This is a genomic window from Rheinheimera mesophila, assembly GCF_000986865.1.
Lineage (GTDB): Bacteria > Pseudomonadota > Gammaproteobacteria > Enterobacterales > Alteromonadaceae > Pararheinheimera > Pararheinheimera mesophila.
This window is the reverse complement of sequence record NZ_LAVS01000024.1, coordinates 1-40,778: the sequence shown is the minus strand read 5'-3', so window position 1 is coordinate 40,778 and position 40,778 is coordinate 1. Positions and strand designations below refer to the sequence as shown.

36 protein-coding genes are annotated in these 40,778 nt (G+C 47.6%); 21 read left to right on the top strand and 15 right to left on the bottom strand.

What is annotated here, in order from left to right:
- Positions 1 to 339: 6-phosphofructokinase (locus SD53_RS09955; RefSeq protein ID WP_046520093.1), on the bottom strand; the 339-nt coding region annotated here is incomplete at its 3' end.
- Between the two features lie 171 nt (positions 340 to 510).
- On the opposite strand from SD53_RS09955, the gene SD53_RS09950 reads away from it, so the two are divergent.
- Complete coding sequence (locus tag SD53_RS09950) at positions 511 to 1,437, top strand: DMT family transporter (protein WP_046520092.1); 927 nt, start codon at positions 511 to 513, stop codon at positions 1,435 to 1,437.
- A 57-nt stretch (positions 1,438 to 1,494) separates the two neighbouring features.
- Here the strand turns inward: SD53_RS09950 and pyk are convergent, their stop codons facing one another.
- Positions 1,495 to 2,934: a pyruvate kinase gene (gene pyk / locus SD53_RS09945; RefSeq protein ID WP_046520091.1), complete on the bottom strand. Its 1,440-nt coding sequence runs from the start codon at positions 2,932 to 2,934 to the stop codon at positions 1,495 to 1,497.
- A gap of 197 nt (positions 2,935 to 3,131) precedes the next feature.
- A complete protein-coding gene (locus tag SD53_RS09940) occupies positions 3,132 to 3,989 on the bottom strand; it encodes a MurR/RpiR family transcriptional regulator (protein ID WP_008900048.1) in 858 nt (285 codons plus the stop codon).
- 264 nt (positions 3,990 to 4,253) lie between these two features.
- Here SD53_RS09940 and zwf point away from each other — a divergent pair, with 264 nt between their 5' ends.
- The 10 genes from zwf (at position 4,254) to SD53_RS09890 (ending at position 13,221) form a co-directional block, all read left to right on the top strand.
- Complete coding sequence (zwf, locus tag SD53_RS09935) at positions 4,254 to 5,726, top strand: glucose-6-phosphate dehydrogenase (RefSeq protein WP_046520090.1); 1,473 nt, start codon at positions 4,254 to 4,256, stop codon at positions 5,724 to 5,726.
- Between the two features lie 2 nt (positions 5,727 to 5,728).
- Positions 5,729 to 6,424 carry a 6-phosphogluconolactonase gene (gene pgl / locus SD53_RS09930; protein WP_046520089.1) on the top strand — a complete coding sequence of 232 codons (696 nt, stop codon included), beginning with the start codon at positions 5,729 to 5,731 and terminating at the stop codon, positions 6,422 to 6,424.
- A gap of 19 nt (positions 6,425 to 6,443) precedes the next feature.
- Positions 6,444 to 8,276 (top strand): phosphogluconate dehydratase, encoded by a 1,833-nt coding sequence (gene edd / locus SD53_RS09925; protein ID WP_046520088.1) that lies wholly within the window; start codon positions 6,444 to 6,446, stop codon positions 8,274 to 8,276.
- A complete protein-coding gene (gene glk, locus SD53_RS09920) occupies positions 8,269 to 9,237 on the top strand; it encodes a glucokinase (protein WP_046520087.1) in 969 nt (322 codons plus the stop codon). Before edd ends, glk begins: the two co-directional genes overlap by 8 nt.
- Before the next feature lie 4 nt (positions 9,238 to 9,241).
- Positions 9,242 to 9,898: a bifunctional 4-hydroxy-2-oxoglutarate aldolase/2-dehydro-3-deoxy-phosphogluconate aldolase gene (locus tag SD53_RS09915; protein WP_046520086.1), complete on the top strand. Its 657-nt coding sequence runs from the start codon at positions 9,242 to 9,244 to the stop codon at positions 9,896 to 9,898.
- Positions 9,899 to 10,900: 1,002 nt separating this feature from the next.
- Positions 10,901 to 11,134 (top strand): hypothetical protein, encoded by a 234-nt coding sequence (locus SD53_RS09910; RefSeq protein WP_046520085.1) that lies wholly within the window; start codon positions 10,901 to 10,903, stop codon positions 11,132 to 11,134.
- Positions 11,135 to 11,256: 122 nt separating this feature from the next.
- Entirely contained in the window at positions 11,257 to 11,673 is a 417-nt protein-coding gene (locus SD53_RS09905; protein ID WP_046520084.1) for a hypothetical protein, read from the top strand.
- Positions 11,657 to 12,139, top strand: a complete 483-nt coding sequence (locus SD53_RS09900) for a hypothetical protein (protein WP_046520083.1) — start codon at positions 11,657 to 11,659, stop codon at positions 12,137 to 12,139. The genes SD53_RS09905 and SD53_RS09900 overlap by 17 nt, the downstream gene beginning before the upstream one ends.
- 75 nt (positions 12,140 to 12,214) lie before the next feature.
- Positions 12,215 to 12,691 carry a hypothetical protein gene (locus SD53_RS09895; RefSeq protein ID WP_046520082.1) on the top strand — a complete coding sequence of 159 codons (477 nt, stop codon included), beginning with the start codon at positions 12,215 to 12,217 and terminating at the stop codon, positions 12,689 to 12,691.
- Between the two features lie 86 nt (positions 12,692 to 12,777).
- Entirely contained in the window at positions 12,778 to 13,221 is a 444-nt protein-coding gene (locus tag SD53_RS09890) for a T6SS immunity protein Tdi1 domain-containing protein (protein WP_052749339.1), read from the top strand.
- A 98-nt stretch (positions 13,222 to 13,319) separates the two neighbouring features.
- Here SD53_RS09890 and SD53_RS09885 read toward each other — a convergent pair whose 3' ends face one another.
- The 6 genes from SD53_RS09885 to SD53_RS09860 form a co-directional block, all read right to left on the bottom strand.
- Positions 13,320 to 14,009 (bottom strand): response regulator, encoded by a 690-nt coding sequence (locus SD53_RS09885; RefSeq protein WP_046520080.1) that lies wholly within the window; start codon positions 14,007 to 14,009, stop codon positions 13,320 to 13,322.
- Positions 14,006 to 15,307, bottom strand: coding sequence for a sensor histidine kinase (locus SD53_RS09880; RefSeq protein ID WP_046520079.1), 1,302 nt, complete (start codon positions 15,305 to 15,307; stop codon positions 14,006 to 14,008). The genes SD53_RS09885 and SD53_RS09880 overlap by 4 nt, the downstream gene beginning before the upstream one ends.
- 1 nt (position 15,308) lies before the next feature.
- On the bottom strand, positions 15,309 to 16,793 hold the full coding sequence (locus SD53_RS09875) for a TrkH family potassium uptake protein (protein WP_046520078.1): 1,485 nt from the start codon (positions 16,791 to 16,793) through the stop codon (positions 15,309 to 15,311).
- Between the two features lie 199 nt (positions 16,794 to 16,992).
- Positions 16,993 to 17,910 carry a histone deacetylase family protein gene (locus SD53_RS09870; protein ID WP_046520077.1) on the bottom strand — a complete coding sequence of 306 codons (918 nt, stop codon included), beginning with the start codon at positions 17,908 to 17,910 and terminating at the stop codon, positions 16,993 to 16,995.
- Positions 17,911 to 17,913: 3 nt separating this feature from the next.
- On the bottom strand, positions 17,914 to 19,776 hold the full coding sequence (locus SD53_RS09865) for a GNAT family N-acetyltransferase (protein WP_046520076.1): 1,863 nt from the start codon (positions 19,774 to 19,776) through the stop codon (positions 17,914 to 17,916).
- A gap of 53 nt (positions 19,777 to 19,829) precedes the next feature.
- A complete protein-coding gene (locus SD53_RS09860) occupies positions 19,830 to 21,269 on the bottom strand; it encodes an aminotransferase-like domain-containing protein (RefSeq protein WP_046520075.1) in 1,440 nt (479 codons plus the stop codon).
- A 122-nt stretch (positions 21,270 to 21,391) separates the two neighbouring features.
- Between SD53_RS09860 and SD53_RS09855 the strand changes: the two genes are divergently transcribed.
- Positions 21,392 to 22,300 carry a DMT family transporter gene (locus SD53_RS09855; protein WP_046520074.1) on the top strand — a complete coding sequence of 303 codons (909 nt, stop codon included), beginning with the start codon at positions 21,392 to 21,394 and terminating at the stop codon, positions 22,298 to 22,300.
- A gap of 101 nt (positions 22,301 to 22,401) precedes the next feature.
- On the top strand, positions 22,402 to 24,072 hold the full coding sequence (locus SD53_RS09850) for an ABC-F family ATPase (protein ID WP_366246852.1): 1,671 nt from the start codon (positions 22,402 to 22,404) through the stop codon (positions 24,070 to 24,072).
- A gap of 66 nt (positions 24,073 to 24,138) precedes the next feature.
- Here SD53_RS09850 and SD53_RS09845 read toward each other — a convergent pair whose 3' ends face one another.
- A complete protein-coding gene (locus SD53_RS09845) occupies positions 24,139 to 25,380 on the bottom strand; it encodes a cation:proton antiporter (protein ID WP_046520096.1) in 1,242 nt (413 codons plus the stop codon).
- Between the two features lie 217 nt (positions 25,381 to 25,597).
- Between SD53_RS09845 and SD53_RS09840 the strand changes: the two genes are divergently transcribed.
- From SD53_RS09840 to SD53_RS09830, 3 genes are all read left to right on the top strand, one after another.
- Complete coding sequence (locus SD53_RS09840; RefSeq protein ID WP_046520073.1) at positions 25,598 to 26,065, top strand: Dps family protein; 468 nt, start codon at positions 25,598 to 25,600, stop codon at positions 26,063 to 26,065.
- A gap of 467 nt (positions 26,066 to 26,532) precedes the next feature.
- On the top strand, positions 26,533 to 27,417 hold the full coding sequence (gene htpX, locus SD53_RS09835) for a protease HtpX (RefSeq protein WP_046520072.1): 885 nt from the start codon (positions 26,533 to 26,535) through the stop codon (positions 27,415 to 27,417).
- A 285-nt stretch (positions 27,418 to 27,702) separates the two neighbouring features.
- Entirely contained in the window at positions 27,703 to 29,013 is a 1,311-nt protein-coding gene (locus SD53_RS09830) for a hemolysin family protein (RefSeq protein ID WP_046520071.1), read from the top strand.
- 63 nt (positions 29,014 to 29,076) lie between these two features.
- Here SD53_RS09830 and SD53_RS09825 read toward each other — a convergent pair whose 3' ends face one another.
- Positions 29,077 to 31,383, bottom strand: a complete 2,307-nt coding sequence (locus tag SD53_RS09825; RefSeq protein ID WP_046520070.1) for a methyl-accepting chemotaxis protein — start codon at positions 31,381 to 31,383, stop codon at positions 29,077 to 29,079.
- Between the two features lie 205 nt (positions 31,384 to 31,588).
- Between SD53_RS09825 and SD53_RS09820 the strand changes: the two genes are divergently transcribed.
- Complete coding sequence (locus tag SD53_RS09820) at positions 31,589 to 32,455, top strand: MBL fold metallo-hydrolase (protein WP_046520069.1); 867 nt, start codon at positions 31,589 to 31,591, stop codon at positions 32,453 to 32,455.
- A gap of 9 nt (positions 32,456 to 32,464) precedes the next feature.
- Positions 32,465 to 33,037, top strand: coding sequence for a dienelactone hydrolase family protein (locus SD53_RS09815; RefSeq protein ID WP_052749338.1), 573 nt, complete (start codon positions 32,465 to 32,467; stop codon positions 33,035 to 33,037).
- 4 nt (positions 33,038 to 33,041) lie between these two features.
- On the opposite strand, the gene SD53_RS09810 is transcribed toward SD53_RS09815, so the two are convergent.
- The 4 genes from SD53_RS09810 to SD53_RS09795 form a co-directional block, all read right to left on the bottom strand.
- Positions 33,042 to 33,845, bottom strand: a complete 804-nt coding sequence (locus SD53_RS09810) for a DUF1338 domain-containing protein (protein WP_046520068.1) — start codon at positions 33,843 to 33,845, stop codon at positions 33,042 to 33,044.
- An 84-nt stretch (positions 33,846 to 33,929) separates the two neighbouring features.
- Positions 33,930 to 35,414: a succinylglutamate-semialdehyde dehydrogenase gene (astD, locus tag SD53_RS09805; protein ID WP_106693145.1), complete on the bottom strand. Its 1,485-nt coding sequence runs from the start codon at positions 35,412 to 35,414 to the stop codon at positions 33,930 to 33,932.
- Positions 35,411 to 36,442: an arginine N-succinyltransferase gene (astA, locus tag SD53_RS09800; protein WP_046520067.1), complete on the bottom strand. Its 1,032-nt coding sequence runs from the start codon at positions 36,440 to 36,442 to the stop codon at positions 35,411 to 35,413. Before astA ends, astD begins: the two co-directional genes overlap by 4 nt.
- Before the next feature lie 94 nt (positions 36,443 to 36,536).
- Positions 36,537 to 37,742, bottom strand: coding sequence for an aspartate aminotransferase family protein (locus SD53_RS09795; RefSeq protein ID WP_046520066.1), 1,206 nt, complete (start codon positions 37,740 to 37,742; stop codon positions 36,537 to 36,539).
- A 151-nt stretch (positions 37,743 to 37,893) separates the two neighbouring features.
- Between SD53_RS09795 and SD53_RS09790 the strand changes: the two genes are divergently transcribed.
- From SD53_RS09790 to SD53_RS09780, 3 genes are all read left to right on the top strand, one after another.
- Complete coding sequence (locus SD53_RS09790; protein ID WP_046520065.1) at positions 37,894 to 38,322, top strand: Lrp/AsnC family transcriptional regulator; 429 nt, start codon at positions 37,894 to 37,896, stop codon at positions 38,320 to 38,322.
- Positions 38,323 to 38,466: 144 nt separating this feature from the next.
- A complete protein-coding gene (locus SD53_RS09785) occupies positions 38,467 to 40,155 on the top strand; it encodes an NAD-dependent malic enzyme (protein WP_046520064.1) in 1,689 nt (562 codons plus the stop codon).
- 147 nt (positions 40,156 to 40,302) lie between these two features.
- Positions 40,303 to 40,778, top strand: a 476-nt coding sequence (locus tag SD53_RS09780; RefSeq protein ID WP_046520063.1) for a hypothetical protein, incomplete at its 3' end; no start/stop codon positions are given.

Below are 40,778 nucleotides of genomic sequence, written 5' to 3'. Positions count from 1 at the left end.
AGACAATTCAACGCAGCCACGGAAACTACCGTCGCCACCTATCACCAGTAAAGCATCTATCTGCAGATCATGCAGATTTTGCGCTGCGCGCTGTAAACCTGTTGCGCTGTGCATGGCTTCACAGCGTGCACTTTTTAAGATAGTGCCGCCATTTTGAATGATACCGTTGACATGGTAAGGCAATAAGTGGTGATACTGCTGTTCGATGACCCCGTTAAATCCATACTGAAAACCTACCACCTCAAGCTCGTTGGCATGCGCTGTCAGTACCAAAGCTCTTAAACAGGCGTTCATGCCAGGCGCATCGCCTCCTGAGGTCAGTACTCCGATCCGTTTCATAGTGCAGTCTCCGGGGTTGTATTGGTTTCATGTTAAATCAGCCGTACCCCATGGTATTGATCTGGGACAAGAGCTGGGTCACATTCTGACTTATTTTCCTGACCTAAGGTCGCTGTTCACAGACAAAGTCCGACATCTGAAGGATAATAGCAGCCTTAAAAAGGAGAGGGTATGCATCAGTCGTCTGGCCGGGTTGGTTTGGGGTTTAGTTTAGCGCTGCTTACTGCAGTGTTGTGGGGCTTATTACCTATAGCGCTGAAATGGTTATTAAATTCAATGTCGGCGGCAACCATCACCTGGATCCGTTTTGTCGCGGCCGCCGGACTGGTGGGGTTGGTGTTACTGGCTCGCAGGCAGCTCCCGTCGTTTAGGGGCCTGAGTGTAAAAAAGAAACTATTGATCGTCCTGGCAATCGCAGGTCTGTTGTTAAATTACATTTTGTATCTGAAAGGGTTATTTTTGCTAACCGCGGAAACAGCGCAGGTGGTGATCCAACTGGCACCATTTTTGATGATGTTAGGTGCAGTTTATCTGTTTAAAGAACGGCTTCTGTTCTGGCAAAAAGTGGGGGCCTGGTTGTTGCTGATCGGTTTAGTGCTGTTTTTTAACGACAGGTTGGCCTTATTGTTGACGCAGTTTGGCTCTGAGGCTGTGGGGGTGCTGTTGGTGATCATCGCTGCAATCGCCTGGGCTTGTTATGCCTTAGCGCAAAAGCAGTTATTGCTTAGTTTTAACTCCCAGCAAATTATGTGGCTGATTTATGTGGCGGGCGCTTTGTGTTTTCTGCCCTCTGCAGACCTTGCCCCTTTGGCGCATTTATCGGCCTGGCAATGGGGTATAGTGCTGTTTTGTTGCCTGAATACCATTGTCGCTTATGGTGCTTTCGCTGAAGCCCTGCAACATTGGCAAGCGGCCAATGTCAGTGCCGTATTGGCTATTACTCCGCTGTTGACTATAGGATTTGCACAGTTACTGGCGTATTTCTATCCGCAGTTTCCCAGCGAATCACTGAATGTCTGGGCCTGGGTTGGTGCTTCGTTGGTGGTGATAGGTTCAATGTTAACGGCGTTAGCGCCAATGTTAAAAAACCGGCTATAAAAATCGGGGCAAATCACATTAGTCACGCATAACAAATGTGATCTGCCCCCAATTTAATTAGTTGATTTGTACTATCTTACAAGTGTTTGATGCGCCTACTGTTTCCATCATATCGCCGTAGGTCAAAATCACTAAATCGCCACTTTTTAAGTGAGCAATATCCTGCACAGCTTCAATAGCGGCTGCCGATACTTTCTGCTGACCCGGCGTTTGAGTGCTGTCAAAAAACACCGGATAGACACCACGGTACAACGCCATTTTGTTTAAGGTCTTTTGGTGACGCGACAGCGCATAAATAGGCTGAGAAGAAGTAATGCGTGACATTAACTTGGCGGTATAGCCTGACTCGGTCAGCGCAATAATAGCTTTAATACCAGTTAAATGGTTGGCTGCATACATCGCAGATAAAGCGATGGTCTCACTGATTTCAGTAAAAGCGACGTCCATGCGGTGTTTTGAGCTTTGTACTCTTGGGTGCTTCTCTGCACCATCACACACACGGGCCATGGCTTTTACTGTATCAACAGGATATTTACCGGCCGCGGTTTCACCGGATAACATCACTGCGTCTGTGCCATCCAGCACAGCGTTGGCCACGTCCATCACTTCAGCGCGGGTTGGCATTGGGCTTTCAATCATCGACTCCATCATTTGAGTCGCAGTGATCACCACACGGTTGAGCTGACGCGAGCGGGCGATAATACGTTTTTGCTGACCCACTAACTCGGCATCACCAATTTCAACGCCTAAGTCACCACGGGCCACCATCACAGCATCCGATGCACGGATAATGTCGTCTAATGTTTCATCATCTGCCACAGCTTCGGCACGTTCTACTTTAGAGACTATTAAAGCTTCAGAACCTGCAGCGCGGGCTAATTCACGGGCCACCCGTAGATCATCCCCACAACGTGGGAAAGACACCGCCAAATAATCCACGTCTATATAAGCGGCTAAGGAAATATCTGTTTTATCTTTTTCTGTCAGGGCAGGAGCCGACAAACCACCGCCTAAACGGTTAATCCCTTTGTTATTGCTCAGTTTACCAGCCACTGACACTTTAGTATGAATACGCTGGCCTACCACGTGCTCGACGATCATCTGGATGCGACCGTCATCCAACAACAGCACATCACCAGGCTGCACATCTGCAGGTAATTCTTTATAGTCGATACCTACCTGAGTTTCGTCGCCTTCACCTTTTGGCAAATCAGCGTCTAAAACAAAGTGTTGGTCTTCTTCTAAAATCACAGAACCGTTTTTAAAAGTAGAGACGCGGATTTTCGGGCCTTGTAAATCACCCAGAATGGCGACATGCGCACCGGTTTTGGCTGCAGCAGCACGTACCATTTCTGCACGCTGCTTATGATCTTCGGCACTACCATGAGAAAAGTTGAAACGAAACACGCTGGCACCAGCCAGGATTAACTTTTCGATCGTGGCTTGTGAATTTGTTGCCGGGCCAAGGGTTGCGACTATTTTAGTTCTTCTGGGCATCAAGAGCTCCTGAAAGCTTATCTATGGATGGGTCGGTTTAAGTGTAATGTAATTTTATTACAGAATATAGCCGCAGTTTGAATAAAACTTTCAGCTTTTCAGGCTTGTCCGACCTGTTAAGGCCAGAAAAAGCTAAAAAAAGAGGGGCTTTTTACAAAAAGCCCCTCGGTATTACAGATAAGTTCTAAAACCGCTTATCAGTTTTGAAAGTCTTTTTTATCAAAACGTGAGCCACGTAAGCTGTCTTTGACCTTTTTCAGGTTCTCGCGGAATTTGGTACCACGGCGCAAGGTAAAACCTGTCGCCAGGATATCAATTAATACCAGTTGTGCCACGCGGGACGCCATCGGCATATACATGTCGGTATCTTCCGGCACATCCAGCGACAACACCAGGGTGCATTCTTTGGCCAGTGGGCTGTCATAGGCAGTAATACCTATCACTGTGGCATCGTTTTCACGGGCAATAGCGGCGATATCACAGAGATTTTTCGTCCGGCCTGTGTGGCTGATACACACCACCACATCGCCTTCGGCGCTGTTAATAGCACTCATGCGCTGCATGACAATATCGTCAAAACACACCACAGGCACGTTAAAACGGAAAAATTTATTCTGCGCATCATGAGCCACAGAAGCTGAAGCGCCTAAACCAAAAAAGGAAATCTTTTTGGCCTGAGTCAGCACATCCACAGCGCGATTAATAGTAAGAATATCAACGTTTTGGCGTGCTGCATCCAATGCAGCCATCGTAGATTCAAAAATCTTGGCTGTGTACGCTTCCGGGCCATCATCTTCCTCGACATGGCGGTTAACATAAGGCGTACCATTGGCCAGACTCTGCGCCAGATGCAGTTTAAAATCCGGAAAACCTTTGGTATCCAGACGGCGGCAAAACCTGTTGACCGTAGGTTCGCTGACATCGGCCATCTTGGCCAGAGCCGCTATACTACTGTGTATAGTGGTTTGCGGATTGGCCAGGATCACGTCGGCGACTTTGCGCTCTGATTTACTGAAGCTGTTGACGCTGTTAATTATTTTTTCCAACACATTCATCGGATAGTCCTGACTGAAAAACACTGAACAACACAGTGCAAAATGTTGTAACTCGCTTTGTTATACAACCTGGTGCCACTGCAAAATAGTGATAAAGTTACGACAAAGCAGCTGATTCATTGCCTAGGCTGCCTTATTATATGAGAATAGTCAAAACTTTAGCTTCTCTGTAATTTAATTACAACTTATCTGGTTTACATCTGGCTTTTGCTCGGCTAGTATGCGGTTAAGTGTTGTAAAATTACATCTAATCAAGGGTCATTCATGACAACAACAGCACCACTGAACAAAGCCTGTGATCTGATTCTCTTTGGCACCAAAGGCGACCTGGCGCGCCGTAAGTTATTGCCAGCTCTCTATCAATTAGAAAAATCCGGCCTGTTACACGCCGACAGTAAAGTGATAGGCGTAGCCCGCGACGAATTAACGCTGGATGGCTATAAAGAGCTGGTTGAAACCAACTTACAAAAATTTATCAAAGAAGCTCTGGATGCTGAGGTGCTGGCACGTCTGAAGGCAAAATTAGAATATGTCCAGGTCGACCTGACCAAAGAAGAAGCCTATAAAGCGTTAAAGCAGGTCACTGATCCTAAAAAACGTATTCCAGTCAGTTACTTTGCGACTGCTCCTTCGCTGTTCGGTAATATCTGTAAAGGCTTGTCTATTGCCGGCTTGTCGGCTGAACCTGCCCGTGTGGTGCTGGAAAAACCTATTGGTCATGATTTAGCCTCCTCGAAAGTGATTAACGATGAAGTGGCCAAATACTTCAACGAATGCCAAATCTATCGTATCGACCATTACTTAGGTAAAGAAACAGTGCTGAACCTGTTAGCGCTGCGTTTTGCCAACTCTATTTTTGCTGCCAACTGGGACCATAACGCCATCGACCATGTGCAAATTACAGTGGCTGAAGAAGTGGGGGTTGAGGGCCGTTGGGGCTATTACGATGACGCCGGTCAAATGCGTGATATGGTGCAAAACCACTTGTTACAGGTGTTGTCGCTGATTGCGATGGAGCCACCGGCTCGTCTGGATGCGGATAGTATCCGGGATGAAAAGCTCAAAGTGCTCAAAGCGCTGCGTCCTATTAATGTATCCAATGTGCAGGAAAAAACTGTCCGGGGTCAATATTCCGGTGGTTATGTGGCTGGTACGCCTGTGCCGGGTTATCTGGACGAGGAAGATGCCCGTCCAAACAGCAAAACCGAAACTTTTGTCGCTATTAAAGTGGATATCGATAACTGGCGCTGGGCCGGTGTACCCTTCTATTTAAGAACGGGCAAACGTATGCCGAAAAAGCTCAGCGAATTGGTGATTTGCTTTAAGCCGCAGCCACACAATATTTTCTTCGAAACTTATAAACAGTTACCCGCCAATAAGCTGATTATTCGTCTGCAGCCGGACGAAGGCGTAGAAATTCAAATCATGAATAAAATTCCTGGTCTGGGTGAGACTATGCAGTTGCAGCAAACCAAACTGGACTTAAGTTTCGACGAAACCTTTAAAACCCAGCGTATTGCTGATGCCTATGAGCGTTTATTACTTGAAGCTATGTTAGGCAACCAGTATCTGTTTGTGCGCCGCGATGAAGTCGAGCAAGCCTGGAAATGGGTCGATGGCATTCTGGATGCGTGGAAAGTCACCAACGAGCCACCAAAACCTTATCAAGCGGGCACCTGGGGGCCAGTCGCTGCTATTTCGTTGTTAGCGCGCGAAGACAGAAATTGGGACGAATAACTATGCAGCTTCATACCTTTGATTCCAGTGCCGCGTTAAATCAGCAGTTTGCTGCTGAAATCAGCAGCCGTTTGGCTGCTGCTATTGCAGAAAAGGGCGAGGCCACTTTAGTGGTGTCAGGCGGCAAAACGCCTTTGCCATTATTTAAAACTTTATCTGAAACTGATTTGGACTGGTCCCGTGTGACTATTACGCTGGCGGACGATCGCTGGTTACCAGAGACGCATGCTGACAGCAACGAAGGTTTGGTGAAAGCCAACCTGTTACAAGGCAAAGCGGCTTCAGCACGTTTTATCAGCTTATTTGACAGTGCTTATCCTGATGACGCCTACAAAGGTGCCGCGGTAGTAGCGGCTCGTGTGGCCGAACTTCCGGTATTTGACGTGCTGATTTTAGGCATGGGTGAAGATGGCCATACCGCTTCTTTGTTTCCATGCAGCAAAGAAATTCAGGCAGGTTTGGCTGCTGATGCACCTGTGGCTTTGGCGGTTACGCCAGCTACTGCGCCATATCAGCGTTTGAGTTTAAGCAAAACACGCTTACTCAATAGCGCTGTGATTTATTTACATTTGGTTGGCCCGAAGAAGCTGACCGTTCTGGAACAGGCCATGGCAGGTCAGGACCCTTTGCAAATGCCTGTACGGGCCTTTTTGCAACAGCAGCAGGTCCCTGTGCATGTAATGTTCACAGCGAATTAATCGACAAGACGAGGTTAACATGAATCCGGTTATACAACAGGTCACAGACAGAATAGCGGCACGCAGTGAAAAAAGCCGTGCGCTTTATCTGCAGCGGATGGAACAGGCTCGTGCCAAGGGGCCGCATCGCGGAGCTTTGGCCTGTGGCAATCTGGCTCATGGTTTCGCCGCTTGCTCTGCTCAGGAAAAAGCTGATTTACGCAGTTTAACCAAGGCAAACATCGGCATTATTTCCTCGTACAACGATATGTTGTCGGCACATCAACCTTATGAAACTTATCCGGCCATCATTAAAGCAGCAGTGGCCGAAGTGGGCAGTGTGGCGCAGTTTGCCGGTGGTGTACCTGCGATGTGTGACGGTGTGACCCAAGGTCAGCCAGGCATGGAACTGAGTTTATTAAGCCGCGACATTATTGCGATGTCAGCCGCTGTGGGGCTGTCGCACAATATGTTCGATGGCGCCATGATGCTGGGTATTTGTGACAAGATAGTACCGGGTTTATTGATGGCCGCTTTGAGTTTTGGTCATCTGCCTTTTGTGTTTGTGCCCGCAGGGCCAATGCCGTCCGGTATTCCAAACAAAGAAAAAGCCCGTGTACGTCAACTGTATGCTGAAGGCAAAGTAGGCCATGACGAATTGTTAGATTCGGAGTCTGCCTCTTACCACAGCCCTGGGACCTGTACCTTCTACGGCACTGCGAACTCGAACCAGCTTGTGGTTGAGGTGATGGGGTTGCATTTACCAGGCTCGTCTTTTGTTAACCCAGGTACGGCTTTACGTGATGAACTGACAAAAGCGGCCGCCCGTCAGGTTACCCGTTTAACAGACTTAGGTACTGATTACTTACCTATTTCGAAAATTGTTGATGTCAAAGCGGTAGTAAATGGCATTGTCGGTTTGCTGGCCACTGGTGGTTCTACCAACCACACCATGCACTTAATAGCTGTTGCCCGTTCTGCCGGTTTTATTGTCAACTGGGACGACTTTGCTGACTTATCCCATGCCACGCCCTTAATTACCAAGATTTACCCGAACGGTCAGGCCGATATCAACCACTTCCAGCAAGCAGGTGGTATGGCATACCTGATCCGCACGTTACTGGATAACGGTTTGCTGCATGAGGATGTAAACACAGTCGCAGGCCCTGGTTTACGTCGTTACACCCAAACTCCGGTATTGCAGGATGGCAAACTGGTGTGGGTGGATGGTCCGACGGAGTCCTCTGACTTAAGCGTAATGACCAGTGCCACCAAACCTTTTAAGGAGCATGGTGGGTTGCAGGTATTATCCGGCAATATCGGCCGTGGTGTGATTAAAACCTCAGCACTGCGTGAAGGCACGGAAATTGTTCAGGCCCCTGCTGTAGTGTTTTCCAGTCAGCACGAATTAGACGCTGCTTTTAAAGCCGGTGAGTTAAATAAAGACTGTGTGGTGGTGGTGCGTTTCCAGGGCCCACGTGCCTGTGGTATGCCAGAGCTGCATAAATTAACGCCGCCACTGGGGGTGCTGCAAGACCGTGGTTACCACGTGGCATTAGTCACAGATGGCCGTATGTCTGGCGCTTCAGGTAAGGTACCTGCTGCTATCCATGTCACACCGGAAGCGGTAGACGGTGGCATGATTGCCAAGATCCAAACCGGCGATATGATGCTGGTAGATGGCATTAACGGCGTATTAAAAGTGCTGGTGTCTGATGAAGAGCTGGCGAAACGTGAAGCTGCAACCCGTGATATGACGGACAGTCACTGGGGGATGGGGCGTGAAATGTTTGGCGGCCTGCGTACTGTGATTACTGGGGCAGAACAAGGGGCCTGCAGTCTGTTTAATACAGAGGAGCAGTACCATGGCTGATATTCAGTTCGCTATTGTGGCTGATATTGGTGGCACCAATGCCCGTTTTAGCCGTGTTGATTTAGACAGCCTGCATTTAGATAAAGTGGCTGTGTACCCGTGCGCTGATTTTGACACCCTGGCGGATGCGCTGCAGTTTTACCGCAACGAACAAGGTTTAACAGCCATTCGGCATGTGGCCTTGGCCATTGCCTGTCCGGTGACAGGCGATTTTGTCAAAATGACCAACTTCCGCTGGCAGTTTTCTGTCAGCCAAATGAAAGCCGATTTGGACTTAGCCGAATTTATCGTGTTAAACGACTTTACCGCTGTGGCCATGAGCTTACCTGCGCTGAAACAAACCGAGCTGGTGCAAATTGGCCAAGGCCATGCCGATCAATTTAAACCTATGGCAGTGTTAGGCGCTGGCACTGGTTTAGGCGTTGCGCATTTAATTCCGACCGCTTTAGGCTATTTGCCATTACCGGGTGAGGGCGGTCATGTTGATTTTACCGCGCAGACCGAACAGGAATGGTTTATTCAAAAATTCCTTGCCAACAAATACGGCCATGTCAGCCCGGAGCGGTTGTTATCAGGCCCAGGCTTAGAAGATTTGTATCTGGCCATTGCTGCGTTTACTAACAAAACTGTGGAGCCATTAAACGCCGCCCAAATCGCTGGTAAAGCGCTGGACGGTAGCTGCGTGTTATGCAAAGCCGTTATTGAGCAGTTTTTTGCCAGTTTAGGTGGCCTGGCGGGCGATTTAGCCCTGACTTTAAGCACTTTTGGCGGCGTGTTTGTCGCGGGTGGTATTACACCAAAATTACTGGGGCTGATGAATCAGAGCGAATTCAGAAGCCGATTTGAAGCAAAAGGCCGGTTTACCGATTTTAACCGCCGTATTGCAACTTTTGTCGTCACTGCAGAGCAACCAGGTTTAACCGGCTGTGCAGTCTACTTAAAACAACATATGGCGAGTTAACACTATGGCATTTGAAAATTGGCAACTACAACCTGACGTTTTATTCGCACAAGGCCCTGTGGTGCCCGTCATTGTGATCAAAGATTTAGCTGACGCTGTTCCTATGGCAAAGGCCTTAGTAGCAGGCGGCATTAAAGTGCTGGAAGTGACGTTACGTACCCCGGTGGCTCTGGATGCCATACGTTTATTAGCCACTGAAGTGCCGGATGCCATAGTAGGTGCAGGTACTGTGACTACAGCCAAACAACTGGACGAGGTGATAGCGGCAGGCGCACGTTTTGCCATTAGCCCTGGTTCTACCCGTGAATTACTGCAGGCAGGTAAAGACAGTGCTATTCCGCTGATCCCTGGTATCGCCAGCATTTCCGAGCTGATGGAAGGCACAGCGGTAGGCTACACCCACTTTAAGTTTTTCCCGGCAGAAGCTGCAGGTGGCGTAAAAACCTTAAAATCCATTCACGGCCCATTCTCTGATATACGTTTTTGCCCAACTGGCGGCATTAATGAGAAAAACTTCAAAGAATACCTGGCCTTACCTAATGTACGTTGCGTTGGGGGTAGCTGGATAGTGCCGGACGAAGCCATTAAAAACAAAGAATGGCATAAAATTACTGAGCTGTGTTTAGCCGCAGTGGAAGAAGCGAAAACTGTGCAGAAGTAATGCCGTTTTACGGTGAAGATTGATAGAAGGAACCCGGCTTTGGTCGGGTTTTTTTATGGTTTTTTGAAGCCATGGAAAATTAACTGAGCCGATTTTTAGCCGAGTAGAGCAAGGCTAAGTACAACTACATGACAGCCCCAAAGCACTGGGAAAAATGACAGTGGTATATCCCGAGTAAAAATATGAACAACTAGCGTACAGGCTGTATAGATTTTGTCGGGCATAAATTTATGGATTTTAGAAAAAGTTGTTGAAATAGAGATACATCAGCGTTAGTTTGGTATGAGTAAAAATCAGGAAAGAAGGCAGAAAAATGTTCGACTTGCGGGCAGAAAACCTTCTATTAAATTGTTCTGTCTCGCCGGGTTAAGGGCTTTAGATCGGCGCGGCATAATGTCCAGATTTAGAGAACAAACTAATCTTGAAAAGTTTGTGTTTTTCTGCAACGCTCGAAGCGTTCGCGTCACCGCTGATGCGAGCATGCAGACGGATGGCGCGCACAAGCTTCGAGTAAGGTCACAAACCCCAACACCGGCGAGTTTTCGCGTCGGCAATTGTTTTACTGCTTGATTGATAAGGAGCCAAGGGAATGGTGATCCACCGCAAACCAAAGACAGAACAAGACGCTGCAATGGACGCTAAACGCGCCATTGAGCTATATCGTTATGTTTGAGAGGGGCCATTGTTTAGCAAACAGTTTTTCCAAGCTTTGATTTGGATTGAAATGACCCCTTTTGTTTTATGTCTGTTTTTAGGCGTAATCCATTTGTTTAAGTACGATCTTTGGGTCTCGTTTAAGGTCTGGTTGTTTACATTCGTTTTTTTACAGCCATTTTTCCTTGTACCAAAGTGGCGCTTACTAAAATCTTTAGCAAAGGGTAATCGTTTGTGAACTACACCATAAAACATAACAAGCCGCGTCATTTGCAGCCTTCGGCTGCGGCGACGCTCACATGTTCGCGCGCTTGCGCGGGACGTTAGAAAACCGATGGAGATCGAGCATTGAAAGATAGAATCAAGTTGAATCCAGGCGAAACCTTAAAGCAAGAAAGCCATCGTTCGAAAGGTACTATGGCTGAGACCGATATCTGGACATATGCAGTTTTGGATTCAAGCGGGAACAAAGTAGGTTCTGTAGTCCATACGGATCACACTTCAATTAAAGGCTTCAATCGCACCCAATCAGTTGAACAGCGTGATGCGAATGGAAAAATCGTAGTAGATGTAACGTGGTAAGGTTTTCTAACAAGGCGCTGTTGTCGCCGCTATCGCGGCTGGGACGGCTTACGCTGCGCTTCAGCCGCCCCAAAGCTTGGCGTTAAGTGTGCGGTAACCATCTGTGGATAGTGAGGAATGAAATGATAGACAATGATTATCCCAACGAGATCTACTCAAAAAGAGATTGGCTAAATAATCTTTTGAATAAGTCCGAGCAGCAGTTATCTGGCCTATACGGAATTAAGGAAAAAGAAAGATTTAAAACCATGTTTTCATTGGTTGCGCTGTTCCTTTCTTTTTCGTTGCTACTATTAACGTTGTTTATATTAATTCACCCAAATGGATCTATCTTAGTTAACCCTGAGATTCATCAATTTTTAGGCCCTGTTTGTGTATTTCTTGGCTACTTTGTTTTTAAATCCTCATCAAGTTTCTATGAGCATAGAGCAATCCTAATGCAGGTAAGTGGATATATCTATCAACAACGAAAGGCATTAGATAGAGCCGCAGAGGTACTAAATTATTCAGAGGAGAGACTCGATGAAAAAAGATATTGAGTCTTCAATTTCTGACCTTGAGAACATCACAAGCAACACGGAGAAAGCCCTAGACAAATTAATACAAGCATCGGAAAAAGCAGGTGCTAGTAGTTCGTCCACGCTGTTTGGTGCCGCGGGCGGAATTATTGGGGCGCTGGCAGGCACTTTGATTGCACCGCACATTGCTCTATCCGCGCTATTACTTTCAACTCCACTTACAGCTCTCGGCATTATCGGAGGCATTCTTGTATATAGAGGGCGAAATGGAATAAAGCTAGAAAAAATGATTGCTCAGAATCGAATTGCATGCAATGAAGTCTTGGATCGTATAAAGAGCCTGCCAGACAATGCCCCGCAAGATGTGGTTGATGGTCTATGGGAAAATTACAATATGCTAAATGGTGCATACCGAAATCAGTTAGCTATTGCTTTATCTCCAAAAGAAAAAAGCAAGCAAGGCTTGATGCTTCCAGGAAGCTCATAGAAAACACTTAACAAGTCAATGCAGCCGACCGCTAACGCGTCGGCTGATTGAAGCGTTAGCTCCTTGGAGAGATTGATGGGTAATTCTGAAATAACCAAAATTCCATATGATGAGCGTACTGACGATCAAAAGTTGGAATCGAACTGGAAGAAAGCGAAAAGGCAGTTTGAGCGAGAAGATTGGTCAGCGTGTGTGATTCGGGCTGCAACATCTGCAGAAATTGCAGCAAATATTTACATTCGTCACTTTCTTCAAGTTGAGCATGACTTACCTCCGAATTTTGTAGATGCGCTTCTCATGTCAGCCAATGGCCTCGATGGTAAGTTCAAGCGCTTAATTAAACCTGCTGCTGAGCATCTTGGTACTTGGCCTACGTTGAAAACATTGCAAAAGAAAATTGAATCGTTAAACAATCATCGAAATGGCGTTGCTCACGCAGGCAAATTCAAAAGCAAAAAAGACACAAAGGTTGTACTTGAACAAAGCTTGGCAATTATTGCTGCGCTGGCTCCGAATGAGGCTCCAAAACTGAGTCTTCCTTTTGAGAGCTAACAATCGGCTGTTGTCGCCCCTTCGGGGCTGGGACGGCCTTTCCAAGTCCGCCCGAAAGCCGGGCGTTAGCTGCCAGTGGAGTGTCGGTGACGTTAAATGACTTAACTATAAATTTCTCTCATTTGGACAGAGATAATTTACTTGAAGATTGGGAGTGGCTTTTAAAAGGCGACTACTTGCCTATTCTGCTTTCAGCTTGCGGTGATGCTTTTGTTCAACATCTTTCTAATGGCGAAATTTGGTGGTTGGATAGTGCAGGTGCAGAGTTTTCAAAAGTAGCTGACTCACCTGAAGAATTTAACAAGCTACTCTCAGACAAAGAGTTTGTAATCGAGTACTTCGCCGTTCAAATGGTTGGAGATTTAATTCACTCAGGTAAAAAGCTCAACAACGGCCAAATTTATAGCCTTACGAAACCTTGGCTGCTTGGTGGTAAATATGAACTGTCTAATATTGAACCTACTGATATTGCGGTTCACTTCTCAATAACAGGTCAAATTGCAGAACAGGTAGCAAGTAATGGCAGCTAACAAGTTGTATCGCAACAATGGAATTTTTGTCTGGATAAGTTATCCAGAAACTAAGGTCATCGCAATAATTTTTTCCAGAGCAGGTATTGTTCAAACTCTTACTCACAGAGCCTGTAGCCCACGCCAGCCTCGGTTTTTAAATGCCGGGGCGCTGAAGGATTGTCCTCCAGTTTTTGCCGTAGCTGTGCCATATGCACCCGAATGTATTCGGGTCTGTCCTGGTAGTGTTCGCCCCAAACTTGCTGCAAAATCTGGTTATGGGTTAAAGCTGAACCTAAGTGCCGCACCAGCAGCAATAAAATATCGTATTCGGTTTTGGTCAGATGCACCTGTTCACCCGCTTTGGTGACGAGGCGTTGCACCGGGTCCAGTTTAATGTTGGCAAACGCCAGCGGCTTAGCGGTTTTTTGTTGTTGTCGTAATGTGGCCCGAACACGTGCTAATAGCTCGGCTGAACTAAAAGGTTTGGTCACATAGTCATTCGCGCCAGAGTCTAACGCCCTGACTTTGTCCTGCTCTTTACCCCGGGCTGAAATCACAATCACAGGTACATCAGACCAGGTACGTACTTGTGTTAGCCACTCAATGCCATCCATATCGGCTAAACCTAAATCCAGCAGAATTAAGTCAAAACTATGATCTTTTAGCAGGGCAAAACCTTGTTGGCCTTCAGCCTGGATCATGCTTTGATAGCCCTGACTTTGCAGCAGGGTGTGTAAAAAGCTTTGTAACCCCGGAGCGTCTTCAAGCACTAATAACTGAATGGGTAAGGCTGTTGTACTAATCATAATGGCCACTCCATAGCTGCAGTTACTTTCTCTGCTGCCTCGTCAATGCGCAGGTCAAACTTGCCCTGATGCAAAGCAGCAACCACCTGGCAGATATTCAGCCCCAAACCATGGCCTTTATCACGGGCTGCTGGCACGGCAGATTTAATGCCGTTAGTGAGCTTTATAAAATAGCCTGAAGCATGCTGGCCCATAGTTAATTCAAAAGGAGCTGTGCCGTGACGCAAGGCATTTTCCAACAGATTGGCCAGGGCTATTTCCAGCAGTTCTAAATCGCCTGTTAAAGGCGCTGAGGGGCTGCACTGCAAATTAGCACTGAGTTCTGCTGCCTGTTCACCACGCCGGGCGAGTGCTCCTGCTACTAAATCGTCAGAGCTAAACGCGCTGTGCTGAATTTGATGAGTGGTCAGTTGGGCTTTGCTCAGCTCCAGTACTTTTTCAAAATGCTGATTTAAAATCTGGCTTTGCTGGTAAATATTCTGCGCCTGTTGCTGGCGTTGTTCTGTACTTAGCGGCAATTCCGGATCGGCCAGCATGCTGGACGCGCCCATAATAGTGGCTAAAGGCGTGCGTAAATCGTGCGATAACGACCGTAACAACATGGCTTTTTGTTGCTCCAACTGCGCTGTTACTCTGTCTTGTTGCGCTTTTTCACTCAACTCCAGCCTGGCGTAACTTTGTGCCAGCAAGGACTGAGCGGTATGCAATAGCGTCGGGTGACTGGTTAAACAGGCGTCAGGCACCACAATCCAGGCTCTGGCGGGAGTGCCGACTGCTAATACTGCGTTAGTGCTCTGTGGCGGCTGCTCGCCCTGAATCACCTGCACGGCGCAGCCTAAACGTCGACTGAGTAATTTGGCTGTGTAGTTACATTGTTGTTGCCAATCAGGCCGCTGACCTAAACCTTTGGCCAGCATATACATGCCACGGGTTTGCGACATGGCATAACGCAGGCGTTTGACTTGCTGTTTCAAATGATCAGACAACAGGCTTATCAGCAACCCCAACAGCACCATGACCACAAAGCTGATAAAGAAACTGGCGTCGTGCACGTCAAAAGTGTAGTAGGGCGGCACAAAACACCAGTTGAGCAGCAGCACAGACACCAAGGTGGTGCCACTGGCCCAGCGCCAGCCGTAGTGCTGCGCCTGCCAGGCCACCCACAATAATTGCAGCATGGCAACGTCGGTTGGGCTGATCCAGTCGCGTAGCGGTAAACACAGCAGTACTATCACTAAAGGCAGCAGCAAGGTACCAGCCAGTTCAGGCAAATAAGGCAGTTTTAATACTTTGGCCATATCAGTACCGCCAGTAGGAAGGGGTAAACAAAATGAGTAAAGTCAAAATTTCCAGCCGCCCCATTAACATTCCTAAACACAGCCACCATTTGGCCGCATCTGGCAATGTGGAAAAATTTCCCGCAGGGCCAATAATACTGCCAAGACCAGGACCGACGTTCGCCACAGCCGTTGCAGCGCCTGTCACTGCTGTGACTAAATCCAGCTCACAAAAAGACAAGGCCATGGCAATAAAAGCTATGGTAGCAAAATAGATAAAACAAAAGGCCAAAACGTTACCCAACAACTGATCATCGACTTTTTTGCCGCCATAACTCTGACTCCAGACAGCTTTAGGGTGCACCAGCAATTTTAACTGTTTGATCAGCAACATAGCAGCTAGTTGAATACGGAATATTTTTAAACCACCCGACGTTGAACCAGAACAGGCACCGGCAAAGGTTAAATAAAAAAACAACATAATGGCCATATTGCCCCACAACGTGTAGTCCTCTGAGGCATAACCGCAGGTGGTGATAATAGACACTACATTAAACAGGCTGTGGGTCAACGCATCAAATACTGCTCTGTCGTTATGGACCACCTGATATACCGTTAAAAGCAGACTACAAAACACTACTATGACCACAAAGGCCCGTACCTGAGGGTCGCGCCACAAGGAGCTTTTATCGCCTTTGGCGAAACTTACAAAAAGTACAAAAGGCATAGCGGCCAGCATCATAAAAAAGCTGCTGAACCAGAAAATTTGCGGTGACTCTTTATAAATACCAAAAGACGAATCGTAGTTGGCAAAACCTCCGGTTGCCACTGTGGTCATGGCATGAGTCACTGCATCAAAACCTGTCATACCGGCCAGATAATAGGTAATCATGGTGCACAATGTTAAAATCAGATAAACAAAACCAATAGCGGAAGATAACCTAGAGCTGCGCGGTAAAATTTTGTCGGAGGTGTCGGAGTTTTCGGTTTTGAATAGTCGCATACCGCCGATTTTCAGTGCGGGTAAAATGGCAATCGCCATCACGATAATACCTATACCGCCCATCCAGTTTAGTACAGCGCGCCAGAATAGAACGCCTTTGGGCATATTGTCCAAACCAGCAAACACAGTTGAACCTGTGGTGGTTACCGCAGAGACGGTTTCAAAGACCGCATCTGTTAAAGTGCAATTGGGGACAATCAGCCAGAGCGGAATGGCGGAAAACACACAAAGTGTCAGCCAGCTTAAGCTGGTGAGTAAAAACAACTGCCGGTGTTTAATGTCTTTGGCATCACGGCCTTTATACATCAGCGTATAGCCCAAGGCGGCGGTAAAACAGCCGGATCCTAAAAACATCCAGAAGCTGCTTTCGTTATACAGAATAGACACCGTCATAGCCACCAGCTTGACCACAGACAACATCAGTAACAAATGCCCTAGTACCCTATACATCAGGTAACGACTTGAGCTTTTTGCTGCAGCACCTAACAGCATAGTGGCGGCCATAAAATTTAATCCGGCGTGAAACGACAGCAAAATTTTAAGGCTTTGAGTCAGGGCAGGTTATAAAGATTGTATAAGGATTTATCCCCGTCGTACTTGAAGCTGCAGCTTTGCTGACTGCGCGGCTCGCCACTGTCATGTCGTCGCGCTGCAACTCCAATTACTTAGGGGAAACGAATATAGTTGTTTCAACAGTGAAAGGCTAAATCTGGCCTTTCAGGTAGGCAACTACACTGCGTGCCAGCGGGCTATGTTCATAGCCACCTTCCAGCATCGAAACTAAACGGCCATGGCAATGCTGATCCGCAATCTGTTTTAACTGCTGCCCAAGCCACAAATAATCCAATTCGGTGAGTTTCATCTGGCCCATATCATCTTCTATATGGGCATCAAAACCGGCTGAGACTAATACCAGCTCTGGCTGAAATTCTTGCATCAGCGGCAGCCACTCTTGCGTGAAGCGCTGCTGATACACAGCGCCTGTTGTGCCTGCAGCTAAAGGCATTTTGACTATGGATGGGGTGTGACTGACAGGATCTGTGTAGGGGTAAAACGGATGCTGAAACGAGGAGAAGAACTTGACCCTGGGCTCATGCTGGAAAATATCTTCAGTGCCATTGCCATGATGCACATCAAAATCCACGATCAGCACCCGCTGCAATCCATACTGCTGCATGGCATAGGCTGCGGCTATGGCAATATTATTGAAAATACAAAAGCCTTTGGCCGCTTTGTACTGTGCATGATGACCAGGCGGACGTACTAAGCAAAACGCCTGCGCACCCTGCTGTTGCATTACCCAATCGACCGCATTGATACCGGCACCTGCCGAATACAACGCAGCATTGAGGGATTTGGCATTGGCCTGGGTATCATCATCCAGCCAGATATGGCCGGTGTCAGGCACCGCAGCGAATACATGGTCGACATAAGCCGGGTCGTGCGCCAGATACAATTGCTCCAGACTGGCAGGCGTAGCATCCCGTTGCTGCACCACATAGTCCAGGCCTGAACTTAATAACTGGTCCTGTACAGCGTGAATACGGGATGCGGCTTCCGGATGATCCTGGCCTACATCGTAGGACAAACAACGGCCGTGGCTGAAGATCACTACACTCATTGACTACTTCTCTGGTTCAACAGCCTTTAATGGCAGTTCTAAATAGACTTCATCCGGATCGCCGCTGGCAATACGCTTAAAGCCGGCTTTTTCAAACACTTTTTGCATTGGCTTATTGTCGGCCCGCACATAAGCCAACATCCGGTTGAGTTCACGCATCCGGGCAATTTTAATCATTTCTTCCAGCAGCCGTTTGGCCATACCTTTGCCATGATGCCGCTCGCGGGTGACAAAAGCCACCTCAGCGCTATTGTCGGTTTCATTCAGGTAATAGCGGCCTACCGCCTGAATTTCTAACACTGAGCCTTGTTGTTTGACAATACAAAGTGCTAAATCGCGCGACTGATCGACACTGACCAAAGTACAGGATTTTTCCCTGCTCATTTGCTTGGGATGGTGGTTGTAGCGCAGCAGCAAGGTTTCTTTGGTATGAGAGTAAAAAAACTCCTGCAACCTGCGTTCATCCGCCGGGTTTAAAGCCCTTAAATCAAACTGTTCGCCGGCTATGGTTAAGGTTTTGACCCCAACTTTACCTAGCTCCACCACATCTTTGGGGTAATCTTTTTGATAATGCGGCACCCAATAATGGGTGCGGACTTCATCCAGCAGTTGTTTACGAAACTTTGGATGGGCGACCCGTATCAGCTCCAGCGCGCGTTCACGGATACTTTTACCGCGTAAAGACGCAACCCCAAACTCTGTGACCACATAATGCACATGGCCACGGGAGGTGACTACACCTCCGCCTTCAGTGATAGTGGCGACTATACGTGAGACAGTGCCGTTTTTCGCCGTGGACGGCAGGGCAATAATAGGTTTGCCACCTTTACTCATCGAGGCACCACGGCTGAAATCCACCTGACCGCCAATGCCGCTGTAAAATTTGTGTCCAATAGAGTCCGACACCACCTGACCCGTTAGATCCACTTCAATGGCGCTGTTAATGGCGATCATCGCATCGTTACGGGCTATATTGGTGGGCGAATTGACATATTCGCTGGGGTAAAACTCAACATGAGGGTTGCCATCAACAAAGTCATATAAGGCTTTGCTACCCATACAAAAACTGGTGACGGTTTTGCCGGGGTGAAAGGTTTTCTTTCGGTTATTAATCACGCCTTTGGTGATAAGCTCCATCACGCCGTCTGAAATGACTTCAGAATGCACCCCTAAATCTTTGTGGTTGCCCAAATATCGTAAAACGGCCTCCGGAATTTTGCCGATCCCCAACTGCAGGGTAGCGCCGTCTTCAATCAGCATCGACACATACTGGCCAATACGCTCTGTCACTTCATCCAGTTTGGGCGCTGGCAATTCAGGCAAATCTTCGGCCTGTTCGATAAAGGCATGAATTTGGCTTTGATGGATAAAGGTATAACCATTGGTGCGCGGCATCTTTGGGTTAATTTGCGCTATCACCTTTTTGGCTGAACGCACAGCGGCTGAAACTGCATCAACAGACACGCCCAAAGAGCAATAACCAAACGCATCAGGTGGACTCACCATCACTAAAGCGGCATCTAACGGCAGAATTTCGTTTTTAAACAGCGCCGGTACTTCAGATAAAAAACAGGGGGTATAGTCGGCACGGCCTTCTGCCACCGCGCTGCGGACTTTGTCACCGGCAATAAATAGTGCATTAATTTTAAATAAATCACTGTAACGTTGTTCGGCCCAGCAGTTATCCGCCAGCACCATCAGTTGCACCAGCTCTATATCGTGCAGGTTTTTACAACGAGCCATTAAATCGGCCAGTAAGGCTTGTGGTGCTGCGGCATGCGAGCCAATAAAAATACGATTGCCGGATTGCAATAACGTACTCCAGTCCAGTGACTTTGCCGGTGATTTCTCTGATGTTTTGGCCATACCGCATCCTTTTTCTTTACCATGTCAGAATACAACGGATTTGTCAGTGCGACTTAAGTCGATTTTAGCTGGCGTAATTCTTCTTCCAGTATTTGCCAAAACTCCTGATCCAGACATTGCGCCACATTCAGCCTAGTGTACAGATCTGCATCTGGCAGGGTGCTGAACTGTGAACCCGGCGCCAGTACTACCTGACGTTGCTGCAAACGCTCAGACAACACGCTGCTACTAACTCCTTGTGGCAGTTTGACCCAACATAAAAAACCTGCCGATGGTTCAGCCCATAACTGACAATCCAGTTGTTTTAATTTCGAAAACACCAGACTACGGGCCTGCTGCAGGCGCCGCTTTAACTGCTCAAGATGACGACGATAACCACCACCTGTTAACAGCGCATACACCAGACGCTCCATGGTATTGGAGGTCGATATACCACTAATGAGTTTTAAGTCGGTCAGAGCGGCAATAGTAGCAGGTGCTGCAGCAATAAAACCTACCCGTAGATCGGCGGATAAAGTTTTCGACATACTGCCTAAATAGATGGTTTCAAAGCCATTGTTCGGCTGAAACCCGGCCATCGAAGCGTAACGCGAGACCGGCTGGGTTTCAAAGTCGGCGTAAATATCATCTTCAATCAACAGGCACTGATGCTGTTGCAACAATTGTAATACGGCAAAAGCACGGGCCGGATGGATGCTTAACGACACAGGGTTCGACAGCACCGAATTGGTTAAATAAGCTTTGGGCTGGTACTGTTGCACCAGTTGCTGCATCACAGCCAAATCCGGTCCTTGTTTGGTGCGTGGCACCACCAGCAATTGCACCTGATGCAAACGCAACAAGGCAAAAAAGTTATAAAAACCCGGATCATCCACCATCACCCAATCGCCGGGTTTGAGATACAAACGAAAGATTAAATCCAAAGCATGTGAGGCACTGTAGGTGAGCAGTATATGCGCGGGTTCAGTCGTGATGGACAACTGTGATAAACGCTGAGCAAAATACTGACGTAAGGGGAAATAGCCCTGAGCCGGGCCATAGTCTGTTAAGGATTGCGGCTGGCGTGCTAAATCGCGCATCGCCTGGCGTATCTCCTGATCCGGCATCCAATCCGGCGACAGCCAGCCCGCGGATGCTTTGATCCAATGAGGTTCACGTAGCAAGGTCTGGCGCATCAGGGCCACATCCTGCTGTCTGCTGCTTTGACTGGCGCTGGATTCCAGTTGTTGCTGTTGTTCGGTTAACCGGCTGACATAAACCCCGCTACCGGGCTGAGAGCGGACAAAACCAGCGGCAGCAAGCTTTTCATACAGTTCTGACACAGTAAATTTACTGATCTCTAAATGTGCCGCTAAAAGCCGGATCGAGGGCAGTCGCGCCCCTGCAACCCAGCGGCCGGATTGAATAGCCTGCTGCGCCTGCAGATAAAGCTGACTGCTGAAACTTTCTTTGCTGGCTTTATCCAGCTGCCACTGAGTGACTGCAATTGTCATGGAATTTTCACCTGTACAGTTCAGTTGCTTTTAGCGCTAACTGTCCTGATTGTCATGGTATTTAACTTTGTATACTAACTGAAGTTGGCTGACTGTCCAGCCAGTTTCAGGGAGTATCTGCCATGTCTGTTGTTTCTGCATTATCCGGGGATCCAATCCGCTTCCCATTTTGGCAAAAACCACTGGTGCAGGGCTTGTGGTTTGGTGGTTTAGGCATGCTGATGTTCTCCGCAGGTTTACCCGCCACCCGGATGGCGGTGCTGGATATGCCACCGGTTTTTGTCGGTGCGGGCAGGGCGTTAATAGCTGCGCTTTTAGCTTTGCTGTTACTGCTCGTTACACGGCAAACATTACCGACGCTGTCACAATGGCGGGGTTTGGCTTTAGTGGCCTTGGGCTCGGTGTTTGCCTATCCGGTATTATCTGCTTTGGCCTTGCAGCAGGTCGGTGCCAGCCACGGCATTCTGGTCACCAGTGTGATGCCACTTTTTACTGCCTTTTTTGGCGCTTACTTAACTAAACAATGGCCACGTATAGGCTTTTGGCTGTTTGCACTGCTGGGGGCTTTGTGTGTTGCGCTTTATGCGTTACAACACAGCACTGGCCCTTTTCAGCTCGCTGATGGTTATCTGGTGTTAGCGAGTTTTTTATGCGGTTTTAGTTATGCCAAAGGGGCTATTTTATCCAAAGAGCTTGGCAGTTGGCAGGTGATCTGCTGGGCGCTGGTGATGTCTATTCCAGTGCTGCTGCCCTGGGTCTGGGCTTATCAGCCGGATTATGCCGCCGTGTCGCTGCAGTCCTGGCTGGCGCTGGGCTATTTATCTGTTTTTACCATGTTTATCGGCTTCTTTTGTTGGTACAAAGGATTGGCGATAGGTGGCATTGCCAAAGTCAGCCAGTTACAGCTTTTATCGCCTTTTAGTGGTCTGGCTTTGTCTGCGCTGTTACTGGCAGAACCTTTGCAGTGGCTCCACTGGCTATTGGCTTTGGCTGTGGTGGCCTGTATAGCTTTGGGTCGGCGTTTTGGATAGCTCTTAGGTTACCAACACTAAAAGCTTCATAGAACACAGAGATACTTTGAGTTTGATGAGGAAAAAGCGTATAGTAGCGCGCTATTTTTGGGGCCTTGCTGATGACATTGAGTTGTCAGCAAGGCTTATATATGACTCTTTGTTGGATCAAAAACACTGTGATTTCTACCGCAAATATTACGATGCAATTTGGCGCTAAGCCGCTTTTTGAAAATATCTCCGTTAAATTCGGCGACGGCAACCGCTATGGTTTAATTGGCGCCAACGGCTGCGGTAAATCAACTTTTATGAAGATCCTCAGCAAAGAGTTAGAGCCAAGTGGCGGTAACATTTTTGTTGAACCTAACCATCGTGTCGCCAAGCTGCATCAGGATCAGTTTGCTTTTGAGCAATACAGTGTCATTGATACAGTGATCATGGGCCACGCTGAGCTTTGGGCTGTAAAAGAAGAACGTGACCGTATCTACGCTGATCCAAATATGAGCGAAGAAGACGGTATGCGGGTGGCCGATTTAGAAGTGGCTTTTGGCGAAATGGACGGTTACAGCGCTGAATCCCGTGCCGGTGAATTGTTAATAGGTGTGGGTATTCCGGTTGAACAGCATTTTGGTCCTATGTCTGCGATAGCGCCGGGCTGGAAACTGCGGGTGTTATTGGCTCAGGTTTTATTTGCTGACCCTGAAATTATGTTACTGGACGAACCGACCAACAACTTAGATATCAATACGATTCGCTGGTTGGAAGAAGTGCTGGCGGAACGCAACAGCACCATGGTTATTATTTCGCACGACCGCCACTTCTTAAACAGCGTTTGTACTCATATGGCTGACTTAGATTACGGCGAATTGCGTGTTTACCCTGGTAACTACGATGAATACATGACGGCAGCGACCCAGGCTCGTGAACGTCTGCTGGCCGATAACGCCAAGAAAAAAGCTCAGATAGCTGAGCTGCAAACTTTCGTCAGCCGTTTCTCTGCCAACGCTTCAAAAGCGCGTCAGGCGACATCCCGTGCCAAACAAATTGATAAAATTCAGTTAGCTGAAGTCAAAGCCTCCAGCCGGGTCAATCCATTTATTCGGTTTGAACAGCAGAAACAGCTCTATCGTTTAGCCCTGGAAGTGAACGGGTTAAACAAGAGCTTTGACGATTTACATGTGCTGAAAAACCTTGACCTGACGATTGAAGTAGGTGAAAAAGTGGCCATTCTTGGTACCAACGGTATAGGTAAATCGACCTTCTTAAAATGTCTGGTCGGTGACGTAGCGCCAGAATCCGGTATCGTCAAATGGTCTGAAAACGTCAATATTGGTTATTACGCTCAGGATCACGAATACGAGTTCGCGGACGAGAAAAGAGACATGACGCTGTTCGACTGGATGAGTCAGTGGAAACAGCCGTCTGACGACGAGCAGGCGATTCGTGGAATTTTAGGTCGCTTATTGTTCTCTCAGGATGAAATCAGCAAGCCAACACGGGTGTTATCCGGTGGTGAGAAAGGTCGGATGTTATTCGGTAAGCTGATGCTGCAACGGCCCAATATTCTGGTGATGGACGAACCGACCAACCACCTGGATATGGAGTCTATTGAATCGTTAAACATGGCGCTGGAAATGTACAAAGGCACGTTGTTGTTCGTCAGCCATGACCGGGAGTTTGTCTCCTCTTTGGCAACCCGTATCGTGGAACTGACCGATAAAGGTGTACGTAACTTCGTTGGTACTTATGATGAGTATTTAGTGCAACAAGCTGAATTAGCGGCTCGTTCGTAAAGCATGGTGTTTATTGAAGAAAGCCGGCAAGTTTGCCGGCTTTTTTGTCACTGAATGAAAAGCGGGTTAATCCAACTGACTACGGAACGAAGTGCGTCTTTGCAGGTAGTTAAAAAGCGGCGTCGCCATCATAGTGGTCACTATGGTCATCAGTACCAGCACAGAGAATAAATCTGCTTTAATCACGCCATTTTGCAAGGCGATATTCAATAAAATCAGTTCCATCATGCCACGGGCATTCATCAGAATACCGACAGCCAGCGCCATAGGGTGGTTTTCGCCACAAAAGCGGGCCGCCAGATAACAGGCCACAGCCTTAGCAAAAATAGAAGCGGTTATCACAGCCAAGGCAATTTGCCACAAGGTGCCTTGTGCCAGAACTGACAGATCGGTTTTTAAACCAGACACAGTAAAAAACAGCGGCACCAAACCAATCAGTACCAAAGGTTGCAGCCGTTTAATTAAATGTTCGGCCAATAAACCGCGGGGCATCACCACCCCCAATAAAAAGCCGCCGAAGACGGCATGCAAACCTATCCATTCTGTGGTGCTGACACTGACGACCCATAACACCAAAATCACCAGAAAGAGGCGGGGACTAATACGTTGTTCGCGTTGGTACCAACTTTCCAACTGAGCGGCATGTTGACGCACCCATTTCAGCATAATAAAGGCAAATACCACGGCGCCTATCACGGCTTTGTAAAATAAGCTGCCATCGCCACCAAAGCTGGCTAACAATAATGCCATCAGACACCAGGCGGCCACATCGTCAATAGCGCCAGCGGCTAATACCAGAGTACCTAATTTACTATTGGCTAACCCTTGCTCCTGGATCACCCGGGCCAACATCGGAAAAGCGGTAATAGAAATAGAGGCGCCCAGAAATAAGGTGGCTTCAGCCCAGCTCAGATTATCGGCAAACAAGCCGCCATAACTCAATAACCAACTGGCCAATAGACAGGCCATCACAAAAGGCACCACTATACCAGAGGCTGAAATCGCCACAGCGCTGCGGGCCCGGCTTTTAAACATGCTGGTGTCAAACTCAAGACCGACTAAAAACATATAAAGACCAATACCGACCTGAGCACCGAAAGATAAGAAAGGCCGCTGATCAGCAGAGAATAACTGCTGTTGAAGTTCTGGCGCGAGCGCACCAAATAAGGTTGGACCTAATAAAATACCGGCGATCATTTCACCCACGACGCGCGGTTGACCGATCTGAATAGCCAGCCATCCTACTATGCGGGCGACAGCCAATATCACTAATAACTGGATGAAAAAGGCGCTGACACCTGCTGGCATAGCTTCCACAACACTCTCCGGCAAACCAAAAATAAGGATTTAAAGCAGGCATTGTAACTGGCGTAGTGTGACAAAACCAAGACTATCGGAACCGCCCCTTGTTTTATCTTATCTTCAATCCCATTGATCTATATCAGCTTATACCTACGGATATTTGAGCGCCTTGTCTGAATTGTGATAGGGTATTTGAATTCTTTGCCGCAACACGGAGTTTCTTATGAAAATTAATATTGGAATTGAAGACGAGGATCGTAAAGCCATAGCCCATGGCCTGGCGACTTTATTGGCCGACACTTACACTCTGTACCTGAAGACTCATAACTATCATTGGAACGTCACAGGCCCGATGTTTCAGACATTGCATGTGCTGTTTGAAACTCAATACACTGAACTGGCGCTGGCGGTGGACTTAATTGCTGAGCGTATTCGTGCTTTAGGTGAATTTGCACCAGGTTCCTATAAAGAATTCGCCAAACTGACCAGCATTAAAGAAGCCGATGGCATTCCTGCTGCTCAGGAGATGATTAAAGATCTGGTCAAAGGTCAGGAAGCTTTAGCAAAAACTGCCCGTTCTATTGTGCCTGTAGCAGATAAAGCGTCAGACGAACCCACTCTGGATTTATTAACCCAGCGTATGCAGGTGCATGAGAAAAATGCCTGGATGCTAAGAAGTTTGTTAGGTTAGTTTATACCTTAGTATCAAAGGTCGGCGTTATAAGCCTGTTGGGGAAACCCGACAGGCTTTTTTATTACTCTGTTGTTGTGTGAATACGCGATATATATCAGCTATAAACTTCCAATTTAGAAGTTATATTCGATTTTACCTTATATATTTGTCCGGCTTATGATGGCGCTGTTCCCTGAATAACCCGATAAGAAGCGCTAAGCACTATCGGGTTGGGCAGAACCAATACGTACTTGTTGTGGTAAATAATCCGCCCTTTGCCCCTGTTACAGCAATGAAACAGGGGCTTTTTTAGCAACAGGCGTTTATACCGTCGTACTTGAAGCTGCAGCTTTGTTGACTACGCCACTCGGCCCGGTCACATAGGTGACCTATGCTCCCGGGCGCTCACTGGCTTGTCGCCTCGCTGCAACTTCAAATTACTTAGGTATAGAACTTAGTAGGTTTCCAGAATTACAGAGGTCGTTATGAAACGTATAGTGCTATTTTTAATCACCAACTTAGCTGTGATGTTAGTGCTGAGTATCGTTTTAAGTATTGTGTTTAAAGTCTTTGGTATTGATAACCGTAGTATGGGTGGCTTGCTGATATTCGCGGCTGTATTTGGTTTTGGTGGCTCTTTTATCTCCTTAGCCATGTCCAAGTGGATGGCGAAACGCTCGACCGGTGCTGTGGTTATCACTGAACCTGCTAATGCAACAGAACACTGGCTGGTCAATACAGTGCAGCGTCAGGCAAAACAAGCGGGTATTGCCATGCCGGAAGTGGCAATTTACGACTCACCGGAAATCAATGCGTTTGCCACAGGTATGAGCCGTAATAATGCCTTAGTGGCGGTCAGTACAGGTTTGCTGCACGCGATGACACAACAGGAAGCGGAAGCCGTATTAGCTCATGAAGTGTCCCACGTTGCTAACGGCGATATGGTGACCTTGACGCTGATCCAGGGGGTTGTGAACACCTTTGTGATTTTCTTTGCCCGTGTTGTAGCCGGCATCATCGATAACTTTTTTCGCTCCAATGACGAAGAAGAGAGTCAGGGCGGCGGTTTGAGTTACATGATCACCGTGTTTGTACTGGAAATGATTTTTGGGGTACTGGCAAGCATGATCGTGATGTGGTTTTCCCGTCAGCGCGAATACAAAGCCGACGCCGGTGCAGCCCGTTTAGTAGGCTCAGCCAGTATGGTGGCTGCATTGCAACGCTTAAAAGGCAACCATGAAAGTCAGTTGCAAGGTTCGATGACTGCCTTTGGTTTAGCCACTAAACCAGCGGCTTCAGAGCTTTTTATGAGCCATCCGCCACTGGAAAAACGTATTGCGGCATTACAAAGCCGTTCTTTCGAAGGCTGACTCGAGGGCTGACTCGAAGGCTGAAATGCCCAGCTTATTTTCTGTTCGGCAAAGCGGCTCTGTGGTGTACTGCAGGGCCGTTTTGTTTTTTGTCCGACAGTTTCTGCTGCTGTTTTGACCAAGCCAGAGAAAAAGTTGTTTTACTGCAGTAGTTAAATCACTAAGATAAGTCTGATATCCGTCTCGTCTGCGCCAGACCGCAGCGCCGGATACTCTACCCACTTCATACACAGCTACAGGATGTAGGCTGTATTCATCAAACAAGCGGAGTTTAAATACGAATTTATGGAAATTTTTATTCTTGTGGGTTTGATTGTGCTCAATGGCTTATTTGCAATGTCAGAAATAGCTATTGTCACAGCGCGGAAATCCCGCTTAACGGCAATGGCACACAGCGGCAGCAGCACAGCCAAAGCGGCATTAAAACTTGCGGAAGACCCCACTCAGTTTTTGTCCACGGTTCAAATCGGTATCACCTCTATTGGTATTCTAAATGGTATTTTTGGTGAATCTATCCTGGCAGAGCCTTTATCGCTCTGGATGCAGAGTTTTGGCATGTCAGCCGAGATCAGCAGTGTGGTGTCGACCGTACTGGTGGTCATTATTGTGACTTATGTGTCCATCGTCATCGGCGAGCTGGTGCCTAAACGTATTGGTCAGATCAGCGCCGAAACTATTGCCTGTCTGGTGTCAAAGCCTATGACGGTGCTGGCTATTGCCACTAAACCTTTTGTCTGGATGTTATCGGGGTCGACCCATAGTCTGATGCGCGCATTGGGCTTTAACCATCAGATGGAGGACAATGTCACACACGAAGATATCCAGGCGATGCTACAAGAAGGCTCCTCTGCTGGTGTCATTGAACATAACGAACACGCTATGGTGAAGAATGTGTTCCGGCTGGACGAGCGCTCAATTTCTTCGTTAATGGTGCCACGCTCTGACATTGTATTTCTAGATGTCAGTGAGTCGCTGGAGGATAACTTACGGGTGGTGATGCAGGCGCCACATTCCCGTTTTCCGGTCTGCCGTAACAACGTTGACGATATCGTAGGGGTAGTATCGGCCAAACAACTGTTGGCACAATCAATCTCAGGTAAAGAAATTCATATCGCGTCTTTAGTCAAACCCTGTAACTACGTACCGGATAGTTTGTCTGGTATGGAGCTGCTGGAGCATTTTCGAAGCAGTGGTTCGCAAATGGTGTTTGTGGTGGACGAATATGGCGATCTGAAAGGTATGGTGACTTTACAGGATATGATGGATGCATTAACCGGTGAGTTTGCCCAGGATGACGAAGAGGATCAGATGGTGATCCGTCGTCAGGATGGCTCTTTGTTGTTGGACGGTTTAATTCCGATTATTGATTTAAAAGATGCGCTTGATATCAGAAAACTGCAGGACGAGGAGGAAGGGCGCTATCAAACCCTGAATGGTCTGCTGATGTATGAACTGGGCCGAATTCCACAAACGGCTGATCTGGTTGAAATCGCCGGCTGGCGATTAGAAATCGTCGATATGGATGGCAAAAGGGTGGACAAAGTGTTGGCACAAAAGATCCCTTACGAGGAATCTGAAGACGAATTGCAGGATTAATACCTATCTTGAAGTAACAAAGCCCCAGACTGGGGCTTTGTTGTTTTATGTTGTTTTGTTCATTCAGACCTTGAACGCTTTGGCGTTTTGTAATAACTCAGTAGCCAGTTGCTCTTGCTGTTTTGCGGTAAAGTGAAGCTCCGTCATGGCTTGCTCGGTATGGGCGGCCAACGCCTGCACTGCACTCAATTCGTCGCGCATTTGCTGGTTTTGCTGGACCTGTTGTTCACTGGCGCAGGCGATACCAGATGTGGCGTCGCTGACCTGTGCAATCAACTGTTTAATCTCGGTTAAGGCGTGCAGTGCCTGCTCTGAGCCTGTGACACAAAGTTCGGCGCTTTGACGCTCTTTGGCTAAGTCCAGGGCTGTTTCATCTACTGTGGTCATCAGTCGGTTCAACATCTGTTGAATTTCCATGGTCGCCTGACGGGTACTGCCTGATAAACGTCGTACTTCATCCGCGACGACCGCAAAACCACGGCCATGTTCGCCAGCCCGCGCCGCTTCAATAGCCGCATTCAGTGCCAGAAGATTGGTTTGCTCCGAGATCCCCTGAATAGTGTCCAGTACAGTAACTATAGCAGTAGCGGCGGAGCGCAGCTCTTCCATACTGTGGCTGGAGGAGCTGACCTGTTCGGCCAGATGACGCATGGAGCTTGCCACCTGATCCACCGCCTGAAAACCGGCATCCGCCCGCTGATTCGCATAGGTAGCCTGACTGGCGCTACTACGTAACTGTTGTGCCGATTGCTGTAACTGCAGATCCAGTTGTTGGGATTGTTGCTGTAAATGGCTGATGGCAGTGCCTTGCTGCATGGCGGAGCTTTTGCATTCCAGGCTGATCTGTAAGTTTTGCGTCGCCGCAGAAGCGCTTTGCTCTGAGGTGCTGATCAGTCTGGAGACCAGTGCGCCGAAGGATCCAAATAACGTATTCAGCGCTGCCCCTATATCTGCCAATTCATCCTGAGTGGTTAAATCAAAACGGGCGGATAAATCGTGAGACTTTGCCGACTGTTCAATACCCTGGTGCAAGATCTGCATAGGTTTGGCGAAACGCCGGGCTAATACATACACCAGGATCACAACCAGTACAGCCAATATCACTACAGCGACCAGAGTACTGAGGATCAGATTGGTACGGATAGTGCTGACAGCCGCCATACTCTCCGACAGATCTTGCTGCACTATCAAGGCATAGTGCTGCTGACCTATCTGCAGCGGGCGCCAACTGAGCAGTGAGGCGATACCGCGATAATCCTCAGCCTCCGCTACTCCTGATTTTCCTGCTAATGCCTGTTTAATCTGCGGCAACTGCAGGGTCGCGTGCCCCCCTAAACCATAAGGTCCAGCCTTAAACTGCGGATACTCTGTGATGAAATTCGCTTTATCTGTTAAATAAGGCCGTAATTCAGTCACCAGTGTTTGCTGTTGATCCACCAGATACAGATCACCGCTCTGGCCTAAGCCTAAATCCTGCCAGTTTTGATTTCCAGTCATCAAATCAGTGAAACGACTGACAGGGTACTGAGCTATTAAGAAACCTACCGGAGTATCAACGTTATTTGGATGAAACACGGGCACACCAAAAAACAGCACTTGTTGCTGAAAATATCCTTCAAAAGCGCGGATGGCCGAGATCTGCAAACCCGCTTTCGGTTTTTGCTGTAAGCTTTTGGCTAACTTTGCCAGTTCTGTATCAGCAAAGGCGCCGTTTTGTAAATTACTGGCAAATACCGGGCCTTTATTGACGTTGTACAATACATCCAGGCTATTGGCGTCTACCAGCAGTAAATCCTGAAAGCCATAACGATCCACTATTTGTTTGAAGCTACTATGATACTTTTTATGCTGCTGGCCATAGACTGAGCCATCACCGCGATCCTCCAGTAGTTGTTGCTTACCCAAAGGCTGAGGATTTTCAGCGACATAGAATTTTTGCAGCAATAAGCTTTCGAATTTCGATTTCTCCAGCCATTGGCTGGTGTTCACCGACAAGCCTGCTGCCTGAGTCCGAACATAAGGCTGATAGTGCTTTGTATACCAGTCACCCATTTGTTGTTTCAGACTATTCAGATCAGGTGCCGAGACTTCGTAGCGGTAGGAGACAAAGGGGTTTTTAAAGCTATAAATGGCTTCTTGCGTCAGCCTGTTATGGGCCAGAACGCTCAGCAGTTGCTGCTGACTGTCGAGCTGGGTTTGCAGCATGGTATGGCGACTTGCGGCCAATGCCTGAAACTGTTGCTCTGCACTCTGATGCACAGCATCCGAGCTGTCTTTTAAAGCTAATAATCCGCTGGTGCTGGCAGATAAGATCACTGCCATAATGGTCAGCACTCCGGCGCCAACGGTCAATTTTCTGGCGATATTCATACAACAGCTATCTCCACTAGGTTTCAGGCACAGGCAGAGTAGAGTTGGTTGATTGCAAAATTATGACAATTCGGGCGCTATGGCTGTGGATGCTGAATTAACAGTCTTTACATAGTTTTTATGTAATAAGCTTATGCCTTTATGGAATGAAAAAGCTTTGCTAAGATAAGCCATTATCCAACCAGTCGACGAGTCGCGGTGACGTATGCAGCAGTCTGTGATCCAGGCGTTTTTTGAACCTCAAAGTTTTACGTACAGTTATTTGGTTTGGGATCCGCTGAGTAAAGAGGCGGCAGTGATTGATCCGGTGTTAGATTTTGATTCGGCCTCCGGCTGCACCAGTACCAGTTCTGCCGATCAGATTATCGCCATGGTGAAACAGCACAACCTGACAGTGCAGTGGTTGCTGGAAACTCACGTGCATGCCGATCATCTGTCTGCGGCTCCTTATCTGAAACAGCAGGTGGGAGGCCGGATCGGTATCGGTGCCCGTATTACCGAAGTCCAGCAGCTTTTTAGTCAAGTCTTTAACCTCAAAGATTTAAAAACAGACGGTTCGGCTTTTGACAAATTGTTTGCCGATGGCGAACAGTTTATGCTCGGCACCATCCGCTGTTCCGTTTTGCATACTCCGGGGCATACGCCAGCTTGTGTCAGTTACTGCATAGGGGATGCAGTCTTTGTCGGAGATACCTTGTTTATGCCGGATTATGGCTCAGCCCGCTGTGATTTTCCGGGCGGTGATGCGGCAACCCTGTATCAGTCAGTGCAAAAGTTGTATCAACTGCCGGATCACACCCGGATGTTTTTATGTCATGACTACAAAGCAGCGGGCCGGGATCAGTTTGTCTGTGAAACCACAATAGCGGCGCAAAAGACGCAGAACATTCATTTAAAACACGGCATCAGCGAACAGCAATTTGTGACTATGCGCACAGCCAGAGACAAAACTCTGAGTATGCCTAAGCTGATCTTACCTTCAGTGCAGGTGAATGTGCGGGCAGGGCAGTTTCCGCCAGCGGAAGACAACGGCACTGTGTATTTAAAGCTACCTGTGAATCTGTTTCGATAAGAGCGAAAGATGCAACTGCTTATTGTGACTGATATTTTTGGTACTCAGCCAGAGATGCTCAGACAGTTTGACCTGCTGACTCTGGAGTATGGTTGTTTGCAACCTTACGATCATCAGCCCCCTGTGTTTGTCGATGATGCTGAAGCTTATCAGTATTTTTTAGCGCATGGCGGCTTTGAAGCCTATTGCAATAAGTTGGCGGACCTACTGCAAATGCTGAGTCAGCCCGTGTTTTTACTGGGTTTTAGTGCCGGAGCTGCGGCCTGTTGGGCAAATCTGGTAACTGAGGATCTGCCGATAAAACATTGTCTGGGTTTTTATGGCGGGCAAATCCGTCACCTGACCGAGCTGCAACCGCTTTATCCAACAGAGTTGATTTTTGCCGAAGAAACACATTTTTCCGTGCCGGAACTTATGCAAAAACTATCAGATAAACCCTATTTAAAACAAAATCTTGTATCTTATCCTCATGGTTTTATGAACCCGTTATCTCAGGGATACAGGCCAGAGGCAGCAGCGCAGTTTTGGCAAAAAATAAAGGCCGGATATTTATCCGGCCTTGAGACGTTGACGCTTACCTGAGTGATTAACGCACGTTGGTGCTTTCAAAAATTTTATCCGCAGATGCGGCAACAAAACCGCTGTAGAGCTGGCCGTTGGCCATAGGGTAACGACGGGCAAACTCGTAGAAGCAGCTTGGAATAGTGCGAGTCCCATCGGTAAAGTGCACCGGTGCTTCGTCTGCTAAGGTCGACGACTGTTCCAGTAAAACTTCAGGTGTGCCTTTGATTTCGCCACCTGAGGTATTCAGTGGGAAACCAGCATCCTTCAGCGCCTGATTCACCGCCTCTAAGGTCTCATAGTTCTTCAGCGCATTGACGCTAACGGTGAAGTGGTTGGCACGATAGCCCCAGACCGACATCCAGGCCGCATACTCACTTTCGGCCAGCAAGGTTTCATAACTTTGCTGATCAATAGTCCAGTGCCGACCTGAGTAGAGGAAGTTATCTGCTGTCACCGCGTCTGCAGGAATTTGATCAACCAATGAACGCACTATGCTTTGCAGCTTTTCAGAGCACTTTTCCAACAGCAATTCAGAGATAAAAACTTTCGGTAGTGTTGGGTCTTTATGCTCAAAGTGTTTGGCATAGAGTTTCTTGGCTTCAAAATGGTATTCGCCACCTTCGGTGTAGCCCAATGCGAGCAGGTGAGCCGCCAGTTTATCCAGGCCAACTTTTTCAATGTTAAAAGTACGAAGTGCGATATGGTCGTTGATCACATCGTCTTGTTGGGACGAGCCTAAAATGGCATGAATTTTTTTCGCCGAAGGGGTCACTTCCAGGTAGTTCGCCCACAGTTGGTTAAACAGTTCTTTCACATCAGTATGCATAACGAGTCCTGCTCTGTTGATTAGGGTATTCTCACCGGCAAGTGTAATGACTATACCGGCTTATTGTATTGATCTGGTTCAGCTTTATAGCACTAAACCCGGGCTTAATGTTGCTGGCAATACCACGTGCTCAGCTTCTACCGAAGACACAGGGTAAGCACAGTAATCGGCCGCATAATAGGCACTGGCTCTGTGATTGCCGCTGGCACCAATACCACCAAAAGGTGCAGCACTGGAGGCCCCGGTAATAGGCTTGTTCCAATTCACTATGCCGGCGCGAATACGCTGGAAGAATAGCTGATAATCTTCAGCCGCATCGGCCAGTAAGCCAGCAGATAAACCGTATTTGGTGTTATTGGCTTCCTGGATCGCCTGCTCAAAATCATCGTATCGATAGACTTTTAACAGCGGGCCAAAATGTTCTTCATCCGGAATACCGGTCACACCTGTCACGTCCAGAATACCAGGTGTGACATAAGCGCCATCGGCTTGAGGCAATGTCAGTTCAACTAAAATTTTTGCGCCCAAATCCAGCAATTGTTGCTGAGCTTTGGCCATGCCTTGTGCCGCTTTGGCAGAAATCATAGCACCGTAGAAAGGTTGTTCAGCAGCAAATGGATCGGCCACTTTAATGTTTTTCGTTGCAGTGACCAGCTCTGCCAAAATCGCATCACCATTGGCGGTGTTGGGCACAAACAAGCGGCGGGCGCAGGTGCAGCGCTGACCAGAGCTGATAAAAGCGGACTGAATGATGTCATGCACAGCCGCTTTAACATTAGCCACGTCTTTGATAATCAACGGGTTATTACCACCCATTTCCAGTGCTAAAATTTTACCCGGCTGACCGGCAAACTGTTGATGCAAATAATGCCCTGTCCCAGAGCTGCCGGTGAAAAATAAACCATCCAATTCTGGATGCGCCGCCAGAGCTTTGCCTGTCGTTACTTCACCTTGCAACAAAGTTAATACGCCAGCAGGTAAACCCGCTTGCTGCCATAACTGCACTGTGTATTCAGCCACTTTAGGTGTCAGTTCAGATGGCTTAAATACCACCACATTACCTGCAATCAAAGCCGGAACTATATGGCCGTTTGGCAAATGGCCCGGGAAGTTATAAGGACCAAATACGGCCACTACACCATGAGGTTTATGGCGGATAAAGGCTTTAGCGCCCGGCATAGAATTTTCTACTGTGCCGGTGCGTTCTTCATAGGCCCGTTTGGAGATGGCAATTTTACCCGTCATGGCCGCCACTTCGGTGCGGCTTTCCCATAAGGCTTTGCCAGTTTCTTCGGCAATAATACGAGCCATAGTTTCAGCGTTTTCTTGCAGCAAAGCAGCAAATTTTTCAACAACGTTCAACCGTTCGCTCAAGGTGCACGCCGACCAGCGATAAAACGCCTGGCGTGCAAAGAGTAAAGCCTGATGTACCTGAGTTTCATCAGCACTATGACCTTGCCAAATGGCCTGGCCCGTCGCCGGGTTGATGGACTCAAAGGCTAAACCCAAACCAGCTTGCCATTGACCTTGGATAAACTGCACCGCAGCTTTTGTATTCACTTCGTTCATTTCACTGCCTTTTCTAAGGAGAGGTAACGCACAAAATCACCATTGCTAACCAGCAAGGCTTCTGCTAATTCAGGGCTGATCACCAGTTCATGGTTGTCATTTAGCGCGGCATTCCGGCTAAACACAGCACGGAAATTCGCTGTCTGGGTATTACAAATGGACAGTGTGGCGGCACCTTCAACAGGCGCGACCAGCACTTTGACTTTATGGCTGTTGCGCACCGATTTAATTTGTCTGAGCTGACATTCTACGGTGGGGCCACCGTCAAACAAGTCGACATAACCGCGGTGGAAAAACCCTTCATTTTCCAAAAGTGCCAGCGCAGGTTTGGTATTTTCATGCACTTCGCCTATCACCTGCTGGGCAGATTCTGGCAGTAAACTGACGTAAATCGGATGACGTGGCATCAAATCGGCAATAAAACCTTTGTTACCCACACCAATCATGTAATCGGCGGTAGGGAAGTCGATGCTGAAAAAATACGACTGCAGCCATTTCCAGAACGGCGGTAAACCTGTTTCGTCAGCCACACCACGCATTTCTGCAATCACCATGTTGGAAAACCGTTTTGGATGTTCGGCCATAAACAAAAATCGTACTTTAGACAAAAAACGGCCATTTAGGCCCTGGCGATAAGGCTCACGCAAAAACAGCGTACAAATCTCAGAAACTCCGGTGTAGTCGTTACACATGGTCAGCACTTCAACTTGTTTAAATACATCCAGCTCTTTAGAGTGGTGTACCACTGTGCTTTTATGGAAGTGATACAAAGGGGTCTCCAGACCCACTGAGGCCTCAATACCAGAGGTGCCGACAATTTCGCCTGTACTGGTATCTTCCAATACAAACAGGTAGCCCTGATCGCCCATCGCCTCAACATTCGTTGCAAAGCTTTGCTCAGAACGGGCAATTTTTGCCTGCAACTTTTGCTCATTGACCGGCAAAGAGGTAAAACCAGCGCCTGATTCAATGGCAATTTGCATCAGGACAGGGTAATCCGATTGTCGGATAGGACGGATCAACAACATAAATTCTCTATTCCTGCAGTGTAGCTATTGAATAACAGCAGGGAGCTCAGCGAACTCCCTGTCATTCCCTTTGATGGAACCTACTGGGTTAGCCTCAGGCCTGCGCAAGCTTTGCGATTGCTTTATCAAGACGTTTAAAACCCTCAGCAATGTCGGCCTCTGGAATAATCAGGGAAGGCGTCATACGAATCACGCTATAACCCGCCACTAACATCATTAAGCCTTCGTCTGCTGCAGCGAGCATAAAATCACGGGCTTTGCCCTGATACCTTTCATTCAGTGCTGCGCCTATTAACAGACCCTGACCACGAATTTCGCTGAACACATCGTATTTGGCATTAATGGCATGCAAGCCATCACGGAATAACTGCTCGCGCTGTTTCACACCGTTTAACACTTCAGGCGTGTTGACTGTATCAAAAGCGGCAATGCCTACGGCACAAGCCAGTGGGTTACCGCCATAGGTAGAGCCGTGCGTACCCACCACTAAATGCTTAGCGATGGCCGTGGTAGTCAACATAGCACCTATTGGGAAACCACCACCTAAAGCTTTAGCTGTGGTCAGAATGTCCGGTACTACACCCAGCCCCATGTAGGCGTACAAGTGGCCTGTGCGGCCCACACCAGATTGCACTTCATCAAAAATCATCAGCGCATTATGCTTTTTACATAAAGCCGCTACACCCTGGATAAATTCCGGGGTTGGGGTGATGATACCGCCTTCACCTTGCAGAGGTTCTAACATCACAGCACAAGTGGTGTCGGAAATCAGCGCTTCGAGGCTTGCCAGATTATTGTATTCGGCGTGCACTATGTCGGCAGGTTTAGGACCGAAACCGTCTGAATAAGCCGGTTGGCCGCCTACGGTCACGGTAAAGAAAGTACGACCGTGGAAACCTTGTTTAAAGGCAATAATTTGGGTTTTATGCTCACCAAACTCATTTTTAGCCCAGCGACGCGCCAGTTTCAACGCCGCTTCATTGGCTTCAGCGCCTGAGTTAGCAAAATAGACCTTTTCAGCAAAAGTGGCGTTGACTAGTTTTTGCGCCAGTATCAAAGCTGGTTCGTTGGTCATGACGTTGGATAAATGCCATAACTTGTCCGCCTGATCTTTTAATGCGCTGACTAATGCAGGATGACAGTGACCTAAACAGTTCACGGCTATACCACCAGCAAAGTCGATAAACTCACGACCGTTTTGGTCCCAGACTCTGGAGCCAATACCTTTGACTGGGATCACTGCAGATGGAGCGTAGTTAGGGACCATGACTTCATCAAATAAAGATCTGCTGACTTGCATTGTTATTTTACCTATATGCTGTGTTGACGCCCCTGCGACCAGGGAAAAGAAGAAATCTCAAGTATTATATTGGCCAGACTTACCAATATGCAGTAGCATTATTAACAATATTCCAGTTAATTCTGACGTTTTGATAAGGTGATTGAGCAAAATGATAAGTTCTGAGGATGAAAAACTGCTGGGTATGCTCAGGCGCAATGCCAGGGCTAGCATTTCTGATTTAGCCAGAGCCTTAAACGTCTCGCGCAGTACAGTACAGAATCGATTGCAGAAACTGGAGCAAAGCGGGGTGGTGAAAGGCTATGTGCTGGAATATGGTAGTGCCTTTTTAAGCCAGTTAGTGTCGGCTCATGTCGCTATTAAAGTACGACAAAAGCTGACGACTAAAACTAACGTTGAACTAAAGCAAATAAGCCAGATCTCGGAATTGTATGCAATCAGTGGCGAGTATGACCTGATAGCGGTAGTCCAGGCACAAAGCACCGAGCAGTTAAGTCATATTCTGGATGAAATTGGTAATCTGGATGGGGTAGAGCGTACCAACTCCTCGGTGATTTTGGAGACTAAATTCAAAAGATAACGCCTCAAATCAGCACTTTCAGGTCTGACCAGCATCAAATGATCGTCATTTAACAACACTTTACCCCTTGTGAGGTTGCTGCCCCAGTCAGACCTGTTATGATCGGGCGCAGTTGAGCCATCAGGCTAGTCTCGAGAGATCTCCATGAGTACAAAACAACCTCTTTATACCTCTTACGCAGGTCCAGCTTTATTAGAAACTCCGTTATTAAATAAAGGCAGCGCTTTTACCAAAGAAGAACGTATTGCCTTCAACCTGATTGGTTTATTGCCTCCACGCTATGAAACTATTGAACAGCAACTGGCCCGTGCCTATATGCAGTACTCCAGCTTTGCTGAGCCAATCAACAAACATATTTACCTGCGTGCGATTCATGATAAAAACGAAACTTTGTTTTATCGTCTGGTGAAAGAGCATCTGGAAGAAATGATCCCGGTGATTTATACGCCAACAGTAGGGGACGCCTGTGAGCGTTTCTCCGCTATTTACCGCAGCGCCCGTGGTATTTTTGTCTCCTACAGCGAACGTGAGCATATGGATGACATACTGCGCAGCGTCACCAAGAAAAAAGTAAAAGTTATAGTCGTCACAGACGGTGAACGTGTACTGGGTTTAGGTGACCAGGGCGTGGGCGGTATGGGTATATCTATCGGTAAGTTATCTTTATATACAGCCTGCGGTGGTATCAGCCCGGCTTATACCTTACCTGTGATGCTGGATGTAGGCACCAATAACGAAAAGCTGCTAAATGACCCTGTGTACATGGGCTCTAAACACAAGCGTATTACCGGCGAAGAGTACAATGCTTTTATCGACCAGTTTATGAAAGCGGTGAAACGCCGCTGGCCAGAAGCTTTGGTACAGTTTGAAGATTTCGCTCAGCCGAATGCGATGCCTATTTTAAAACGCTACCGTGATGAGTACTGCTGTTTTAATGATGATATTCAGGGCACAGCCGCTGTGACAGTGGGTTCATTGTTGGCCGCTTGTCGCAGCAAAGGTGTAAAACTGTCATCGCAAAAAGTGGTGTTTGTTGGTGCAGGCTCAGCCGGCTGTGGTATTGCCGAGCAAATTATCAGTCAAATGAAAACCGAAGGTCTGGATGACGCCACTGCCCGCAAACAAGTCTATATGGTGGACCGTTTTGGCTTATTGACTGAAGGCATGGCCGATTTACGTGATTTCCAGCAAGCGCTGATGCAGAAAAAATCCGATTTGGCTGACTGGGCTTACAGCGGAGATTATGCCTCTTTATTAGATGTGATGAATTGCGCTAAGCCAGATATTTTAATTGGTGTGTCTGGTCAGCCAGGTTTATTCACTGAACAAGTGATCACAGCGATGAAAAAGCACTGTGAACTGCCAATTATTTTCCCGTTAAGCAACCCGTCCAAGCAAGTTGAGGCTACGCCTGAACAAGTGATTAAGTGGACAGAAGGCAAGGTGATTATCGCCACAGGTAGTCCATTTAAACCAGTGACTTACAAAGGCCAGACTTACCACATAGCTCAGTGCAATAACTCTTACATCTTCCCGGGTATTGGTTTAGGTGTCGTTGCAGTCAAAGCCAGTCGCATCAGCGATGATATGTTACGTATTGCCAGCGAAACTTTAGCTGCGGCTTCGCCTTTAGCCAATACAGGGCAGGGATCCTTGCTACCAGCTCTGTCTGAACTATCAGAACTGAGTAAGAAAATTGCCTTTGAAGTGGCTAAAATTGCGCAAAAACAAGGTTTTGCGCTTGAAATCAGTGACGAAGAACTGCAGCAAAAAATTGAGCGTAATTTCTGGATCCCGGAATATCGTCAATACAAACGTGTCAGTGGTCATTAAATTCTTTGCGTGTCGAACGCAAAGTAACTAACTAAAAAGTTGGTTTAATCAATATTTTAGCGATTAAACCAACTTTTTTCGTTTTTTTCCTCCAACTATTTTCTCTGCTGCTCCGACTTAGTTATAACCAAACCATAGGAGCCTGTTATGAAATTCCAACAATCATTAACCTTCACCTTATTATCTGCCGCTATGGCCGTAACTCTGGGCTGTACAGCTCAGGCTGATACTGCAGCAGCTCATTCAACTGCAAAACCTGCGCAAGTCGCTTTTATTAAAAACTGCAAGGTGATACAGCAGCGCGCTATGACTGCGGATGAGTTTGCTGCATACCAACGCTTAGAAGCTGTTGAACTGGAAATGGAACAATTACATTTGCCCATGAAAGCTTTTGAAGCAGAAATGGAACAACACAGCGAACGTATGGCTGAGCTTTCCGATCTTGTGCATCAGGAAGATGACCACAGTATTCGTATCGATAAAGCGAAAATGGCAGAACAGCACAAATTAGCCGAGGAAATTCACGAAATTACTGAACGCCACAGACCGCATTTTGCAGCTTTAGAGCAAAAAGGCAATGAAATCAGCGAGATAGCCGATGATTTTAGCGACTTACTGGAAAA

Coding starts and splice junctions, on each gene's coding strand:
- SD53_RS09950 (WP_046520092.1), top strand. CDS start 511: ATGCATCAGTCGTCTGGCCGGGTTGGTTTGGGGTTTAGTTTAGCGCTG.
- pyk (WP_046520091.1), bottom strand. CDS start 2,934: ATGCCCAGAAGAACTAAAATAGTCGCAACCCTTGGCCCGGCAACAAAT.
- SD53_RS09940 (WP_008900048.1), bottom strand. CDS start 3,989: ATGAATGTGTTGGAAAAAATAATTAACAGCGTCAACAGCTTCAGTAAA.
- zwf (WP_046520090.1), top strand. CDS start 4,254: ATGACAACAACAGCACCACTGAACAAAGCCTGTGATCTGATTCTCTTT.
- pgl (WP_046520089.1), top strand. CDS start 5,729: ATGCAGCTTCATACCTTTGATTCCAGTGCCGCGTTAAATCAGCAGTTT.
- edd (WP_046520088.1), top strand. CDS start 6,444: ATGAATCCGGTTATACAACAGGTCACAGACAGAATAGCGGCACGCAGT.
- glk (WP_046520087.1), top strand. CDS start 8,269: ATGGCTGATATTCAGTTCGCTATTGTGGCTGATATTGGTGGCACCAAT.
- SD53_RS09915 (WP_046520086.1), top strand. CDS start 9,242: ATGGCATTTGAAAATTGGCAACTACAACCTGACGTTTTATTCGCACAA.
- SD53_RS09905 (WP_046520084.1), top strand. CDS start 11,257: ATGATAGACAATGATTATCCCAACGAGATCTACTCAAAAAGAGATTGG.
- SD53_RS09900 (WP_046520083.1), top strand. CDS start 11,657: ATGAAAAAAGATATTGAGTCTTCAATTTCTGACCTTGAGAACATCACA.
- SD53_RS09895 (WP_046520082.1), top strand. CDS start 12,215: ATGGGTAATTCTGAAATAACCAAAATTCCATATGATGAGCGTACTGAC.
- SD53_RS09885 (WP_046520080.1), bottom strand. CDS start 14,009: ATGATTAGTACAACAGCCTTACCCATTCAGTTATTAGTGCTTGAAGAC.
- SD53_RS09880 (WP_046520079.1), bottom strand. CDS start 15,307: ATGGCCAAAGTATTAAAACTGCCTTATTTGCCTGAACTGGCTGGTACC.
- SD53_RS09875 (WP_046520078.1), bottom strand. CDS start 16,793: ATGGCCGCCACTATGCTGTTAGGTGCTGCAGCAAAAAGCTCAAGTCGT.
- SD53_RS09870 (WP_046520077.1), bottom strand. CDS start 17,910: ATGAGTGTAGTGATCTTCAGCCACGGCCGTTGTTTGTCCTACGATGTA.
- SD53_RS09865 (WP_046520076.1), bottom strand. CDS start 19,776: ATGGCCAAAACATCAGAGAAATCACCGGCAAAGTCACTGGACTGGAGT.
- SD53_RS09860 (WP_046520075.1), bottom strand. CDS start 21,269: ATGACAATTGCAGTCACTCAGTGGCAGCTGGATAAAGCCAGCAAAGAA.
- SD53_RS09855 (WP_046520074.1), top strand. CDS start 21,392: ATGTCTGTTGTTTCTGCATTATCCGGGGATCCAATCCGCTTCCCATTT.
- SD53_RS09850 (WP_366246852.1), top strand. CDS start 22,402: ATGACATTGAGTTGTCAGCAAGGCTTATATATGACTCTTTGTTGGATC.
- SD53_RS09845 (WP_046520096.1), bottom strand. CDS start 25,380: ATGCCAGCAGGTGTCAGCGCCTTTTTCATCCAGTTATTAGTGATATTG.
- SD53_RS09840 (WP_046520073.1), top strand. CDS start 25,598: ATGAAAATTAATATTGGAATTGAAGACGAGGATCGTAAAGCCATAGCC.
- htpX (WP_046520072.1), top strand. CDS start 26,533: ATGAAACGTATAGTGCTATTTTTAATCACCAACTTAGCTGTGATGTTA.
- SD53_RS09830 (WP_046520071.1), top strand. CDS start 27,703: ATGGAAATTTTTATTCTTGTGGGTTTGATTGTGCTCAATGGCTTATTT.
- SD53_RS09825 (WP_046520070.1), bottom strand. CDS start 31,383: ATGAATATCGCCAGAAAATTGACCGTTGGCGCCGGAGTGCTGACCATT.
- SD53_RS09820 (WP_046520069.1), top strand. CDS start 31,589: ATGCAGCAGTCTGTGATCCAGGCGTTTTTTGAACCTCAAAGTTTTACG.
- SD53_RS09815 (WP_052749338.1), top strand. CDS start 32,465: ATGCAACTGCTTATTGTGACTGATATTTTTGGTACTCAGCCAGAGATG.
- SD53_RS09810 (WP_046520068.1), bottom strand. CDS start 33,845: ATGCATACTGATGTGAAAGAACTGTTTAACCAACTGTGGGCGAACTAC.
- astD (WP_106693145.1), bottom strand. CDS start 35,414: ATGAACGAAGTGAATACAAAAGCTGCGGTGCAGTTTATCCAAGGTCAA.
- astA (WP_046520067.1), bottom strand. CDS start 36,442: ATGTTGTTGATCCGTCCTATCCGACAATCGGATTACCCTGTCCTGATG.
- SD53_RS09795 (WP_046520066.1), bottom strand. CDS start 37,742: ATGCAAGTCAGCAGATCTTTATTTGATGAAGTCATGGTCCCTAACTAC.
- SD53_RS09790 (WP_046520065.1), top strand. CDS start 37,894: ATGATAAGTTCTGAGGATGAAAAACTGCTGGGTATGCTCAGGCGCAAT.
- SD53_RS09785 (WP_046520064.1), top strand. CDS start 38,467: ATGAGTACAAAACAACCTCTTTATACCTCTTACGCAGGTCCAGCTTTA.